54 protein-coding genes and 3 pseudogenes (1 of these 57 running past the window's edge) are annotated in these 57,671 nt (G+C 60.8%); 15 read left to right on the top strand and 42 right to left on the bottom strand.

Going from position 1 to position 57,671, the window contains the following annotated elements; all coding sequences use genetic code 11:
• From P0D89_RS23485 to P0D89_RS23450, 8 genes are all read left to right on the top strand, one after another.
• Nucleotides 1-14 carry the final stretch of a glycoside hydrolase family 99-like domain-containing protein gene (locus P0D89_RS23485; RefSeq protein ID WP_408377310.1) on the top strand. 1,936 nt of this gene lie to the left of the window's left edge, so only the last 14 of its 1,950 coding nucleotides appear in the window; its start codon lies beyond the left edge, outside the window; the stop codon is at nt 12-14.
• 24 nt (nt 15-38) lie between these two features.
• Nucleotides 39-971 (top strand): phytanoyl-CoA dioxygenase family protein, encoded by a 933-nt coding sequence (locus P0D89_RS23480; RefSeq protein WP_408377308.1) that lies wholly within the window; start codon nt 39-41, stop codon nt 969-971.
• A gap of 58 nt (nt 972-1,029) precedes the next feature.
• Nucleotides 1,030-3,360 (top strand): glycosyltransferase, encoded by a 2,331-nt coding sequence (locus P0D89_RS23475; protein WP_408377306.1) that lies wholly within the window; start codon nt 1,030-1,032, stop codon nt 3,358-3,360.
• Entirely contained in the window at nt 3,357-4,424 is a 1,068-nt protein-coding gene (locus P0D89_RS23470; RefSeq protein WP_408377304.1) for a glycosyltransferase, read from the top strand. Before P0D89_RS23475 ends, P0D89_RS23470 begins: the two co-directional genes overlap by 4 nt.
• The gene (locus tag P0D89_RS23465; RefSeq protein ID WP_408377302.1) at nt 4,421-5,227 is read left to right on the top strand and encodes an SDR family NAD(P)-dependent oxidoreductase; all 807 of its coding nucleotides are present in this window, start codon (nt 4,421-4,423) and stop codon (nt 5,225-5,227) included. The genes P0D89_RS23470 and P0D89_RS23465 overlap by 4 nt, the downstream gene beginning before the upstream one ends.
• Nucleotides 5,228-5,314: 87 nt before the next feature.
• Nucleotides 5,315-6,154 (top strand): hypothetical protein, encoded by an 840-nt coding sequence (locus tag P0D89_RS23460; RefSeq protein WP_408377300.1) that lies wholly within the window; start codon nt 5,315-5,317, stop codon nt 6,152-6,154.
• Nucleotides 6,155-6,449: 295 nt separating this feature from the next.
• Nucleotides 6,450-7,325, top strand: a complete 876-nt coding sequence (locus P0D89_RS23455) for a glycosyltransferase (protein WP_408377298.1) — start codon at nt 6,450-6,452, stop codon at nt 7,323-7,325.
• 61 nt (nt 7,326-7,386) lie between these two features.
• Nucleotides 7,387-8,100, top strand: coding sequence for a glycosyltransferase (locus tag P0D89_RS23450; RefSeq protein ID WP_408377296.1), 714 nt, complete (start codon nt 7,387-7,389; stop codon nt 8,098-8,100).
• 184 nt (nt 8,101-8,284) lie between these two features.
• Here P0D89_RS23450 and P0D89_RS23445 read toward each other — a convergent pair whose 3' ends face one another.
• From P0D89_RS23445 to P0D89_RS23400, 10 genes are all read right to left on the bottom strand, one after another.
• Nucleotides 8,285-10,318 (bottom strand): hypothetical protein, encoded by a 2,034-nt coding sequence (locus P0D89_RS23445; RefSeq protein ID WP_408377294.1) that lies wholly within the window; start codon nt 10,316-10,318, stop codon nt 8,285-8,287.
• A gap of 115 nt (nt 10,319-10,433) precedes the next feature.
• Nucleotides 10,434-11,198: a glycosyltransferase family 2 protein gene (locus tag P0D89_RS23440; protein ID WP_408377293.1), complete on the bottom strand. Its 765-nt coding sequence runs from the start codon at nt 11,196-11,198 to the stop codon at nt 10,434-10,436.
• A 59-nt stretch (nt 11,199-11,257) separates the two neighbouring features.
• Nucleotides 11,258-11,614, bottom strand: coding sequence for an SMR family transporter (locus P0D89_RS23435; protein WP_408377291.1), 357 nt, complete (start codon nt 11,612-11,614; stop codon nt 11,258-11,260).
• Complete coding sequence (locus P0D89_RS23430) at nt 11,611-12,447, bottom strand: sugar phosphate isomerase/epimerase family protein (protein ID WP_408377289.1); 837 nt, start codon at nt 12,445-12,447, stop codon at nt 11,611-11,613. The genes P0D89_RS23435 and P0D89_RS23430 overlap by 4 nt, the downstream gene beginning before the upstream one ends.
• A gap of 81 nt (nt 12,448-12,528) precedes the next feature.
• Entirely contained in the window at nt 12,529-13,236 is a 708-nt protein-coding gene (locus tag P0D89_RS23425; RefSeq protein WP_408377287.1) for a Rossmann-fold NAD(P)-binding domain-containing protein, read from the bottom strand.
• Nucleotides 13,233-13,925 (bottom strand): hypothetical protein, encoded by a 693-nt coding sequence (locus P0D89_RS23420; RefSeq protein ID WP_408377345.1) that lies wholly within the window; start codon nt 13,923-13,925, stop codon nt 13,233-13,235. The genes P0D89_RS23425 and P0D89_RS23420 overlap by 4 nt, the downstream gene beginning before the upstream one ends.
• The gene (locus tag P0D89_RS23415) at nt 13,808-14,398 is read right to left on the bottom strand and encodes an FAD-dependent oxidoreductase (RefSeq protein WP_408377285.1); all 591 of its coding nucleotides are present in this window, start codon (nt 14,396-14,398) and stop codon (nt 13,808-13,810) included. Before P0D89_RS23415 ends, P0D89_RS23420 begins: the two co-directional genes overlap by 118 nt.
• Nucleotides 14,398-14,667 carry a hypothetical protein gene (locus P0D89_RS23410; RefSeq protein WP_408377283.1) on the bottom strand — a complete coding sequence of 90 codons (270 nt, stop codon included), beginning with the start codon at nt 14,665-14,667 and terminating at the stop codon, nt 14,398-14,400. Before P0D89_RS23410 ends, P0D89_RS23415 begins: the two co-directional genes overlap by 1 nt.
• Nucleotides 14,661-15,293 (bottom strand): glycosyltransferase, encoded by a 633-nt coding sequence (locus P0D89_RS23405; protein ID WP_408377281.1) that lies wholly within the window; start codon nt 15,291-15,293, stop codon nt 14,661-14,663. The genes P0D89_RS23410 and P0D89_RS23405 overlap by 7 nt, the downstream gene beginning before the upstream one ends.
• 42 nt (nt 15,294-15,335) lie before the next feature.
• A complete protein-coding gene (locus P0D89_RS23400) occupies nt 15,336-16,682 on the bottom strand; it encodes an IS4 family transposase (protein ID WP_408377279.1) in 1,347 nt (448 codons plus the stop codon).
• Nucleotides 16,683-16,923: 241 nt separating this feature from the next.
• Here P0D89_RS23400 and P0D89_RS23395 point away from each other — a divergent pair, with 241 nt between their 5' ends.
• Nucleotides 16,924-17,346 (top strand): acyltransferase family protein, encoded by a 423-nt coding sequence (locus tag P0D89_RS23395; protein WP_408377278.1) that lies wholly within the window; start codon nt 16,924-16,926, stop codon nt 17,344-17,346.
• On the opposite strand, the gene P0D89_RS23390 is transcribed toward P0D89_RS23395, so the two are convergent.
• The 7 genes and pseudogenes from P0D89_RS23390 to P0D89_RS23360 form a co-directional block, all read right to left on the bottom strand.
• Nucleotides 17,333-17,941, bottom strand: coding sequence for a class I SAM-dependent methyltransferase (locus P0D89_RS23390; RefSeq protein WP_408377276.1), 609 nt, complete (start codon nt 17,939-17,941; stop codon nt 17,333-17,335). The two genes, P0D89_RS23395 and P0D89_RS23390, sit on opposite strands and share 14 nt — an antisense overlap.
• A 297-nt stretch (nt 17,942-18,238) precedes the next feature.
• On the bottom strand, nt 18,239-19,114 hold the full coding sequence (locus P0D89_RS23385) for a class I SAM-dependent methyltransferase (protein WP_408377274.1): 876 nt from the start codon (nt 19,112-19,114) through the stop codon (nt 18,239-18,241).
• Between the two features lie 161 nt (nt 19,115-19,275).
• Entirely contained in the window at nt 19,276-21,789 is a 2,514-nt protein-coding gene (locus P0D89_RS23380; protein WP_408377272.1) for a DUF7657 domain-containing protein, read from the bottom strand.
• 118 nt (nt 21,790-21,907) lie between these two features.
• Entirely contained in the window at nt 21,908-22,258 is a 351-nt protein-coding gene (locus P0D89_RS23375) for a DMT family transporter (RefSeq protein WP_408377270.1), read from the bottom strand.
• Between the two features lie 82 nt (nt 22,259-22,340).
• The gene (locus P0D89_RS23370) at nt 22,341-23,381 is read right to left on the bottom strand and encodes a glycosyltransferase family 2 protein (RefSeq protein WP_408377268.1); all 1,041 of its coding nucleotides are present in this window, start codon (nt 23,379-23,381) and stop codon (nt 22,341-22,343) included.
• Nucleotides 23,382-23,644: 263 nt separating this feature from the next.
• Nucleotides 23,645-24,781 (bottom strand): annotated as a pseudogene (locus P0D89_RS23365) (glycosyltransferase).
• Nucleotides 24,778-25,268: pseudogene (locus P0D89_RS23360) on the bottom strand (glycosyltransferase); the annotation flags it as partial. The pseudogenes P0D89_RS23365 and P0D89_RS23360, both read right to left, overlap by 4 nt.
• Between P0D89_RS23360 and P0D89_RS23355 the strand changes: the two are divergent.
• Nucleotides 25,240-25,953: a methyltransferase domain-containing protein gene (locus tag P0D89_RS23355; RefSeq protein ID WP_408377266.1), complete on the top strand. Its 714-nt coding sequence runs from the start codon at nt 25,240-25,242 to the stop codon at nt 25,951-25,953. The pseudogene P0D89_RS23360 and the gene P0D89_RS23355 sit on opposite strands and share 29 nt — an antisense overlap.
• A 388-nt stretch (nt 25,954-26,341) precedes the next feature.
• Complete coding sequence (locus P0D89_RS23350; protein ID WP_408377265.1) at nt 26,342-26,950, top strand: hypothetical protein; 609 nt, start codon at nt 26,342-26,344, stop codon at nt 26,948-26,950.
• Nucleotides 26,951-27,101: 151 nt separating this feature from the next.
• Here the strand turns inward: P0D89_RS23350 and P0D89_RS23345 are convergent, their stop codons facing one another.
• From P0D89_RS23345 to P0D89_RS23285, 13 genes are all read right to left on the bottom strand, one after another.
• Nucleotides 27,102-28,253 (bottom strand): glycosyltransferase, encoded by a 1,152-nt coding sequence (locus P0D89_RS23345; RefSeq protein WP_408377263.1) that lies wholly within the window; start codon nt 28,251-28,253, stop codon nt 27,102-27,104.
• A gap of 11 nt (nt 28,254-28,264) precedes the next feature.
• Nucleotides 28,265-29,512, bottom strand: coding sequence for a glycosyltransferase (locus P0D89_RS23340; protein WP_408377261.1), 1,248 nt, complete (start codon nt 29,510-29,512; stop codon nt 28,265-28,267).
• The gene (gene wecB / locus P0D89_RS23335) at nt 29,505-30,626 is read right to left on the bottom strand and encodes a non-hydrolyzing UDP-N-acetylglucosamine 2-epimerase (protein WP_408377259.1); all 1,122 of its coding nucleotides are present in this window, start codon (nt 30,624-30,626) and stop codon (nt 29,505-29,507) included. The genes P0D89_RS23340 and wecB overlap by 8 nt, the downstream gene beginning before the upstream one ends.
• Nucleotides 30,626-32,203, bottom strand: a complete 1,578-nt coding sequence (locus tag P0D89_RS23330) for a polysaccharide deacetylase family protein (protein WP_408377257.1) — start codon at nt 32,201-32,203, stop codon at nt 30,626-30,628. Before P0D89_RS23330 ends, wecB begins: the two co-directional genes overlap by 1 nt.
• Nucleotides 32,200-33,582 (bottom strand): phenylacetate--CoA ligase family protein, encoded by a 1,383-nt coding sequence (locus P0D89_RS23325; protein WP_408377255.1) that lies wholly within the window; start codon nt 33,580-33,582, stop codon nt 32,200-32,202. Before P0D89_RS23325 ends, P0D89_RS23330 begins: the two co-directional genes overlap by 4 nt.
• A gap of 314 nt (nt 33,583-33,896) precedes the next feature.
• A complete protein-coding gene (locus tag P0D89_RS23320; RefSeq protein ID WP_408377253.1) occupies nt 33,897-34,673 on the bottom strand; it encodes an ABC transporter ATP-binding protein in 777 nt (258 codons plus the stop codon).
• A gap of 4 nt (nt 34,674-34,677) precedes the next feature.
• Nucleotides 34,678-35,496: an ABC transporter permease gene (locus tag P0D89_RS23315; RefSeq protein ID WP_408377251.1), complete on the bottom strand. Its 819-nt coding sequence runs from the start codon at nt 35,494-35,496 to the stop codon at nt 34,678-34,680.
• 1 nt (nt 35,497) lies between these two features.
• Nucleotides 35,498-36,913 (bottom strand): mannose-1-phosphate guanylyltransferase/mannose-6-phosphate isomerase, encoded by a 1,416-nt coding sequence (locus P0D89_RS23310; protein WP_408377249.1) that lies wholly within the window; start codon nt 36,911-36,913, stop codon nt 35,498-35,500.
• 330 nt (nt 36,914-37,243) lie between these two features.
• Nucleotides 37,244-38,170 (bottom strand): dTDP-4-dehydrorhamnose reductase, encoded by a 927-nt coding sequence (gene rfbD, locus P0D89_RS23305; RefSeq protein WP_408377247.1) that lies wholly within the window; start codon nt 38,168-38,170, stop codon nt 37,244-37,246.
• An 11-nt stretch (nt 38,171-38,181) separates the two neighbouring features.
• The gene (gene rfbC / locus P0D89_RS23300) at nt 38,182-38,733 is read right to left on the bottom strand and encodes a dTDP-4-dehydrorhamnose 3,5-epimerase (RefSeq protein ID WP_408377245.1); all 552 of its coding nucleotides are present in this window, start codon (nt 38,731-38,733) and stop codon (nt 38,182-38,184) included.
• Nucleotides 38,718-39,611: a glucose-1-phosphate thymidylyltransferase RfbA gene (rfbA, locus tag P0D89_RS23295; RefSeq protein WP_408377243.1), complete on the bottom strand. Its 894-nt coding sequence runs from the start codon at nt 39,609-39,611 to the stop codon at nt 38,718-38,720. Before rfbA ends, rfbC begins: the two co-directional genes overlap by 16 nt.
• 10 nt (nt 39,612-39,621) lie before the next feature.
• Nucleotides 39,622-40,683, bottom strand: a complete 1,062-nt coding sequence (gene rfbB / locus P0D89_RS23290) for a dTDP-glucose 4,6-dehydratase (RefSeq protein WP_408377241.1) — start codon at nt 40,681-40,683, stop codon at nt 39,622-39,624.
• 315 nt (nt 40,684-40,998) lie between these two features.
• The gene (locus P0D89_RS23285; RefSeq protein ID WP_408377239.1) at nt 40,999-41,910 is read right to left on the bottom strand and encodes a GDP-mannose 4,6-dehydratase; all 912 of its coding nucleotides are present in this window, start codon (nt 41,908-41,910) and stop codon (nt 40,999-41,001) included.
• Between the two features lie 203 nt (nt 41,911-42,113).
• Between P0D89_RS23285 and P0D89_RS23280 the strand changes: the two genes are divergently transcribed.
• Nucleotides 42,114-42,986, top strand: coding sequence for a symmetrical bis(5'-nucleosyl)-tetraphosphatase (locus tag P0D89_RS23280; RefSeq protein ID WP_408377237.1), 873 nt, complete (start codon nt 42,114-42,116; stop codon nt 42,984-42,986).
• Between the two features lie 30 nt (nt 42,987-43,016).
• Here P0D89_RS23280 and P0D89_RS23275 read toward each other — a convergent pair whose 3' ends face one another.
• From P0D89_RS23275 to P0D89_RS23235, 9 genes are all read right to left on the bottom strand, one after another.
• Nucleotides 43,017-43,850: a lysophospholipid acyltransferase family protein gene (locus tag P0D89_RS23275; protein ID WP_408377235.1), complete on the bottom strand. Its 834-nt coding sequence runs from the start codon at nt 43,848-43,850 to the stop codon at nt 43,017-43,019.
• A 37-nt stretch (nt 43,851-43,887) separates the two neighbouring features.
• A complete protein-coding gene (locus P0D89_RS23270) occupies nt 43,888-45,168 on the bottom strand; it encodes a dihydroorotase (protein WP_408377234.1) in 1,281 nt (426 codons plus the stop codon).
• 154 nt (nt 45,169-45,322) lie between these two features.
• Nucleotides 45,323-46,348: an aspartate carbamoyltransferase catalytic subunit gene (locus tag P0D89_RS23265; RefSeq protein WP_408377232.1), complete on the bottom strand. Its 1,026-nt coding sequence runs from the start codon at nt 46,346-46,348 to the stop codon at nt 45,323-45,325.
• A 38-nt stretch (nt 46,349-46,386) separates the two neighbouring features.
• Entirely contained in the window at nt 46,387-46,920 is a 534-nt protein-coding gene (gene pyrR, locus P0D89_RS23260; RefSeq protein WP_408377230.1) for a bifunctional pyr operon transcriptional regulator/uracil phosphoribosyltransferase PyrR, read from the bottom strand.
• 25 nt (nt 46,921-46,945) lie between these two features.
• The gene (gene iscB / locus P0D89_RS23255; RefSeq protein WP_408377228.1) at nt 46,946-48,316 is read right to left on the bottom strand and encodes an RNA-guided endonuclease IscB; all 1,371 of its coding nucleotides are present in this window, start codon (nt 48,314-48,316) and stop codon (nt 46,946-46,948) included.
• 224 nt (nt 48,317-48,540) lie between these two features.
• Entirely contained in the window at nt 48,541-49,026 is a 486-nt protein-coding gene (gene ruvX / locus P0D89_RS23250) for a Holliday junction resolvase RuvX (protein WP_408377226.1), read from the bottom strand.
• The gene (locus P0D89_RS23245) at nt 49,023-49,601 is read right to left on the bottom strand and encodes a YqgE/AlgH family protein (protein WP_367838736.1); all 579 of its coding nucleotides are present in this window, start codon (nt 49,599-49,601) and stop codon (nt 49,023-49,025) included. Before P0D89_RS23245 ends, ruvX begins: the two co-directional genes overlap by 4 nt.
• A gap of 377 nt (nt 49,602-49,978) precedes the next feature.
• A complete protein-coding gene (locus P0D89_RS23240) occupies nt 49,979-51,400 on the bottom strand; it encodes a FimL-related protein (RefSeq protein WP_408377224.1) in 1,422 nt (473 codons plus the stop codon).
• Between the two features lie 270 nt (nt 51,401-51,670).
• On the bottom strand, nt 51,671-51,841 hold the full coding sequence (locus P0D89_RS23235) for a rubredoxin (RefSeq protein WP_006047743.1): 171 nt from the start codon (nt 51,839-51,841) through the stop codon (nt 51,671-51,673).
• Nucleotides 51,842-52,133: 292 nt separating this feature from the next.
• Between P0D89_RS23235 and P0D89_RS23230 the strand changes: the two genes are divergently transcribed.
• The 3 genes from P0D89_RS23230 (at nt 52,134) to cysC (ending at nt 54,446) form a co-directional block, all read left to right on the top strand.
• On the top strand, nt 52,134-52,994 hold the full coding sequence (locus P0D89_RS23230; RefSeq protein ID WP_408368240.1) for a hydroxymethylpyrimidine/phosphomethylpyrimidine kinase: 861 nt from the start codon (nt 52,134-52,136) through the stop codon (nt 52,992-52,994).
• A gap of 369 nt (nt 52,995-53,363) precedes the next feature.
• Complete coding sequence (locus P0D89_RS23225) at nt 53,364-53,801, top strand: hypothetical protein (RefSeq protein ID WP_408377222.1); 438 nt, start codon at nt 53,364-53,366, stop codon at nt 53,799-53,801.
• 18 nt (nt 53,802-53,819) lie between these two features.
• Nucleotides 53,820-54,446: an adenylyl-sulfate kinase gene (cysC, locus tag P0D89_RS23220; RefSeq protein ID WP_408368236.1), complete on the top strand. Its 627-nt coding sequence runs from the start codon at nt 53,820-53,822 to the stop codon at nt 54,444-54,446.
• A 138-nt stretch (nt 54,447-54,584) separates the two neighbouring features.
• On the opposite strand, the gene groL is transcribed toward cysC, so the two are convergent.
• From groL to P0D89_RS23205, 3 genes and pseudogenes are all read right to left on the bottom strand, one after another.
• The gene (gene groL, locus P0D89_RS23215) at nt 54,585-56,225 is read right to left on the bottom strand and encodes a chaperonin GroEL (RefSeq protein WP_408368234.1); all 1,641 of its coding nucleotides are present in this window, start codon (nt 56,223-56,225) and stop codon (nt 54,585-54,587) included.
• A 53-nt stretch (nt 56,226-56,278) separates the two neighbouring features.
• Nucleotides 56,279-56,569 carry a co-chaperone GroES gene (gene groES, locus P0D89_RS23210; RefSeq protein WP_007178996.1) on the bottom strand — a complete coding sequence of 97 codons (291 nt, stop codon included), beginning with the start codon at nt 56,567-56,569 and terminating at the stop codon, nt 56,279-56,281.
• A gap of 672 nt (nt 56,570-57,241) precedes the next feature.
• A pseudogene (locus P0D89_RS23205) lies at nt 57,242-57,671 on the bottom strand (hypothetical protein); the annotation flags it as partial.

Below are 57,671 nucleotides of genomic sequence, written 5' to 3'. Positions count from 1 at the left end.
TTGCCAGCCTTTGATGCGAGCGGACCGTGGAGGCAAACGTGATTTCCAATAGAAATTTTATCGACTTGGAATTCGGTCGGGATAATGGTGTCCGCGAAAAGGCATTTTCCCCGTCCCTTCTGCACGTCCTCGACATCGTCAATCAGGGTTACACGGTCGTGCGCGGCACTAGCGCCGTGCCCGCCAGGTGCGACGCCGCGCGCGCGGCGGTCGCTCGCTTCAAGGAAGCGAATGCCGAGGCATGCGCGCGGCATGTGAACCCGCACGGCTATCTGCCGCCGCTCTCGAACCTGCACTGCGGCCTGCCTGAGTTGTTCAATCTGTTTTCGACACACACGCTCGTCGCGGAAATCGCCGACCACTTCCTCGGCGAAGCAGTGGTGGTGTCGTCCTCGTACACGGAACAAGGCTCGACACGCACGGCCGAGCGCGACGCGCCGAAGTTCTGTACCGAACCCGAGCATCTGCACATGGATGTGTGGTTCGCTCTCGAAGACATGGACGGGCAGAATGGTCCGTTGACGCTGGTCCCAAAGGCGCACGCGCTACCGGAACTCGATCGCGCGGCAATTCTGCGCTCCGTTTATCACGGTGGTGGCGATATCGATCCGGAATCGCCGGAACTCTGGAACGCGTACCAGGCCGAACTTCGCAAGCAATACGAACAGGCAGGACTTGCCGAAGAAAACATTCTGGTCAGAAAAGGCGACGTCGTTATCCGGCACCCGGACATGCCGCACGGCGAAGCGCGCGCGTCCGATCCACAGCGCACGCGCCACGCGCTCGTGATGCGCGTTACGCCACCTGATATGCAAATCGGGAGCCAGGACGTTTTCTACGGCGCTCGCAAGCTGCCCGCAGAGCCCGCCTCGTGGCGCTACAAGACGGCCGGCGCGCGGCGCTACGTCGATCATCACGCGGTAGGGTTCGGGCAACAGGCGATATACCTGATCTCTGATCTTTCGTTTTAAACAGGCAGAGCGATTGGCGCTGCGGCGCCACTCGTTCCTATAAAGAGATAAACATCCGATGCATCGAACCGACTGGCTTGAAGGTTTTGGACACCCGTCCGCAAGCGTTGATTTTTCGCTCCCCAACGGCGTCTATTTCCTGCTGGAGTTTCTGCCTGAACTGCAACAATACGGTGACCGGTCGTTGCAGGACCGACTCGCGCTTTATTTCTGGTGGGAAGCTATCGGCGCGCGCTGCTATCCGGATTTCAAGTGGGTTCTACGCGAGCAGGACCACGCCGCCCTTGCCGCGATCGACGACAAAACCTTGTGCAGTTGCTTCACGAAGGCGATCGGCTTCTGGCTTCGTCACACCAATCCGAGCAGCCTCGAACGTCCGAGTCTGATGCAATTGCTGCTAAGCCCGCCCGCGCAGGACAAGGACGAGCAGATCGAGCTGCCGTACTTCCTGCACGTGCTTCGCGAGGACCGCGACGACTTGCAGCGTGATTTCGATCTCGCCGCGCCGAGCAGCCGCCTCGCCTATTTGCGCTGGTGGGAAACGCATGGCGCAATCGAATACGCGCGCATGCCCTGGTCGGCGACAAATATCGTCGCGGAGTTGTCGGCGCTGGAAGTGAGCGACGGCGCGACGCTGGAGCAACCGCGCATGCTCAGCGTGATCTGGCGACATCGTAAAGGCTTGCGGCAAAACTACGCAATTCATACGCTCGGCGGTCAATTGGCCTATCTGGGCTGGTGGCAGGAACACGCGACGGAATACCCCACGCTCGACTGGTCGCCGCGGGAAGTCTTCGACGATCTGCTGAAGCTCGAAACGGTGGAAGGCGCCGCGCCGCTGGCGCTGCCGCATCTCTTGAATCTCGTGTGGCAGGAGCGTCAGGATCTGCACGCGCATCTGGACCGCCGCGCGTTCAAAGGCCAGTTCGCCTTCGTTCACTGGTGGCAGGAAGAAGGTCAGGCGAACTACCCTGAAATCCAGTGGTCCACCGACGCGCTCTACGACGAACTCATCACGCCCAAGGCGACCAGTTACATCGAAGGCATCAAGCTGCCGTATTTCGTGCAGCTCGTGTGGAACGAGCGCGACGATCTGGTCCAGTCGTTCGACCGCAGCGAATACGAAGGGGTTCGCGGCATGGTGCATTGGTGGAATCAGGCCGGCCGTCACGAATATTCGCTGTTGCGCAACGCGATAGTCGAGCCGGAAGCCGGTCCGGATGGGAAGGCCGCGCGCTTCGTCGTCCAGTCGAACGTGGTGGATCGCACCTTTCCGTTCGGTGTGAATATCATCGGATTTCCTCAGGGGATTCTGGGGCTCGCCGAAGATGCGCGCATGATGGGCCACGCGCTCGAACTCGCCGCCGTCCCGCGCGCGTTCATCAATGCGCCGATCGCCGGGCCCGCCAAGGTTGATAACTCCGTTACGCGCCTGCTGACGCTCGATCCGAAGTACCGGGTCAGCGTGTTTTGCCTGCCGCCGCCGGAGATGATGCGTCTCGCGTTAGAGGGCGGACGCAAGCTGATCGACAGCGCCACCTACAAGGTCGGTGCGTGGCCGTGGGAACTGCCCCAGTGGCCGACCGCGTTCGGCCGCGTGCATCAGTTCGTGGACGAAATCTGGGCGCAAAGCCGTTTCGTCCAGACGGCCTTCCGCAAGCTGGGGGACACGCCCGTGTATCACATGCCAATGGCCGTCGACATCCCCGCGCCCACGCAGCGCGTGCGCGGACGTTTCGGTTTGCCGGAAAACGATTTCCTGTTCTATCTGATGTTCGATGGCAATTCGTGGCTCACGCGCAAAAACCCGCTCGCGGGCGTGCAGGCGTTCCAGCAAGCTTTTGATACGTCGATAGGCGGCGTCGGGCTCGTCATCAAGGGCATGAATATCCGCGAGTCCGACCCGATCTGGAAGCGCATCCGCGACATCGCCTCGCGCGACCCGCGCATTCGCATCGTTTCGGAAAGGCTGTCGCGGCAGGACTCGATCAACTTCATGGCGTCGCTCGATTCGTACATTTCGCTGCATCGGAGCGAAGGTTTTGGGCGTGTTATCGCGGAAGCCATGTTGCTCGGGCAGCCGGTGATCGTCACGAACTTTTCGGGCAACGTCGACTACTGCGACACCAACACCGCCTTCCTCGTGGACGGCGAGCTCGTGCCGCTGCGCCCCGGCGACTACCTGTTCCACGAAGGCCAATACTGGTGCGATCCGGATGTCGATCAGGCCGCGCAGCAGATTCGTCGCGCATTTGAAGATGTCGATGCGCGCACGCGCGTCGCCGCAAGTGGGCGGCAGCGTCTGTGTCAGGATTATTCGATCGACGCCGTGTCGCGTCGCTACGCCGCGCGCATGGCGGAAATCGAAGCGGGAATACAAAACCGATGAAGCTATTCATTTACGCGCAGGATATTTTCAGCGGCGACGCCGTAGGCAACCACTGTTTCGGCGTTGGCCGTTCGGCGGCGCGTAGCGGCCTCCCGGTCGAACTGTTCGGCCAGAACTTCGACACGTCGGCGCGCACGATCAGTCACGTCGACCAATTACTTGCGAGCATTACGGCCGACGATCTGCTGTTCGTCAGCTACTCGATTTACGACGAGTATCTCGACGCATTACTCGCCCTGCCGTGCCGCAAGCTGTGCTATTTCCACGGCATGACCGACCCGGAGTTGCTGCGCGAGTTTGAGCCGCGTACCGCCGAGCTATGCAGTGCCGGTATCGCGCAGTTGCCGAAGCTGAAGGCGTTCGACGTTCTGATCGCCAATTCGACTCGCACGGCGAAGGAATTGAAAGAACGTACGGGCGCGACCAGCGTGGCCGTAGTGCCGCCGGTCCTGCCCGACATGCCGGCCTTCCAGTACGAACCAGCGCCGCGCGACTTCGCCCGCCGTTCCCGCAATCTGCTGGTCGTTGGCCGTGTCGTGCCGCACAAAAGGCTGGAGGACGTGCTGTCGGTCCTCGCGGAAACGAGAGCGCTAGGCGCCGACGTTACGTTGACCGTGGTCGGGACGATGCCGAACTATGAGTATTCGAAGTATCTGCTCAACTTCGGGCGCGAGCTTGGCGTGCTCGAACACGTCAACTTTACCGGCATGCTGGACGACGGCGATCTGTTCTTCTGTTTCGACAAGGCCGATGCGCTCCTGTCAATGAGTCTTCACGAAGGATTCGGCGTTCCAGCGCTCGAAGCCATGTATTTCGGCTTGCCGGTACTCGCCCGCAGCGGAACGGCCATCGACGAAATCACGGCGGGCGTCGGCGTATTCCACGACAACAAGCCACTTGCCGCGTTTGCGCACAGCGTGTTGGAAGTGCTCTTCGACGACACCTGGCGACGTCGCCAGGAAGCGGCCGGCAAAGCTCGAGCGCTCAATCTGCTGGAACAAGCCAATGATAGCGTCTGGTCCAACCTTTTCACTGAGGCGACGAAGATGTCGAGCCGCGTATGACGAGTCCTTCACTGCGCACTGCCCTCGTTACCGGCGCGACCGGCGACCTTGGCTTCGCAATCGCCCAACGTCTGCTGAAAGACGGACATCGGATGGTCCTGCATGCCCGAGACGCCGACAAGGCGCGACACAGAGCGGCAGAACTGAAAGCGCAGGTAAGCGGTGGCGAGATCGTGACGCTCGTGGCCGATATCGACACGGCGGCCGGTCGCGCCGAACTCGTAGCCGAGCTTGCCAAAGCCAGAATTCATATCGACGTGCTGGTGAACTGTGCGGGCGGCGGCGGCGCTCACGAATCGTGGTGGGACACCGGCGACGAGAAATGGGAGGCGTGCTTCCGCCTGAACGTGATGGGCACGGTGGGACTTTGTAAAGCGTTTGTCCCGGGGATGAAGCAGCGCGGCTGGGGCCGCGTCATCAATATCGCGAGCGTCGCCGCATCGAAGCCTCTCGCAGTGGGCCCAGAATATGCGTCAGCTAAGGCAGCGGTTCGAAGTCTGACGGTCAGCCTCGCGCTCGAATGCGCGAACTCAGGCGTGACCGTGAACTCCGTGTCGCCTGGTCTGTGCATGACCGAGAAAGTGAAAGGCTTTCTCGAACCGCTTGTTGAAGCGTCATCGCGGTCGGAAAATAGCCTCGACGAGTTTGCGTCGCGCAATGTCTTTCCAAATCTGATCGGACAGCTTGCTCGGCCGGAAGATATTGGTGAAATCGTATCGCTGCTTGCCTCAGATCGCGGCGCCGTAATAACTGCACAGGATCTGGTTGTGGACGGCGGTTATCTGTCCGTCACGCCGGCTTAATAACGCATCGTAATGGACGAAAAATTTGCCCGCGTCTGCCATTGACGCAAGCGCAGCAAATTCGCTCTTTCAGGATTGAGAATTAGTATGATAGTTGGCGCAAGACGTGTCATTGCATTGTTTCTCGTCTATGGACGCACCTTTACTGACGAGGGGATCTCGCACATTCGCAAGATCTTCGGCAGAATGCTGCCCGACAGCGAATTGCAGATAATCATCATCGACAATAAGCTTGATCAACCGTATGAAAATACGGGCAAGCCTGTGTGGGAAATTTCTGGCGACAACGCGCTCGGCGAATTCACCGGCTGGGACCACGGTTACGAGTTCGCCCGCCGCAAGCTGAATCTCAACGAGAACGATCTGATCCTGTTCGCAAACGACACGTTCTTCCGCCGGAATTATCGTGCCGGCGGCGTTGGCTATATGGACTTTTTCGACCACCCGTTGCTCGACGGCCATGACCTGACGAAGGAGTGCATCGGTTATCTCGACGATTTTCCGCGCGAAGTCGAATTGATGGGCATTCGATATACCAGCTGGATCAGAAGCAACGTTTTCTTTATTCCGTTCAATGTGTGCGAGAAGCTTGGTAAATTTACTTTCCCGTTGCCGGAAGAGGAAATATTCGCGCCCAGCTACAAGGCATTCTGGGGAAAGACGAATAAAATATCCGATAACTGGAAGGCTTATATCAGCAGTTGGCTTTTTGGATATTCAGACCCAAAATTTCCGGAATATCAGCTTCATTGGCATAGCGCGCGCGCGCCTAATGAGGAGAACTTCGCGCTCTTCAAAAGAAAGGCCCGCGCGATTCTCTCCGAGCATTATCTTACGGCTCGCCTGCACGGGATGAACTGCCCGATCATCGACACCAATCTGTTCCCGCGTCTGCCGGATCGGCATACTGCGCCCTACTATTCCTGAACTCGCGCAATCGGATGGGCCGGCCAAAGAGGCACGACGATTCGCTTGCAAACGCCCGCAAGCCTCGCCCGGGCGCCGTGCGCGCCCGATACTGTATAGTGCTCTCCAACGCCGGAGCATGACGGCACCGTCGTCTGTTCGTCATTTGCGCAGTAGAGCAGTGCTCGGCCCGCGGAACACAAGCACGTGAATAAGCATGGATAATCCAAGACTTCTGATCACTACGTATTACAGCGCCTTTCTCAATCCTGGTGGCGGAGAAACTGAACTGCTGACCTTGATCGAAGGTTTGCGTGTGCTCGGCGTCGACGCGGATCTGTATGGCCCATCCAGCAAGCCATTGTCGTCGTACTCGTCCGTGTTGCACTTCTCGGTCCAGGCGGACGGCCTCGTCATGCTGCAACGAGCCAGATCGCAGCATAAAAAAATTTTCCTGTGGCCGAACCTCTGGTGGAATGCGCCGCCCAGGGCGGAAGAGCGTGAACTCGTCGCGAATTTTTTCCTACTTTCCGACCGGATCATTTTCAAGTCGCGCTCGGAATTAGAAAATATTCGTCAATACGTTCCAATCAAAGACGAACAGATTCTTCACATTCCGGTTCCAGTCAATTCAAAGTTCTTTAATGTTTCCAATCCGGAAATTTTTAAAAGAATGTACGGGCTCGACAAATACGTGCTGTGGGTCGGCGTATTGAACCGGACCAAGAATCAACTCACGGCGATCAAAGCGCTCAAGAATCTGGATATCCCGGTGGTCTTTATCGGACATCCGAACGACGAAGACTATTTCAGCGAGTGTCGCGCTACCGCGCCGGAGCATTTCCTCTTCATTCCGCAGATGCCGCCGGCCTCGGAAATTCTGTGCTCGGCGATGCAAAGCTGTGCGCTGTTTCTCGAAGTTCCGCTGGAGCCGCCCGGCACTTCCGCGCTGGAGGCCGCGCTGGCCGGACGTCCGCTGGTCTTGTCCGAAGGGCCATGGACCAAAGAGCACATGGGTTCGCACGCGCGCGCCGTGAATCCGCGCAGCGAGGAAAGCATTCTGACCGCCGTCAAAGACGTGCTGCGCTCTCCGCCGCATGGCGAAGCGCTGTCGAAAGAGATTTTGCGCCGTCATCTGGCGCCGCGCCCCCTAATGCCCTTGGTCGAGTTGATCAAGCGCAGCGTACGCTGATACCTGGACACACGGCATGGCTCACTCAGGTCTAGCGGCTCCCCCCACATACGAATTTTCCGTGGTCATTCCCTGCCACAACGAGAGTGGCTACATTGAAAACCTGTTGCACGACCTGGCGGCGCAAACCGTCAGTAAAGACAATTTCGAAGTCGTGGTGGTCGACAATAATTCCTCTGACAACACGAATGAAGTTGTCTGGGAATTCGCCTGTCACACGCGCAAGTTAAATCTCCGCCTGGTTCACGAATATGAGCCCGGTGTCTCGTGCGCGCGTAATTCGGGCGCACACGTCGCCAAAGGCACTACACTGATTTTTCTCGACGCAGATAACCGCGTCTCGCCGACGTTTCTATCCGACATCTCCTATACGATGCACGCGAAAAACAGCGTGGCCGGCACGATCCGCACCATGCCGGACGTCGCGCAAGCACGCGCGCTCTTCGTGTTCTGGGTACTGGAGATCATCAAGGTTTTTCTGCGCCGCCCTTTTGGAAAGAGCTACGTGCATCGCCGCCTTTATGACAGCAGTCACGGCTATAACGAGCAGATCGTACTCGGCGAAAATCTCGATTTCCTGCTTCGCGTGAAGGCGTTGGCGAAGAAAGAGGGCAAGGCATTCGGCCACATTCGAAGGCCGATCTATTGCTCGCTCAGGCGTTTCAACACGCAAGGCTACGTGCGCGTGCTGATGCCGTGGTTCGCCGCGTATTGTGGGTTCTTCAATCTGAAATACCAGACGATGACGTCGATTAAAGGGCAGGATGTAACGTAGACGTAATTCAAACAATCAACGGTCTATGTGTTAGGTGAATTTCGGTTGTCTGTTTTCTATTTTTATGCCAAATCGAGGGGGCGCGGGGGAGGCGGCTAACGAAAACAGATCGAATGCCATCCGCAACATGCAAGCAATTGACCGCGCGCTGTGTCAAGTTGCTATCAAGGTATCTGTTGATACTTCACGATCTCTTTCTCGGTTTCGCGAGGGACACAGCGTTTGCAATGGACGCGAGCGGCTCACATCGATAGGCAGAGAAAGCACGGCCCCCCGCAGAATCTGGGGAACGCGGCCGCAACGAGGATTTTCCAAACCGAATGCAACTTTCCGTTGCGTATTGGTAGGTATCGGCTTTGACTTGTGCCGGTTGCACAGAGTCGATAGGGACCAGCACCCAGTCAGTGTCGAATTCTGGTCGGATGTAATCTAACGGGTTCGACGTCAGCATGATCGACTGGACCGGCTGTCCCTGAAATGAGAAGTTGTCTAAAAGCGGTGACACCCAGAGCCCGCTTGCCGAATTCAACACGTTTGCTCTCACTTCCCGGACCTCGCCTGAGCGCAATTTGTACTGAATTTTGAGCACGCCGCCCCTGAACAGAAGGTTTCGCAAGCGCCCCGCGAGAGTGAACTGCAAATGCAGCTTCAATTTGACAACGCCTGGACCCGCTTGCGGAACCGCATACCACTGGTCAGGCTTCATTTTTTGCGTTGAGAGAAGCCGCTCCGAATACGGCGTCTGGTTTGCGTTTGCTTCCAGCAGGAGTGCCGGAATACCATTCCGGACGTTGAAATGATCGACAATATGATAGTTAAGCAGTAAGGCGCTGGCAGTCAGCGGATCTTCGTTCAGCGCGTATTTCCGATCGACTCCCTCAAACGGATTGCAGTCTTTTTCACCGCACAAAATGCCCGCCGCCCATATCACGTACCTGGGGCGCCCCGCGCTTTCGAAGAACTTCTTATTCATCCCATCCAGCTTGGGCGTCAGCGTCATGTAGTTCTGAAACAATGGCCTGTGAACGTAATTTAGATGGTTGGCAAACGCATATTCGTTGTTATAGGGATAGACGTCGACGGACGAGTCGCCAATCCTGTTTCGCACCGATTCCGGCAATACGTAAGGGCTATAAGCAACCGCCATGCGCTGCCAATAGGGCGCCGACAGATCGACGCCAGTAAAAATCCTGTCGCGGGTAGCGGCTCCCACGTAAGTGGGGTGACTCGAAATGTCGTACAGCGCACCCAGCGCCAGCAGAAAAATGATCCTTCCGCGCCAACTCCCTTCAAAAAGCATCACGCACGCCGTGACAGCGGCCGGAACGATGAAATAGGGAAGGTAGTGATCCGTTCGGCTGAAACCGACCTTGAACATGATGATCACAAGCGCGTTGATGGTCAGGAACAGAACGCGTCGTCGCCAAAGCACAAAGACGTTCATAAAGAGCAACAGCAATGCTGCTGCAATGAAAGTGCGACTCGTGTTTCCGACGTCCAAAGTCATGTCGACCGAGTTGCCGAAGTTCAATTGGTTGTTAATGACGATGTAGTCGACCAGGCTCGACGGCTGGTGAAAGATCAGTAGCCCGATCAGTACATAGCCGACAAGGCCGCCCAACGCAATGAACAACAATTCGCGAACGCGTCGCAGAACGACAGCACGGCTCACGTAATACGTGGCGAAAGTGACGATGGCAAAAGTGCCGTAGAAGAAGCGCACGTACAGTGAAAAGCTGGCGATCGCTCCCAATAAAATCAGCCAGCGCGCGTCTACCCGTAACGGCTCTTTCTCGCGAAATTCCAGATAAGCAACCAGGGCTAGTGGCCATAGGAAGTAGGCACACCGCAATGCAAGGTCCATGTCGAAAAACAGGTAATACGCGAGACCCAGCAGGATGTATCCGCGATTACGAAAGCTCAGCGAGATGATGATTGCCCAGAAAAACGCTTGCACCGCGCTAATGAAGACGATGCTGATCCAGTATGTGTAAATGTCGTACGCTATTGTGGTGCCGCCCGTGAGCCAATAGAGCGGCCCATAGCTGAACAGGAAATCCTGATTACCATAAAAGACCGTGTTGGTCAGGTTCACCCACTGCTCGAGATTGCCCGCTGAGCCGATCGTCCACGAAAAACGCGGCTCGGCAAAGAAGATCATGAAAATGAGCCCGAATGCTAGCCATTCGACGCCGTACTTTTTTGACGTGGAGATCATTCGCGACAGAACCCTTCTCCGGCCATAGCCGTAGGCGAAAACGCTCGGTTAATTAGGTCGACTTGCGATGGGGTGCGCCGTTGCCGGCATTCAGACAGCGGCAAACAGCTATAGGTCAGACGTTATATGCGCCAAAACACGCTTGCAAGAGCATTTTGAGAACGTCGATATTGCCCCTTACCGCGCTGATCTTCGTAGGGACTTCGCCTTTCGGATAACGTCGCGTCGTCGCAAGCTCGATGCACCGGAAGTCGAGCTTCGGCGCACGGTAGGACAAGTAAACCAGCAATTCATAGCTTGTAAATATATTGCGAAAGGCCGCTATTCTCTTGTCCAGAAGCATGCGCCGGCTATAACCACGGAACCCCTGAGTCGTATCGGTCCACTTGAAGCCCGAGAACAGGCTGAGGATGGGCGCATGAATGAACCGGATCGCTAAATCGCGTGATCTGGGTGTGTTCTCCGCGATGCCACCGGCGAGGAAGCGCGAGGCCTGCACGAAGTCGACCCCGCCTTCCAACGCGTCGATGAAACGCGGGATTGCCTCCGGATCGTCCTTGTCGTTTCCGTCGATGGTGACGATGTGTTCGTAACCTTCATCGAGCGCGAACGCATAAGCACAACGCAGTTGCGCGCTGAGCTTGCCCGGCGCCGTTTTCACCAATAGACCGCGCACGGCGTGTTCACGCAGATACGCTTCATCCAGAGACCCGTCAGTGCTTCCGCCGTCGACAATGATGATGTCGGCGCGCGTGGCGTTGCTCTGATCGCGGATGCGAGCCAGCAGGTTGCGGATGCGATTACCTTCGTTGATGACAGGAATAATGACGCACGCTCTGTGCTGCCGCCCGAGCCAGAAGAGCGTTTCGAAGCTCGGCACCTGCCAGTTGTCGCGATCTGTTTGCGCGGGCGATGTAGTTATAGTATTCATTGCGTCTGTCAGGCAACACGTATGGTGAGAAGTGCCACGCCCATGACGATCAGGCCAACGCCCGCGCCGGTCGTCCAGTGGAAAGGTTCTCGGAAGATCAGCACGGAACTGAGTGCAACGGTTGCGATCGCACCGGAGGTCAGCACGGGGTGCGCGACATTGAGCGGCAAGCGCGCCAATGCGGCGGCGTACAGGAGAAAGGCCGCGCCATACAACGCGAGTCCGAGCCAGAAAGGCCAGTTGGTCAGCGCAGCTAGGGGATCAGACAGGGAAGGAAATTTGCGCGGCGTGAGCATTGCGAACTTTACCAGGACGCTCGCCGCGGCATTGGATCCGATGCCTAACGCAAGAATGATCCACTTCATTGGCTTGCCTCTGCCGACGTGTCGCCGTAGCAAGCGATGGTTTTTCGCAAGGCCCGTTCAATGCTCGTGTGATGAGATTCGTCCTTGGTTGCGACCATTTCGATCGTGACGATCTGCTCGGGAAGGGACTCGCGAATACTGCTTGCGATTGTTGCGTGATCACAGGGCCCGTCGCCGACCGGAATCAGCGCCGGTTCGCTTGCGTGCACGTGGCCGATTGCGGACGCACACTCGCGCACCGTTTCTTCCAGAGCCTCGGCATTGATCGTCATTGCGCCAGTATCCAGTTGCATTCGGATCGCTGCGTGATCGACTTGCCGGACCACGTCCAGAGTCTCTTTGCTCGTCGTCATGAAATTCGAGTCGTAGCAGGTTGGATTCGGCTCAAGGCAGATGATCATACTGCTTTCGCCTGCGATCTCGCCGAGCCGACGGAAAAACGGCACCGCGATGTCTAGCGCCGCGTCATTGTCCAGATCGCCGCGGTTACGGTTTTTAGGTGAACCGAACACGAGCCGGGTTGCACCGAGTCCTTGCCCGACGTGGCAAATCGCTCGCAGATGCGCCAACATCGCTTCACGGCTTTCGGCGGAGCCAAAGAGATTAAGCCCGACCGTGCCGAACAGCAGCGATTGCATTCCAATCACCTCGATTCCGCGACGGCTCCACGCGTCTTTGACACGCGCGATTTCCCCGGCACCGGCCGATGCGGGATCTAAGAAATATTTGGTTGGCGCGATATCAATGGCATCCACGCCGTAGCGCGCGAATAGCTCGGCCAGAGATTCGTCTTCGGAGTGGTCCCACGCGATGTTGGAAATTGAAATCCTCATAGTGGCAGCTACGCTCCGGCCTGGCTGACGTGCGGCTCCGACTGAGCGTACGCGCGGACGGCCTGCAGAGTCTCACGTTTGCTATACTGAGCTCCCGTCAGCACCAAAGATCGCGGCATGACGCGTGCGCAGGTCGTATGTCGCCGGCGCTTGCGACACAAGTTGTTCGAAGCGTCTGCCGAATCCCTGCAACGAGAGATCGGCCACGCTCAACGGTTCGGCCGTCAGGTGGATCAGCCGAAGGTTCGCGCGGCGGGCAATTTCGATGTCGTAAGCGAGATTTACCATCGGATAAAACTGGAACACGTCCCGGCTGTCAATCGAATTCACGTTGTTGTCATTGAGAAAGTCGAATATGACGTTCTTTCGCAGCCTAGGCCCTACTAAACCCGGAAGGCGCACGATCAGACGATCCGGAAAGTGCGATTCGACGAACTCTTCTAGGTAGCGGCGGTGCTTGCCGTAAGCGTGCAGGCCTTCCTCGTCAACGGGCGAACTCTCATCGACGCCGATTGGACGTTTGAACACGTCGACCGTGCTGATCAGCGTGAAGTGACCGCAGCGGATTGTTTTGAGGTGCGCGATCAGACCTTCGATGTTGCGCAGATCGGCTTCCGGTTCGCGATTGGCGATCCACTTCTGCGCAGGCGTACCCGCGCACGTCACGCCGTCGAAAGTTTGTCCGTCGATCGTACCGATATTCATAGAGCGATAGAGCGAATCGAACTGACCTTGCCTAAGCAGTGTTTGTCCGACGAAGCCCGAAGATCCAATGAGCGCTTGGGTCATGATGAATGTTTCGCAAACGGAAGTGATTGATTCGAACTGGTGACAAGCGACTCGGCGTCTAGCTTCTCGAGCACGTCGTAAATGTTGTCGATCTTCCCACCCAGCACCGAGTAGCAGCCATGCAATGCTGGATGTTTTTCGAAGAAGATGGGTCGACCATCGTCGATCTCGTTCTTTGCCAGGATAGTTTTGACTTCGAACAGAGAGTCTACGTAATTCGCTTTGAGGACTGCCGGCTTATAACGCGCCACGTCGCGAACCATGCGATCCACCCGCGTATCACGAGGGTACGCAGCGAGTTGCGTATAGGGGTCGACTCCGCGCTCGTCGTCCCAGTGCAAATGAGGCGTGTAACGCACATGGGAGAGCGTGTGAAGCTGGCGTGAGGGGAACGGCATCATCGAGTAAAACGGACCGTCCATGACAGTAACACCCAGGTTCTCCAGTTCCGGAGGCGCTTCCAATAGCGCCATTTCGGTGATCTCGTGCTTGAGGCGTGCGCGCGTACCGAGGAAATCTCCGCCGAGTTGGTTCAACCCACTATAGGTGCAGTTGAAGACGTAGCGTGTCGTCAACTTATAGGAATGGCGGTTGGCTTCGCGCGCGACGACAGCCAGGCCATTGTCGCCAACGCGCTCGAGCGATTCGGCGCAAGTATGCAAACGGACTTCGATTCCTGCTTCAAGCAATTCGCGGCGTGCCCAGGCGCCGAGTCGCTGAGAGTCGAACGCATACTCCTGAACGACAAAACGTCCTCGATCAGGCGTGGCTCGAACAGGGACTGGAGCTTCGGGGCGGCTCGTTCAAGCCACGCGCCTGTCTCGCGACAAAAGCGTTGAAACTGTCGCGACGTGACTTTTGAGTTGCGGCGCGCAATAGCGTACAGCTTGATGAAATCGGATTCCACGACTTGCGGCCACTCGCGAACGAACTTGGGCAGATTGATTCGGCTTCGATAGGCCGTCGTGAAGCTGCGCGGATAGTGATAACCGTTATGCACGCGCGCTTGGTTGTTATAGGACGCTCGCTGCAGCAAGTCTGCCTCCTGCTCCAAAAGGCAAACTCGTTGGAATCCCCGCTTCCGTACGAGGTAAAGCGCAATGACGGCACCATAGAAGCCCCCGCCAATGACGACGGCATCATGAGATGTCGAAGTCGACATCAGTGCTCATCCTGCGCCCGTCCGGCGGCTCGCTCGGGGGAGAATTCGATTTCTTCGATATTGAGTTTTTCGCGCCGCGTCATCTTGGCACTCGTGAATTCCTGTCCGACGTGATAAAGCGGGCCTTCGCTGGACAGGCTTGCCATGTTCAAAATGTATTCAGCCAGAACCAGGAGCACGAGGGAAATCAGGAAGAACATGCCAGATTGTTGCAGCGAGATACTGACCCACCCAGGAGCGACGTCCTGCTTGAAAATGCCGATCAACACCACGTACACCGAGTAAACGAGGTTTGCCCCAGCGCCAAACAGACACAATGAGGTAACAATTCGCATTGGCGCGCGGGTAGTTGACACCAGCAGACGGATGCCACGATCCACGCTATCGCGAAGGTGTTTCTCGCGAAGCTCTTTTGGCGGCGAACTGTAAAGGAGTCCGTACATGAAAAGCCGCCGGTGAGCGGCAAGTGACGATACGCAATCGCAGGCTGCGGATGCTGGAGAATGAAGTTGACGATCCGCTTGCTCACGAGCCGGTACCGGGGTGCCTCGTGGGCGAATTTCATGCCGCTGGAAGAACGGTAGAGCAGATCGAATGCCGTCTGAGCAAGGTTGTACATCGTGCTCTGCGCCGGCCGTTGCCGGTTGTAAGCCAGTACGATGTCGACTCCGCTCGTTGCCTTCTCCAACATCGACTCGAGAAGGGAAATATCGTCGAGCAACGGATCTAGCGCGACCACGTAATCCCCGAGCGCGTTTTCAAGGCCAACCCAGAGAGCCGTGTCCGCGTCCACTTCCTTGGTCAGCACATAGATTTGCAGGTTCGGCTGGCCAGATTCCAAGGTGAGATTGCGAAGTACCTCAGCGCTGTTGTCTTCGGATGCGTTATCGACCACGATGAGTTCGTAGTCGGAGACCAGCCGACTTAACGCATCTCGTTATACAGAAGTGTCGTAGCCGTCGCGCAAGATCTGGATGGTGATCACAGCATCCATGACTCGCTGCATGCCGATCCACAGCGTCTTCGCGCCCGGTTCGCCATCGCTCTTGCGCCCCAGAAACCCACCCAGTGACGCAATCATCCGTATCATCTGGTTCAGTGTCGGTGTTTTTTTCGGACGGGGTTTTTTTGAGAGCACGTGAGCGCCATGTATCTCGTCAGTCTCAAAGAACAGTGACGCGTCCAGCTCTGGACACGTCCTGCCCAGACGCATGAGCCGTGCGATTCGCCACGCTACGACCATGTACAGCACGAGCGCCTTCTCCACCCGCTCCATCTGCGAGAGCTGCAGCGCCTCAACCCGACAGGCGTTTTTCAGTACATTGAAGAGCATTTCTATTTCCCACCTCGCGCGGTACCAGTCAACGAGTTCGATGAGCGCATGCGCATCGCCCGCTTCGCGGTTGGTCACAAGACGCCAGATGACGGGCTTCAGGCCCGCTGGCGCATCCACCTCATACGCCTCGACGCAGGTGAGCGTGACACCGGCGCGCCCGGGCAGCCTGATGCGCTGGCTACGCAGTTCCTGCTTCACTTCACGCGCCTTCTGGCCACTGCGCCCGGGCAGCACGAAGCTGATATGGCCGAGCACGTTACTCGCGTGTACCTTTTCCCACAGCTTTTCTTCGTCCTTCAGGGCACGATTGTGCTGGGAGCGGATCAGCCAGTCAGCCGGTTCGCCCAGTTCCTGCGCACGCTGCATGAGCGCCGCGATGTCGCCTTCACGATCGGCCACATACACCAGTCGCGTGTCAGGCAGGGCCCGTGCCTGCTCGGCCACGATCTCATAGCTTTCGATCCAGCGCGCACTTTCCCTGACACCGCCACGCCTGCCGTTTGCATCACGTGGCTCGCGCGCCCACATCCATGCGTTCATTACACCCAGCGGCTCCCGATCCGGTGTCACCGCATAAGTCGCGTGAAGATACATGCCCACCTGTGCTTCATAACTGAGCGGGCCGGCCCCTTCGATGTCCTGACCGTGAAAGTTCAGCTCTGTCGTATCGGCAATGCACAGCACCACCGGCAACGCTCCCATGCGCGCCGTGGTGCGATCCCAATGCGGCTGCATCATGTCGCGCCAGTCGATGCGCTCATTGCCCAGAAAGCGATATGCCGCCATCGTCTCGGCCCAACCTTCGCACGCGCCCGGAATGCTGGCCGTGGGCCGGCTGGCGAACCGTTTGACCAGTTCCTTCGCGCGCCGGTCTCGCCGGGGATCGCCCAAATCCAGAGTCTCAAATTCCTCGTCCACCCATGCTCCCACGTCGTCTCGGATCTTCATGCCGAAAATCCGAGAGTAAACGCGAAATCCGCATTGGTAACAACCCTTCTGGCTGCTTTGCTATTCCACCATCGTTTCCGGAAGCGTCGATTTGTGTATAACGAGATGGACTTAACGTCGCGGCAGCCTCGGTCACGAGTGCTTCTACACGCACACTTTGATTACGTACGAGCAGAACGACCGAGACGAGAACAGGTAAGAGCATCATGCGTTTACTTGGTACCTGAAAACTACATTTACCGTGCGTAAAAACCATTATTTTACCCAGGCATTTATTGCCGCGATAGCGCTCGGCGTAACGATTTTCGGAGCGAGCGCGTCCGCTCTGTCTCACGGCGTTCCGACAATGGCTTTTTTCGAATATTCGTCGCCGACTGTCATCATTGCTTCGGCTGCATCTTTCGTCGCGCTTCTGGGCGCATTTGATCGGATCAAAATTGCCCTCTTCCGAAGCGCTGTCTCCGCCGTCGCGAAGAGAACCATGAGCATCTATTTCATGCATCTTCTGCTCGTACAGGTTTCCTTTTCGCACTCGCAACAAATGATGTACAGCAACCACGTCTGGAGTCTCTATCTGGCCGCGTGCGCAGCCGCGCTGGCGATTTCCACGGTTGTTGCAATCTGCATGCAGAAGGTGCCGGTGCTTCGGATCATGTCGGACTGAATGCACGCGGATTCCACGGATGTGAGGCGCCAGGACACGGCTTGCGGATCACGAATACTTCGTTGAACTCCGCGTCGATACCCTTCGATCGATCCATCAGCCGATGCGTTTCGACAGGCACATCGCCCGCCCACTCGCTGAGCAACAACTCGAAGTCGTAACCGTATTCCCAAGTGACGAGCGAGCGCCCGCCGTCCGCTGCCGCGTGATACTGCGGCTCGTAAAGATGCTTGACTTCGCCGTTCACTAATTGAGCGCACTGCCGCGTGTGCGTGATCCATTTCTGCTTTGGCGCAGTAAAGACGTGCGCGCCCCCGGGACGCAGAACTCTCATGATCTCGGCAATGGCGAGGTCTGGCCGGAAGACGTGCTCCAGCACGTCTTCGGTAATGAAAAGATCGAACGTTTCGTCGGCATAAGTCATCGCCTCGATGTTTTCACACTGCGCGCCTTCGCACTTGCAACCCGGTTCGATGGAAGGGTCGTAAACCGAACGCGTATAGCGCTGCGCAAATCGCGAAGTGTAGTCGTTGACTGGCGAGCACTCGTGGACTTCGGCGCGTTCCCAACCGGGGAATTTCGAGTCCAGCACCATGTGCAGATGTCGGTTCCTCGGAATCGACTGGCACTGGAGGCAATAGTAATTGTCTCGGAGCCAGTCACTTTCCGAGCGGAACGTGACTGTGGACCGACAGCAATGGCAATAGCCTGCGTGTTCCAGAACCGGCTGGCGCTGCCTTGAATCGCATTCCATGAGCATCTCCCTACGCAACGGTTGGTAAGGCACGGAGAGTATATAGCAGGAAAACAGGAAAAGTTACCACACCTGGGGTCGTCACCGATTTGTTGGCATTTTTTGCTGGCGCGCTGCGCTCTCTTTGCCTAGTCGCGTTTATGCGGTCTTCCTGATCCAGAAACTGCCACCAGTGTTTTTCATGAAAAGCGGCATCTTCTCGTGGAAAAACGCACCGTGATGCATTCCCATAAATGCGTTCATGAGGATCACTTCAAAAGCCTGGTTGTACTGCAAGAACGCGCGCAATACGTAGGCTTCGTTCCACGCGCGGCCTTCGTAGATCCATTGCGGCGGATATTCGAACGGCAGGAAAATGTCGTGAAAATGGATATACACGCCCTTGGCCAGCGCGGGCAGAATTTCAAAGAACAACCGGTTCACGTCGCTGCCGATCTTGCTGACGTGCGTGGAATCGATAAAAAGAATATCGTTCTCGGCGAGTGACGAAAACACGGCCGAATCCACGTCCTGCACGCGAGATTCCACAATCTTCGACGTGCCCTTGTCCTGCTGATTGATCAGCGAAAGCAGACGTTCGTTATAGGGTTCGATGAAGGTCGTGTGAATCTGGCCGCCGAAGAACAGATCGTTGGTATCGAGCGCAACCGCCGATGAGAAACCGGAGCCCACTTCGACAATCTGCCGAGGCTTCAAATGACGAATCATCGAATAGAGTGAAATTGCGTCGGCATACGAAAACATGGGGTTTTCGAAGTAGTAACGCAGGTGCTCGACCTTATTCGTCTGAAACGGCATGTCGTTATAAAAACGATCCGCGAATTGCTCCAGCAGACGAAGCTGTTCCTGTTCACGCAGATCGACGCCGGGCATCGTTTTCAGCATCGTGTCGAAGAGTTTGGCCTCTTCCCTGCGCACGTCGTCGAGTGACGGTATCGGCGAGTAGAAATGTCCTGGCGGAATATCACCCAACGCAGCGAAGTGCGGAACATACGTTTGCAACTTCGTCTTCAATTGGTCTCGCTCGCCAGCTAGATCCCGTACCTCTGGATATCTTGCGATGAGTGCACTGAGTTCATCCGAGCCCGACATGGTCACCTCCGTCATTTGAACAGCGATGTTGGTGGCATCATTCAGTGATGCCGCCCTTTCCGAACTGCATCTACTCGTCCGAACTAGCGCACCACCTGGAATCTGAGCCAGTCCTGGGTCAGAGAAGGCGCTGGCTTCAGCGTTCGATTGAGCGGCAAGTCCAAAGCCTCGTTCGACTTCACGGTCACGTAATCGATCGGAAGCCGACTAAAGTCAAAGTGCCGCGCGTCGACCGTCACGCTAATGACGTCACCCTGCGGAACGGTGACAACGGGGTCAACGGAGCCCTTCAGATCAGCCAGTTTAAAGAACAGGTGCTGATAGCGGTTGTAGGAAAATACGTTTTGGCGCTTTGGATCGAGCGCGTTCCACAGTTTCATTTGCGGATAATACCAGACGCCATTGAGCACCGGACAGCCAGACGCCATCATGGTCATCGCCGGAACATTCGACCCGATCACGAGCGTGCGGCCTTCCCCGCTTTCACAGTTTCGAACGGCGTGGCCACTTGCCGCAGACGGCACCGAAAGCGCCACCAACGGATTGAAGGAAACCACCGTGAAGAGAAGCACCGCCAGAAACGACACGAAGAAAGCCGTGGCGAAGCGCGCCGCAAGAAGATATGAACACCAGGTCACTGCGGCCAGCAAGCCGAGCAGCGCCTCGGGACTGAGAAGCTCATGAACGACCGCGGGTGCCGACTTCAGACTGATCCAGATGAACATCGCCCACGCCAGCGCCACGACGATTGCCGCGATCTGCCTGGCCCGCTGCGAGCCTACGCCGGGCGATTCGCCGGGCGACGTTTCGCCTTCGGTTAAGCCCCGGTCTCGCGCGAACGCAGTGCCGATCAGCGCAATCGCCGCGAGTCCGGTTGCAATGTCCACACGAGTTGGGAATGTTCGGCCCCATAGACTCGATTGCGCGAGGCCGACCGAAAAGCCCATGAACTGATACCAGGTTGCAAGCAGCAGAAACGCGATCAGCGCAATGAAGATCGGACGGTTCTTCCGCTGGTATTTCCAGTTGGCGATTGCGCCGCAAATAGCGGGCACCGTGAGGTAAAGGAACGACGCAACCTCGCTTTGATTTGATGCATCCTTGAGATTGGCATAGAGCGTCGTGAAATTCGTAAATCCTCGCGCGAAGTACCAAGGGTCGTTAGTGCCGCCCGGCACTGCGATACGCTTGCCCGGATAAACGGTATTGAGCATCGCCGCTACCGCGTCCTTGGCCTCCATCCACCAGAAACCCACCACGACACCGGAGAGCACCAGGCCGGCAAGAATCCAGCACAATCTGCCTGTCGACCAGTCGATCGACTTCCGATCACGAACCACAACGCCCACCAGCAACATCACGAACAAATACCCAAGCGGCACTTGCCATGCCGGATAGAGCGTCAGGACGAAACCCGACGCGGTGATGCCGAGAACCACGGCCAGCAGCGGTTTCAGCCATCGCGCGCAGCCTTTCAGCAACGTGACGAAAGCCGAGAACGCGGCGGCTGCGAACATCGTCACATAGGCGGGCCAGTAGGACCACGCAATCACATACGGCGAAATGACGAAGCACAGCGAGAGGCAAAACGCGAGACGCCATTGCGCGCGAAACAGCACCGCGAAGCAGGCCCAGAGCGCGAGAAGGCAGCCGAAAGCGGGCATCCACCATTGCCATGCCAATGCCTGCGGCAACGGCAGAATGAAGTAACCCCACGTGGCCGGGCGGCCGAACGCCGGCATACCCAGCACCGGAACGGACGTCATGCCGGGAATCAGCATGTTGTGGCCATTCGGGCCGAGGTTACGGTTGACCACGGGAAACGGCGGCACGTGGCGTGTCTGCCCGATCGACATGGGCGTGAGAACGCGCCACTCGTCGCTTCGGATATTCTGGCTCTGACCTGCAAGCACTGTGGTCTGAATGCCGTCGATGGGAATGTCTTCGTCCGTGATACCTAGCGACGTGCCGGATACGCCGAGTGCCACGAGGACGGCAAATCCGGCGACGAGTGCGATCGCCAATGACGCAGCCGGAGCAATCGTGCGCCGCGTCCACGCCGACAACATCTGGCTGATGCGGGACGCGAACACAAAGCACAGCACGAGCACGCCCAGACCTACGACCAGGATCAGCTTCGTCGCCGTATGACGCTCCGTATCCGCATGAATGACGAGCGAGGTAAACGCCGGGTTCGTCGGCAAGCAATCGATCTCGCCATCATGCTCGAAGTCGACTTTTACGTGCAGGCTGAGCGTGCCTCCCGGTAGCGTGGCTGGAATCGGAACGGTAGCGGTCCATCCGGATTCGAGCCAATCGCGTCGGCCAGTCGCCGCTGGGACGTCGGGACGCGCAAAGCGTTGAACCTGGTTCACCGCGATCTGCTCGCCACCGACGAACACGAGGAGCTTGAGACTTTCGGAAGTGCCGTGAGGTGATGCGGCCCATCCGGACAATGTGATCGCACGCGTGTGCGCGTTGACCTCGACGTTATCAAGAAATGCGCGCGGAGCTTGCGAGGATTCGTTCGCCGCACGTGCCGGCGTCAACCCGACGCAAGCCGCTAACAGGAAGAAAGTTATCAGAAGCTTCTGCATTTTGGTCTGCTAGAAATTTTCCATGGCGCCAAGGGAGTGCAGCCCGATATACTTTTGAAAATACCCGCGCTGGCGACAGGCTCGCCGCCACACGGACATTGTCGACAAAGGCAAGCTATTACCCGAAGCGGGTCGCGATCACCAGCCCCAGAACCACGAGCGCCGTACCGACTGCGTAACCGGCCGTGATGGTTTCCTTGAACACGAAATGGCTCGCGATCGGCACGATGATGAAGCACAGCGCCATGAAGGAATATGCCTTGTTGAGGTTCACGAATCGCAGCAGGTTGATCCAAAGCAGCGTAGCGATTGCGTAGATAGCAAGAGCGAAAAAGACAGTCATCACCGCACGCGGAGAAAACCAGGTGCCAGCACTTTGCACTTCCATGCCTGCCTTCTTGAAGGCGATTTGACCGATGGCGATGATGCAGGCACAGGCGATGGCCCAAACTGTTTGAAGAGGCGTCATTCTTGTAGGCTTTAAGTCAATCGTGGTGGGAAGACGCACGTCAGCGCGCGAGACCCGATGTCCGGCACGCTCAGACGCTGCATTATTCGGAGCGCTCGAGTTTCGCGCTGTCCGGGCGAAGCTCCACGTCCTTGTCTGCCTTGGTGAATGGCAGGAATTTGCTGATGGGTCGTGACGGAACGTTGGCGACGTCGAAGTTGAGAAACCCCAGCAGGAACTGCAAACCGATCAGCACTGGCAAGGCCGACAACATGATGGTGCCGAGCGGCGTGGGTGTCGCAGACGCGATTGCGCTGATCCAGTGAACAGCGCCGAAGCACACGCCAAAAACTAACAGAATCAGACCGATAACTAGTTCGAACGTCGCGGCCGTCATGTCACGCAAAAAATAGTTATAGAAAATCCGCTTGGTGAAATTCTTTGCGTGCTTGCCCATGAACTCGAACAGAACGTTCGTAATTTTCAGGTTGGATTTTTCGTCGCCGTACACCGCATCCATCGGAATATCCGCGACGACGGCTCGGAGCGTGTTCAGCCGAAAGAGCATGTCAGTTTCGAAGAAATAGCGCCGGCTGATGCGGTCGAACGGCAGATGCGCTGCGACACGCGCGTTGATTGCCGTATACCCATTCGTGGGATCGAAAATGGTCCAGTAGCCAGTCGATATCTTGGTCATGATCGACAGGCCAGCGTTGCCGATGAGGCGCATTGCCGGCATCCGCGTGATATACGTCAGATCGTAGAAGCGATTGCCCTTCGTGTAGTCGGCCCAGCCGTCGACGATCGGCATCACGAATTGCGGCAGCAAACCGGGGTCCATCTGGCCGTCCCCATCCACCTTGACGATTACGTCCGCGCCGCCGGCAATCGCCGCCGTGTAGCCTGACATCACCGCGCCGCCCACGCCCTGATTGACCGTATGGCGGACGATCCGCACTCGCGGGTCCGTGCAATTCTCCGCAACGAAGTCGCTGCTGTTCTCGGGGCAGCAGTCGTCCACCACATAGATCTGGTCAACTTCGGGTCCGATCTTCGCGATCACGCCGAGAATGTGCGGGCGGACTTTGTAGCACGGGATGACCACTGCAATGGATGAAGGCTTGCTCGGGATACTTGAGTTCATGTGTGTCGTTTGTTTTTCAGGCCGATCCGCCAACGCAAATATCAGCGGAGGATACGGCAAAAATGCACGTATGGCGGCACGCGCGGAACGCCCAACCATGCGTCGCCGCGCGGGGTCTCCTCACTCGCTATTCCTCCTGCGAGCGCGCCTGCAATCGTGCCCGCCGCCGCACGGATTGCTTGAATCGCCACATTGTATACACGTTGCCTGGCGTAGTGGCCGGCGCCGGGCATGGGTCCGCCTCGCGCCTCTCGTCGTGCGAACTATCGGTTACGCGTGACGTCGTGATACAACGCGCAATACGCACGACCCAACGCCTCGCCCGAAAACAATGCTTCATAACGGGCGCGCGCGGTCTGACCCATGCGCGCGGCCAACGCGGCGTCGCCCAGCAGGGTGTTCATCGCGCGAGCCAGTTCGTGTACCTGCTCCGGCACGACAACAAAGCCCGTCTCGCCAGCTTCGTTCACGTACGAGGTGCAAGACCCCACTTCGCAGCACACCATCGGCTTACCAAACATTGCGGCTTCGACCAGCACCATGCCGAAGGCTTCGGAGCGCAAATACGACGGCAACACCATCGCGCGGCAACCTTTGAGTAGCGCGACCTTTTTCTCATGCGTCACCTGCCCCGCGAACACGACATTGTTCGCGCCGGTTTGCTGGGCCAAAGCCGCCAGCCGCTCCCGCTCCGGGCCCGACCCGGCGATCACGATTTTCGCATCGATGTAAGGCGCGGCTTCGACCAGGGTGTGCAGGCCTTTGTAGTAGCGCAGCACACCGAGAGCCAGAAAGTAAGGCTCACCGTCGGCAAGGCCGAGCCGTCCCGTCATGTCACGCTGTGCATCCGGCGGCTGCGGCGCGTCACGATAATCGATGATGCCAAGTGGAATGGTCTTGAGCCGTTCCTTCGACACGTAGGCTATCAGCGTCTCGCTGGTCCGCGCATTGGCCGGCGACGTCGCCACCGCCGCCGACATGCTGCGCAGCGTGCGCGCCATCAGCGGCCCTTAGACGGCGCCCAGGGCCTTCTGCCGCACGATGTCCGAGTGATACGTCATCACCGTCGGTTTCTTCGTGCGGCCCTGCAGATGCAAGACATCGGCGAACGGCCAGGGAAAGTGGAAATGCACGACGTCGGCCCAGTCGGCCATCTCACGGTATTTCAGCAACGCGCCCATGCCGCCCAGATCGCATGACGCCGGCGCCGCACACGACTTCGCGCGGATGACACGTCCGTCGGGATAGTCGACGACGGTTGGCGTCGGTGTCGGCGACAACGTCAGGATGCGTGGCTCGACCCAGCACGCGCGCGTCGACAGCGCAATCTGGCGAATCGCTTCCTGCAAGCCGCCCGGCGGGTCGGGAAAATAGGTGCGGTACACATGAACAACCCTCACGTGCGCGCCTCCGCACGCCCCTGCGGCTGCGCACTGCCGTCGCCTGCGGCATGGCGCGCAACATGATGGCCAGCATCTTGTCGAGCCGCGCTTCCCACGTGTTCTCGCCGACGGCCGCGCGCGCCTCGTCCGCGCTCAGCTTGCCGCGCGCCAACTGCTTGTCGATGGCCGCGACGAACGCGTCGAGGTCGCCGCCCACTTCGAGACCCGCGCGCGGCTCCTTCGCAAAATCGAGCGGGGTCGACACGACCGGCAAGCCGGCCGCGAGGTATTCGTAGAACTTCATCGGGAACATCGAGCGGGTGTAGTGGTTCAGCAGCGTCGGCAGCACGCCGACCTGCATGCCGCGCAAGTACTGCGGCAGCGTCCGGTAGGGGCGATAGCCAAGCAGATGCACATTCGGCAAGCGCGCCAGTTGCGCGAGCATCTCGCTGCGCTGCCCTTCGCGCTCTTCGCCGATGATCACCCACTGCCAGTGCGGCGACGCAGCGACAATCATCTACGTCGATCACACCGACGCCGCGCAGCTACGTCAAAAATATCAAGGCGACGCTCATGTCGTTGCCGATGAAATTGTCGACGTGGACGCCGTGTGGGGCGCCGCCACGCTCGAGCAAGCGCTGGGAGGAAAGCGGGTCGACAACGTGGTCGCGTCGCATGTAAAAGAGCATGTACCGGATGTCGTAGCGTGGTTGAACGAGCTGCGTTCCGTCCTGAATCCCGGCGGCGAAGTACGTTTGATCGTCCCCGACAAACGCTTCACTTTCGATTATTTCCGTGAAGAGACGCACATCGCTTCGATCCTGTACAACAACCTGATACGCGCACGGATTCCCCAGCCACAGATCCTGATCGACTATTGCATCAACGTCGCCAGGGTGGATTGCGTGTCGGCCTGGAAGGCGCCGCTCGACCCGTTCGCGACCGAGCGGCACCACAACCTCGAAACCGCATTGGATCTGGCGCGAGACTGCCTGGAAAATAGCGCCTATCACGACATGCACTGCTGGGTGTTTTCTCCCCGCTCGTTTGCGCCTCTGTCCCGCGAAATGGCGGAGCTCGACCTGATCGACCTTGCCTGCGGCAACTTCTTCGACACCGCACGCAATGATATGGAGTTCTTCATTTCGCCCAAGCCGTCCAACGACAAATCTCACATTGTGAGCAGTTGACGGCGAATGGAAGTGGAAGCCCACGACGATGCTCCCGGACGCCCGTTCTGGAAAACCAGGCGGGCATTGCGATTCGCGGTCGGACACGACTAATCCGCGCGATCATCCGCAAGGCGCGGCTCGGGCAATGCATGACTACCGGAAAATGTTCCGCTGATACAGCGCCACGATCTTGATACCGAATGCGCCGCAGGCATTTGGATCAGCAAGGATCATCTGCAGGCCCCGGACTCGTTCGAGTGTGAGCCACGACATTCAACGGAAGATCAGCCCCCATCCCCGGCAAGGGGCCCAACGTGCGGTTTAGATCCACCCGCCTACGGAGACACTCCTACGCGCATTGAAAAGCTGCCCAGACCGGCGGATAGCAGCGTAGATAGCCCCGAATTTGAATGCGCAAAGCATTATTATCGCTGGCTTAATCAAGGTTCTGTTCCTGCTCGCGTTTTTTGGCATCACCAGATTTGTCCTCTCTGCCAAGGGTTCGGCCCGCAATCCTCTTTGGCCAGGAATACTCTCATTCGCCTATTTTCTGACTTCGTTCATGACGCTTGGCGCGGCGTTCTATCAATTCGGAGTCGCATGTTGCGAGCGACACGACACGATGCGCCAATGTTTCATCTTTATCGGACTTGCATCCTCGGGAGCGGCTTTGGGTGCCTGCGCGCAAGGAAAGACCGAGCACGGCGGACTCAGGACAAGATATGTGTTCTTCCTGCTCTTTGCGGTGCTCATCCCGACAGTCATTGCTGTGCCTGACATTGCAAGCGACTACGGCAACTATCGCCGGATCCAGGACGCGAAGATCGCCAACTGGAATGCTGGCATGGCTCCCGGCAGTTCGATGGTTTACGTACAGCGACCGCTGGGCAAGATTGTCGGCGGCTTTTCTGTACCTGACGGAACCTACACCAAGGCAACTGAAGGTCCGGCGCTCGCAAAGTGGATCGCCCATTTCTTCAAGAAAGACCAAGTGACATTCGTCACCGAGCCATAGAATTCGATTTTGGAATTACGCTGGGAAGTGCACCGCATTCGATCGGTATCTCCCATATGGTTTTGGGTGGCCTGATAGAGCGTAAGCAGGCAAATCCCAGGACCGGATTTTCGGCGATGATCGAGCTGCCAGCCAGGACCGGGGTATGCGGCTAATTTTTCCCTGATGTAGCCGTCCTGTTCAGCACGTCCTGATAGAGCGCCTTATACGCATTCCCCAACGCCGGCCCGGAAAAGAGCCGCTCATACCGTTCACGCGCGGCCACACCCATGCGCGCCGCAAGCGCCTCGTCGCGCACCAGTTCATTGACCGCCGCCGCGAACTCCACTGGGGACTCCGGCGGCACGACGAAGCCGGTCACCCCATGCTCGTTCACATACGAGGTGCCGGAACCCATCTCGCAGCAGACCACCGGCTTGCCGAACATTTCCGCTTCGACGAGCACCATCCCGAACGCCTCCGAGCGCAAGTGCGACGGCATCACCAGCGCGCGGCAGCCGCTCAGTAGCGCGACCTTCTCCTCGTGCGACACCTGGCCCGCGAACACCACGTTCGACGCGCCCACCTGCTTCGCCAGTTCGGACAGCCGCTCAATCTCCGGCCCGGAACCGGCGATCACGATCTTGCAAGGAATCGACGGCGCCCCCTCGATCAACGTGTGCAGCCCCTTGTAGTACCGCAGCACGCCCAGCGCCAGCACGTAGGGCTCGGTACCGAGCTTGAGACGGTCGAGACATTGCGGCGCAAAGCGGCCCAGTTGCGGATCGTCGCGATAGTCGATGATGCCGAGCGGAATCGCCTTCAGCCGCTGCGGGTCGACGACGCTGGTCAGCACCGCGCTGCTCTGCGCGTACACGGCCGAAGTCGCGACAACGGCCGACATCGAGCGCAGCGTCGAGCGCATCAACGGTCCGTACACATAGCCGAGCGCCCGCTGGCGCACCACGTCGGAGTGGTAAGTCATCACCGCGGGCTTCTTCACGCGCCCCAGCAGATGCAGCACGTCCGCGAACGGCCACGGAAAGTGGAAATGCAGCACGTCGGCCTGTTCGGCCTGCGCGCGGTATTGGCGCAGCGATTCGAAGCCGCCGAGATCGCACGATGCCGGCGCGGCCCATGAGCGCGAGCGCGTGACGACGCCCTCGGGAAACCAGATGTCGCGCGGCACCGGATTGGGCGACAACGTGAAAATGCGCGGATCGACGCCGCACGCGCGTGTGGACAGGCTGATCTGCCGGATCGCTTCCTGTAGGCCACCAGGCGGGTCGGGGAAATACGTGCGATAGATGTGGAGAACTTTCATGCCGTCGCCACTCATGCGGCCGCGTCCAGCGAAGCCGGACTGCCGTTGCTCACGGCACGGCCACTGAACGTGATGGCCAGCATCTTGTCGAGCCGCGCTTCCCACGTGTTCTCGCCGACGACCGCGCGCGCCTCGTCCGCGCTCAGCTTGCCGCGCGCCAACTGCTTGTCGATGGCCGCGACGAACGCGTCGAGGTCGCCGCCCACTTCGAGACCCGCGCGCGGCTCCTTCGCGAAATCGAGCGGGGTCGACACGACCGGCAAGCCGGCCGCGAGGTATTCGTAGAACTTCATCGGGAACATCGAGCGGGTATAGTCGTTCAGCAGCGTCGGCAGAACGCCGACCTGCATGCCGCGCAGATACTGCGGCAATATCTGATAAGGGCGATAGCCGAGCAGATGCACATTCGGCAAGCGCGCCAGTTGCGCGAGCATCGCGCTGCGCTGCCCTTCGCGCTCTTCGCCGATGATCACCCACTGCCAGTGCGGCCGCGCCTGCGCCGTTTGCAGCAGCAGCGGAAAGTCGACCTTGAAGTCCGACAGCACGCCGTGATACACGAGCCTCGGCTCAGGGATCGCTGCAAGCTCGGCCGGTACCGGACCTTCGGCGCGCGCTTCGCCGAAATGCGCGTCGTCCACCACGTTGCCGAAGAAATGCGTGTTGCGGTTGAACGGCAAGCAGGTTTCCTTCAGCGACATCGCGGTGGTGAACACCGCCTCGCAACGGCCGAGCAGCGCCTGCTGCGCACTGCGGAACGCCGCCACGTCGACGCCCGGAATCTCCGCGATATCATCGACGCAGTGATACACGAGCGGGCCGCGCGGCAGCGTCCCGATCGCATCGAGCATGTATGGGTGATACGTCCAGACCACCGGCTTCTTAAAGCGCCGCGCCCTCGCGAAACGGTTCACGGAAAAGCGCAGCAACGCCTGGTTCAGCGCGCTCACGAACGGCAGGTGATGGCCGGCCGGCACCATCAGCGGCGACAGCACCCAGACGTTTTCCGCGCGCAGCAGCGGCCCGTGCACGAGCGACTGCACGCCGCGCCACAAACGGCGCCACAGACGCGCCCAATCGCGGCCGCTGCCGACCTTCGGCGAACGAAAGCCGACACTCTCCACATACAGGATGCGCCAGCCGCGCGCGGCCAGAATGCTCGCCGTGTGCTGCTTGTTGGTCCAGTACGGTTCGTCCCAATCGGCGGTGGAAAACAGCACGCAATCCTGGGCGGCCAACGCGGTGTCCTTGCCGTCAACCAATGAACACCTCGACCGGTCGCCCCTGCAGACTCGCGACGATCCGCTGCGCAGCCAGCCCGTCGCCATACGGATTCGCGCGATTGCGCAGCGCGGCACGGCGCGCCGGATCGTCGAGCCAGCCGCACACCGCGCTTTCGATATTCGCCGCGGCCTGGCCGGCCAGCGTCGCGAAGCCGGCGTCGACGCCTTCGCGTCGTTCGGTGTGATTGCGCATCACGACCACCGGGACGCCGAAAGTCGGCGCTTCTTCCTGAATGCCGCCGGAGTCGCTGACCACGACCGCGCTGCCGCTGATCAGATGCAGGCTGGTCGGATAGTCGACCGGCTCGATCAACGCGAGGTTCGCAATGCCGTCCAGATCGCGATGCACGGGCGCCCGCACGGACGGATTCAGATGCACCGGAAACACCCAGCGGTAATCGCTGTAGCGCTGGCACAAATCGCGCAGCACCCGGCAGATGTCCTGCAGCACGTCGCCGAAATTCTCGCGCCGATGGCAGGTGACGAGAATGTGCTCCCGCTGCGCGCCGCGCCATTCGGGCAGCGGACTGCGCGGCGGCGTCGCTTGCCAGCTTGCGCGCACCGCTGCGATCGCGTCTACCACGGTATTGCCGGTCACGACGACCTTGTCCGCTGGCACGCCTTCGCCGAGCAGATTGCGCCGCGCGAGTTCAGTGGGCGCGAAATGCCGCGTGGCGATGCGGCTCAGCAGACTGCGGTTCGCTTCCTCGGGGAACGGACTCGCGAGGTCGCCGGTGCGCAGTCCCGCTTCGACGTGGCCCACGCGGATACCGCGATGAAACGCCGCGAAGCCCGCGCAAAAGGCCGTCGTCGTATCGCCTTGCACGATCACCCAATCGGGACGCACTTCGTCCAGCGCGCGATCGAGCGCGGCCAGAAGACGCGACGACAACGCGTTCAGCGACTGCCCTGGGCTCATCGTGTCGAGCGTGATGTCCGGTTCGATGCCGAAGAATTCGAGCGCCTGCGCGGCCATGTCCTTGTGCTGCCCGCTCGCGCAGACGATCGTGTCGAATTCGCCGCGCAAGGCTCGCACGACCGGCGCCAGCTTGATCACTTCGGGCCGCGTGCCCATCACCACCATGACTTTCATTACAGTGCTTTCCCCGCCTCGACCTGCATGTGGGCGCCCCGGTACTCGACGCCGAGCGTCAGGGGCAGCGTTTTTTCATTGGACGGCGTAACGACGCGAAACACGCCATCCACCTCGACGATCTGTGTGAGCGACCTGAACCTGAGGAAATCGAGCGCGGCCTCTTCATGCAGGAAGAGCGGCTTGCGCGCCTTGCTCCTGATGTGAGCGATGAACTGTTCGTGCGCATCGATCCGCGCTGCCTCGTCCTGCCAGCCGTATGCGTAGCGCTCGGAGAACGGATGGTCGAGATAGCCGAACAGCGTGTTGGTCGCGTATGCGTAGTCGAAGGCCTGCTTGAAAACGGCGAGCGGATCGCCTTCCTTGAGCATGCAGTCGCCGTGCAGCATGCACTGCTGGCTATGGCCGACAAAGCCTGCCGGCAAGCCCGCGAGCGCGCCGCCGCGACCCGTCAGAAACTCCGGATCGTTGCGGATGATCCCACCGATGCAGCCTTCATAGCCGCCGTCGGCAAGGCCTTGCATCGCGTACGGCGGCGACTGATGAAACGGCGACACCGCGTAACGCACCGCAACGCCCGTCACCGCTTCGAGCAACTCCGCCGATTGACGCCCTTCCGCGAACGCGTTGTCATAGCTGCCACCCCAGTTCGGCGCATGCGTGGCCGTGTGCGACAGCACCGCGCCCTGTTGCCGGTCGGCCAGCAGCTCGCGAAGAATGCCGTGCTGTTCCACGCGCGTCAGATTCTGCGTGTGGACCGCCAGCGTAAAAGGCACGCCGAGGCGCTGGTAGGCTTGCCACAGCGGCCGCGCCGATTCGACGTCCTCGTCGCAGTCGAGCCGCGATGTGACCGCCGCGTCGTAACCCCACGGCAGTTCGCTCAACACCGGCTGACACGGCAGCGTGTCCGGCCGGTGGCCCGACACGAATTGCTCGACCATGCGCCATTCGAACGAATCGCACGGACCGGTCGCGCGGTTGAACCACAACACGCTCGACGCGCCCACGTCCCACAGCGCGGCATACGAAAACTGCCGCTCGCCGTTCACGACGACCGCCGCCAGTTCCGCAACGGCCGGCACCTGAACCGCTTGCCCGACCGACCAGATCGAGCCGTCGCAGCGGATCGCGCCATAGCCGAGGTTGTTCCACTCGTCGGTGAAGTCGAAGCGCTCGAACGGACGATGCCACTGCTGGCCGCGCAGCGTCTGCGCCAGCGCGCCATAGCGCACCGCCGCCGCGCTTTCGCGCGCTTCGCCCGACGGCGCCGGCGCGCTGCGGCTCGCAGCCGCCAGCCCGGCCGGCAAGTCCGCCGCCTCGTAGCGCAGATAGTCCGCGAGCGCGAGCGGCATGTGGCCGAAGACCACCAGCTTGCGGGGCCGCGCGATCAACCACGCGATCAGGTCCGCGCTCCAGCCATCGGGCGTGTCGACGGCGACCAGCATGTCCGGCGCGAAATCGCGCAACGTGCCGCGCGAGATCGCTTGCGCCTGGCTCGCGCTGACCGAGCGCCGCATGGCCGCCAGCACGTACCGGCCGGCTTCGGCCGCCGGGTCAGGAAACAGCACGCCGATCATGCGGTCACCACGTGGCGGAACTTGGCCCGGCTGCCGACGCGCACGAAATCGTCGTGACCGACGTAGGCGATCGTGAATGCGTCCTGCCAGAAGTGACGCAGCTTGGCTGTCGTCTCTTCCGCATTGGCCGATGGTTCGAGCACGATCCGCAAGGTCGGCGGCGTGGTGCGCAGGTCGATCTGAAACTCCTGAATCCCGCCGACGCGATGGTCCAGCATGTCCTGAATGTGGTGCGTCGGGTGCGCGACGCCGTTGATCGGCACGACGTCGTGAATCCGTCCGACCACGTCGGTCAGGAAGAAGCCCTTGTCCGTTTCCTGCACGCGCGCGAGGTCGCCGGTCGCGTAACGGATCAGCGGCATCAGCCTGTTGCGGAAGCCCGTGAACACGAGTTCATGTGCGCCGTCCGGATTGTCTTGCGCCACGCGGCTTTCCGGCCAGCCTTCGGATTCGAGAATCTGGAAGCCGCCTTCGTGACCGTCGAGTTCGTAGGCCATCACGCCGAGTTCGGCGAGACCGTAGCGATCGATCACCCGGCAGCGCAGCGCCGACGCGATCATCTCGCGCGCGTGCGGTTCGAGCAGCTCGCCGCTCGACTCGAACACCTGGAACGCCTTGCCGCCGCCGTACTTGCGCTGCACGTAGCAGGCGAGCGCGTACATGGTCGACGGATGCGAGTGCGCGAGATACGGCTTGCGGCGCTTGAGCGTGCGCCACATTTCTTCGAGACCCTGGTCGTCGATTCGGTCGAAGAAGATGTTGCTGCGGTTCATCGCGAAGCATTTGAAGTCTTCGCGCGACGGCCACTCGGGCACCACCTGATCCGGGAAACGGCACGCGAAGTGCAATTCCGAACGATGGCGCAGCTTGCCGATCCGCTCGCGGCAGTAGTTCGTGACCGCCGACGAGTAGTCCGCGCCTTCCTGGTCGTAATAGATGATGGTGGACAGTCCCGTCGAGCCGCCGGTTTTGCACACGTGATGGCGGCCCGCTTCGAGCGGCGCCGACAACAGGCGCGGCCCCTGCTCGCGGATGATGTCCTTGGTCAGATACGGCAGTTCATCCAGATAACGCGGGTCCTGCCTGACCTTGCCCGGATCGAACTGCAATGCCAGGAACAGATCGCGGTAATACGGCACCTTCGCGCCGGCGAATTCGAGCATGCCGGCGAGACGTTCCAGCGCGATGCGGCGGCGATGCGGCATCGGCAGTGTGTAGTGGTCGCGCAGCTCCTGAATCTTCGGACGCACGCTGCGTTTTTCGCGGCTCTCCGCGATCGGATACGCAATATAGCCGCCCGCGAAACCCTTCAGCGTGCGCAACGGTTGACGCACGAGCAGGGATTCGGAGTAGCGCAGAAATGGGTGGTTAGCTCGCATGAAATTCGAACCTTGTTGCGCCTGTGGCGCGCCTATGTTGCGTGTCGGGGCCGTGCCGCCGAGTTGCGCCTTTGGGTTACGCCTGTCCGGCTTGCGCCGCGCGCGCCGCGACGGACTCGCGAGCGCGTTCGCGCCAAATGATTGTAGAGACCGCGAAGTCTCGCCAGGGAACGGAAAAATTCGCCGCGCGCGGCACACGTCGAGGAACGCGCGCGATGGACAATGGCCATATACCGCGACCCTTCGTCGGTTCACGTCGGTTCCGCGCCTTTGCGCATCCTTTCGCGGCCGCTGCCGCTGACCCGCCCGCGATCTCAGTGCGGCAACTGCGCGACGTGGCTGACGAGCGGCGCGTCGCTCTTTTCCGGCGGGCTCACGGGTTCGTCCCCGACCATCCGGCCGTGCTCCATCGAAATCTTGCGGTTGCACACGCGCGCCACCAGCGACGGATCGTGCGACGCCACCACCAGCAAGGCCGCCTTGCCGACCAGGCTTTCCAGCCGCACGGCCGCCTTGATGCTGAACTCCGCGTCGCCCACGCTGAGCCACTCGTCCATGATCAGGATGTCGGCTTCGACGCTGGTCGAGATCGCGAACGCGAGACGCAGCATCATCCCGCTCGAATAAGTGCGCACCGGCAGATTCAGGTAGTCGCCCAATTCGCTGAAGTCGGCGATCTCGTCGATCTTGCTGCGAATGCGCGCCGGCTTCAGGCCGTCGAGAATGCCGCGCAGATAGATGTTCTCGAAGCCGGTGGCGTCCGGGTCGAGACCCATCGACACGTCCAGCAGCGACGCGATCTTGCCCTGTACCCTCAGCTCGCCGCGCACCGGCGCGTAGACGCCCGACAGCGTGCGCAGCAGCGTCGTCTTGCCGGAGCCGTTGTGGCCGATCAGACCGATGCGTTCACCTTCGGTGAAGCTGAAGCTGAGGTCGTCGATCGCCTTGACGATCGCATGGCGGCCAGCATCCTGGCCGATCCGGCCACCCGTCGTGAGATTGAGCACCGCCTTTTTCAGCGAGCGGTGCGAGTTCTCGTAAATCGGAAATTCGACGGAGATGTTACGAGCGACAATCGATGAAGAACTCACAATATCAAAGCCAGTAAGGAACGCGATTACGGAAACGCTTCATCAGGAATTGCGCAAAGGCAAAACCGACAATCAACAGGCCGATCGACCATGCCCAAGACTGCCAATGAGTCGGGCGGCCGGTCAGCGGAGCGCGAACCGTTTCGATCAGGTGATAAAGCGGGTTGTATTCAGCAACCCATGCACGGCTCTTCAGGATTTCCGGCGACCACATGACGGGCGTGAAGAAGAACACCACCTGGACCAGATTCGTGACGATCGGTGGGATGTCGCGAAAACGCGCGCAGAGCACGCCGAGCGTCGCACCAAGCCATACGCCATGCAACAGCAGCAGCGCCAGGCCGAACGGCACCAGCAGGAATTCCCAGCCCGGCCATTTGCCGAACGCCAGCAATAGCACGATGACCACGGGCAAGCTGTGCAGCATGATCACGAAGTTGCGCCACACAATCCGGCATACATGAATCGTTATCGGCAGACGGATCTGCTTGATCAGATATGCCGAGGCTATGAAGGCTGTACATCCCTCGTTGGCCACCGAGGCCAGATAGGCCCACACCACCAGCCCGACAGCGAGGTACGGCAAATAGTCGGAGATTTCCTGATGCAGCAGTGTCGAATACAACGCGCCGAGCACCAGCACCATGATGGCGGTGCTCAGCGTGAACCAGAACGGACCGATTACCGAACGGCGGTACCGTTGCCGGATGTCGTGCCACCCCAGCGTGCCCCAGACCCGCACCGATTTCATGCCGACGATCAGGTCGTCGTTCTGGTTATGACGCGTCAGGTCTTCAGTGTTGTTGGTAAAGCTGATATCCATCTCAAGTACGTCCGTAAATGTCTTCAAAGCGAACGATGTCGTCTTCGCCCAGATATTCGCCGCTCTGCACTTCGATCATCACGAGCTCGACCACGCCCGGATTTTCGAGGCGATGTTTGTGACCCGCCGGGATATAGGTCGACTCGTTGGTCGACACGAAGAACTCCTTCTCTCCGTTGACGACCTTGGCCATGCCGCTCACCACCACCCAGTGTTCGTTGCGGTGATGATGCATCTGCAAGCTGAGGCTCTGGCCCGGCTTGACCACGATGCGCTTGATCTTGAAGCGCGAGCCTTCTTCGAGCACCGAGTACGTGCCCCAAGGCCGATGCACCGTGCGATGCACCTTGTAGGTTTCATGGCCGCGCGCCTTCAGCTCCGCGAAAATCTGCTTCACGTCCTGCGCGCGGTCTTTGTGCGCGACGAGCAGCGCGTCCGGCGTGTCGATCACGATCAGGTTCTCGACGCCCACCGCGCCGATCAGCCGGCCGCTCGCGCGCAGATAGCAATCCTTCACATCGAGCAGCAGCGCTTCGCCTTCCACGCGGTTGCCGCTCGCGTCGGCCGGCGACAGGTCGCTCAGCGCGGTCCACGAACCGACATCGGTCCAGCCGAGATCGCAACGCACCACCGCCGCGTGCTCGCACTTCTCCATCACCGCGTAATCGAAAGAGACTTCCGGCACCGCGCCGAAGCTGCCCGGTTCCAGCCGCACCTGCGCGCCATCCTTGCCCGCCGCGGACGGCGATTTCTCCATGCACTCGGCCGCCGCGCTGAGAATCTCCGGGCAATGCTGCTGCATCTCCTTGAGAATCGTCCCCGCGGTGAAGCAGAACATGCCCGAATTCCACACGAACTTGCCTGACGCGAGATACTCGCGCGCCTTCTCGAGCGACGGCTTCTCGACGAAGCGCACGACTTTGTCGCCATCCGCCTCGATGTAGCCATAGCCGGTTTCAGGTGTCTCCGGCTGTACGCCGAAAGTGACCACCTTGCCCGCTTGCGCAAGCTTCTGCGCTTCGGCCACCGCCACCGCGAAGGCGGCCTGGTTCGCGATCAGGTGATCGGCGGCGAGCACCAGCATGACGGTCTGCTCGCCGTGCACTTTGGCCGTATGCAAGGCCGCGGTGGCAACCGCCGCCGCCGTATTGCGGCCGAACGGCTCGAGAATGAACGAAGTGGCACAGCCCTTCGCGTTCACCTCGCGGAAATCGTCTTCGGTTTTGAAGAACAGATCGCGGTTGGTTACCGTCAGCACTTCCTTTACGCCGGGCAGCGCCACCGCGCGCAGGAAGGCTTTCTGCAGCAGGCTCTCGCCGTCCGCCAGACGGATGAACGGCTTCGGGTGCGATTCGCGCGACACGGGCCACAGTCTCGACCCCGCTCCGCCACATAGGATGATCGGTAACAAACTCACAGAGCCCTCTCAGTACCGTATTTATTACGCAGCCACGCCGACCGTGGATATAGTCAGCACAACCCGTTGAAGTCAGCAGGGTGGTGACCCTGCGCGCGCCGTGACTGTGCCGTGACTGCTTATGCGCCGCACCCGGTTGACGGGCCGGCGCGAGTCTCCCTTGTCGAACGATATTCTACCCCTGCCCCCTTTCACTAACGTCAGACAGCGCGAGCGAAGCAGTATGGCTGCGCGAGCAGCGCGAGGCTGGCACTGCGCGCTGCCTCGTAAAAGGCTCGCGCGTTGTAAAGGCCCGTTCGAGGCCGCTTCGAGGCCGCTTCAAGCCTCGCGTCAGGGACGGGCGGCGGGCGACTTCGGAAACCCGTCCGTCAGACACAATTTCAAGGCATCGCGCCAATGCGGCGCGGCCAGCCCGAACACGCGCGCGAGCTTTTCGTTCGACATCCTCGAATTGGCGGGACGCTTCGCCGGCATCGGATAGTCGGTGGCGGGAATCGGCAGCGCGTTCGGCTTGTTCGGCAAGTCCGCGAGTTCGAAGATGGCCGACGCGAAGCCGTGCCACGAAGTCGCGTCGCCAGCGCACAGGTGATAGACACCCGAGCGCTCGCTCCACCACTTCGCGCTGTCTTCGGCGGCGAACGCCTGCGCGCCCAGATGCGCGGTCAGCGTGGCGATCGTGTTGCACCAGGTGGGCGCGCCGAACTGGTCGGCGACGACCTTCAACTCGGGCCGGTCGGCGCCCAGGCGCAACATGGTGAGCAGAAAATTCTTGCCGCGCGTGCCGTACACCCAGCTCGTGCGCAACACCAGATGATTCACGCCGGTCGCCGCGATTGCCTGCTCGCCGGCGAGCTTGCTGCGCCCGTACGCGTTTTGCGGATCGGTCGGATCGTCCTCGACGTACGCGCCGTCCTTCTCGCCGTTGAACACGTAGTCGGTCGAATAGTGGATCAGCGCCGCGCCCAGCTTCTTCGCTTCTTCAGCGAGCACGCCCGGCGCTGCGTCGTTGATGCGCATCGCGAGATCGAACTCCTGTTCCGCCTTGTCGACAGCCGTGTAGGCCGCGGGATTGACGATCAGCGCGGGCCGCACCTCGCGCACCACGGCGCGGATCTGATCGGGATTCGACAGATCCAGCGTGGCGCGGTCCACCGCGACCACGGTGCCGAGCCCTTGCAGCGTGCGCGCGAGCTCGTAGCCCACCTGGCCGTTGACACCGGTGACGAGAATCGTCCGCCTGGCATTCTGTGCGCTCATCCGGCCCACTCCTACGCGTAGACTTCGGCATCGGCAAGACGCTTGCCCGCCGCGTCTTTCGCCGCGAGCAGCGGTTCGGAATCGATCGGCCATTCGATGCCGATCGCCGGATCGTTCCAGACTATGCTGCGCTCGTGCTCGGGGAACCAGTAGTCGGTGGTCTTGTAGAGGAACTGCGCCGACTCGGACAGCACCACGAAACCGTGCGCGAAACCGGGCGGCACCCACAGTTGCCGATGGTTCTCGACCGACAGCTTCACCCCCACCCACTTGCCGAAATTCGGCGAGGTCTTGCGGATGTCGACGGCCACGTCGAACACTTCGCCTTCGACCACGCGCACCAGCTTGCCCTGCGCATGCTGGATCTGATAGTGCAGGCCGCGCAGCACGCCCTTCGCGGAGCGCGAGTGGTTGTCCTGCACGAACTCGACGTCCGCCTCGACCTTCTCGGCGAATTCGAGCGCATTGAAGCTCTCGAAGAAAAAACCACGCGTGTCGCCGAATACCTTCGGCTCGATGATCTTGACTTCGGGCAGCGCGGTAGCGGTTACCTGGATGGCCATGCGACGTGATCCGTAAGAATGTTTTGCAGATACTGCCCGTAGGCATTCTTGGCGAGCGGCTTGGCGAGCGCCAGCAGCTGCTCGGCATCGATCCAGTTGCGCCGGTACGCGATCTCTTCCGGACACGCGACCACCAGACCCTGGCGCTTTTGCAGCGTCGCGATGAAGGTGGCCGCTTCGATCAGCGAGTCGTGCGTGCCCGTGTCGAGCCACGCATAACCTCGGCCCATGATCTCGACATTGAGCGCGGCATTCGCGAGGTAGCGCGAGTTGACGTCGGTGATCTCCAGCTCGCCGCGCGGCGACGGCTTGATGTCCGCGGCGATATCGCAGACCTGGCGGTCGTAGAAGTACAAACCCGTGACCGCGTAGTTCGAGCGCGGCGTGGCCGGCTTCTCCTCGATCGACAACGCGCGGAACTGCTTGTCGAATTCGACCACGCCGTAGCGCTCCGGATCATGCACGTGATACGCGAACACGGTGGCGCCGTCGGGCTGATGATTGGCGCGTTCGAGCTGCTTCGCGAGATCGTGGCCGTAGAAGATGTTGTCGCCGAGAATCAGCGCCGACGGATCGTTGCCCACGAAATCGCGGCCGATGATGAACGCCTGCGCGAGTCCGTCCGGCGACGGCTGCACCGCGTACTGGATGTTCATCCCCCACTGACTGCCGTCGCCGAGCATCGCTTCGAAACGCGGCGTGTCTTGCGGCGTGGAGATGATCAGCACGTCGCGAATGCCCGCCACCATCAGCGTGGACAGCGGGTAGTAGATCATCGGTTTGTCGTAGACCGGCAGAAGCTGCTTGGATACGACATGCGTGATCGGATACAGGCGGGTGCCCGATCCGCCCGCGAGAATAATGCCTTTGCGCGCCATTGCCGTGCCTTTACGCGCGCTGCGCGTAGTTGGTCTCAACCCACTTCCGATATTCGCCCGAGGCGACTTCGTCGGACCAGGCCTGATTGTCCAGATACCATTGGACCGTCTTCGCGAGTCCCGTCTCGAACGTCTCCGCCGGTTTCCAGCCGAGTTCGCGTTCGAGTTTGCGCGCGTCGATCGCGTAACGGCGGTCGTGGCCGGGACGATCCTTCACATACGTGATCTGGTCGCGATAGGACGCACCCGCTTTCGGACGCAGTTGATCGAGCAGGTCGCACAACGTGTGCACGACATCGAGATTCTTCTTCTCGTTCCAGCCGCCGACGTTGTACGTCTCGCCGGGCGTGCCGCGCGCGAGCACTTCGCGGATCGCGCTGCAGTGGTCGCCCACGTACAGCCAGTCGCGCACATTCTGGCCGTCGCCGTACACCGGCAGCGGCTTGCCGGCGAGCGCGTTGGCGATCATCAGCGGAATCAGCTTTTCGGGGAACTGGTACGGGCCGTAGTTGTTCGAGCAGTTGGTCGTCAGCACCGGCAGGCCATACGTGTGATGGTAGGCGCGCACCAGGTGATCGGAGCCCGCCTTGGTCGCCGAGTAAGGACTATTCGGCGCGTACGGCGTGGTTTCGGAGAACTGCGGATCGGTGGCGGACAGCGAGCCGAACACTTCGTCGGTCGACACGTGCAGGAAACGGAACGCGGCGCGTTCGACGTCGCCGAGCGTGTTCCAGTAACTGCGGGTGGCTTCCAGCAACGTGAAGGTGCCAACCACGTTGGTTTGCACGAAATCGGCCGGGCCGTGAATCGAACGATCGACGTGGCTCTCGGCGGCAAAGTGCAGAACGGCACGCGGCTTGTGCTCGGCGAACAGCGCATCGAGCGCGGCGCGATCGCAGATATCCGCGCGCACGAATACGTGTTTGGGATTGCCCTGTTGCGACTTCAGCGTGCCAAGATTGCCTGCGTAGGTCAGCTTGTCTACGTTGAGCACCGCTTCATCGGAGGCATTGAGCCAGTCGAGCACGAAGTTGGCGCCGATAAAACCGGCGCCGCCCGTTACCAGAATCATGAAATTCCCTTCTAGATGTTAGTGGCAGCCGGAACCGGTTCGCCGACTTGGTTACCCCGCATGGCCGTTCCCGATTCTGCCGCAGCCCGTCGCCTCCGCCTGTGTGCAAGTAGACGCTCGGACGCTAATCTTATGACGCCCCGATTATAAAGCGGCCCGGAGCAAAAACTAGAACCCTAACAACTTGAAACAGCTTGACAAGTTTGGTTTCCAATGCTTGGTACAAACCGGCTTTGTATTCGAGCGGTGCGCGTTTATGCGAGCGGAGCGCGGCGCAAATTAGCGGGCGATCGATAACCGACGATGCCGCGCGCCTCAAGCGGTGAGCATCCAGCGCAGCGTATCAATGAAAGGAATCGACTCGACTTCCGGCACCAGCGAGCGCAGCTTGGCCGGCGAGCCGGCCAGAATCTTCACGTCGGTTTGGCGGACGAACGCGGGATTGACCCGGATTTCGAGTTCGTGCCCGGTCAGATCGCTGGCCGCCGACAGAATGTTGCGCAATGTGTATGGCGTCCCCGTGCAGACGTTGACGATCTCGCCCGCGACATCGGAGTCGAGCAGCGCCTCATAAGCGTTCGCGACATAGCGCACGTCGGAGAAGTCGCGCGCGACGTCGATGTTGCCGAGTTCGATCGACGGTTCGCGCCGCGCGAAGTGCCCGACGATTTTCGGCACGAGGAAGTTCGGCGCCTGACCGCAGCCGGTGTAGTTGAACGGCCGCACGACCAGGATCGGCAAGCGGTCGAACCAGGTGCGCACGAGCGCTTCCATCGCCGCCTTGCTGGATGCGTAGTGATTGACCGGTGTGACGGGAAAGCTCTCGTCGATCGCGTCGCTCGTGACGTTGCCGTAGACGTTCGCGCTGCTCGCGATCAACAGCTTGCGCGGCGTATGGCCGACGGCCGCGCAGGCCTCCAGCAGATTCAGCGTGCCGATCACGTTGACGCGATAGAAGTCGAGCGGATCGTCGTGGCCCACGAAGCTGATCGCGGCGAGGTGCACGATATAGTCGGGCCGCGCGAGGTCGATCACGCGCCGGCATGCCTGCGGCGACGTGATGTCGAGCTTGAGCCGCGTCGGCGTTTCAGGCTCGTCGCGGCCAGCGGTCGTTTCGATGACGGTATGGCCGCGGCCGAGCAGCTTTTCGACCAGATAGCGGCCGGTAAAACCGCTGGCGCCGGTGACGAGCGTGCGGATCGGTTGCTTTGCCTGAGAAGACGACATGCGTTCTCCGTTCACGAGGGTCATCCTGTTGTGTTGCAATATCGCGCGACGCTCACGTGTCGAGGTCCGCTTGCGGCGCCCGACAGCCCACCGCCCGATGTCACATCTTTAAACCAGCTATTATGTCACGCTAGCATGCTGCACCGCTCCAACGCGGCACGCCTCGTGCGTCGCCGCGAGTATCGAACCGCACCGACTCCTTGATGACACCCTCGACTCCTTCCTGCGACTCCTCCGCCTTGGCCCCTCTTGCGTTCGGCGATCTGCAAGGCTGCCGCAAGCCGTTCCAGCAACTTCTCGCCAAGGCCGCGCCGCCAGCCGGCACGCCGCTGTGGTTCGCGGGCGATCTGATCAACCGGGGCGCCGAATCGCTCGACACGCTGCGCGACGTGATCGCGCTCGGCGAGCGTGGCGTGCCGGTGCTGGGCAATCACGATCTGCATCTGCTGTCGGTGTCGGCGGGAATTCGCAAATCGAGGAAAGGCGACACGATCGAGGACATCCTCGCCGCGCCCGACGCCGCCGACCTGCTCGAATGGATCCGCCACCGTCCGCTCGCGCACTTCGACAACGGCATGCTGATGGTGCATGCGGGCGTGCTGCCGCAATGGGACGTGAATCTGACGCTGGAACTCGCCGACGAATTGCAGCGTGCGCTGCGCGCGCCGGGCTGGAAGGAAACGCTCGCAGGGTTGTACGGCAATGAGCCCAATCAGTGGAAGCCGAATCTGAAAGGCATCGACCGCTTGCGTCTGACGTGCAGCGCGTTGACGCGCATCCGCTTCTGCAATGCCGACGGCGCGATGGATTTCAGCAGCAGCGGCACCCTGAATTCCGCGCCGCCGGGCTGCATGCCGTGGTTCGACGTACCGTCGCGCAAGACCGCGGACGTGACCGTGGTGTTCGGCCATTGGGCCGCGCTCGGTTTCATGATGCGCGACAACCTGATCGGACTCGACTCGGGCTGCGTGTGGGGCGAGAAACTATCGGCCGTGCGGCTTGCGCAAAATCCCGCGGAACGCACGCTGACGCAGGTCGATTGCGAGTCCTGCCGCGGGCCGGGTGGCGGCAACTAGAGAAGATTCAGCAAGCGTGCCGCGCGACCATCAGGCCGATCGACTCGATTGGTCGACTGGCTCGATCAGCGTTGCGCTCGCGGCGAGCATGGCGGCCTCTTCGGCCACCGGCGCACCCGCTTTCGCCGTGCCGGCCTGCATCTGCCGCAACGCGGCGGCAATCACCTCTTGTGCTTGTGCGGCCAGCTCGCGCCGCTCGGCGCCCGGCGCGAGCGGTTCACCCACATACACGTGCGCGGTCAGCGGAGCGCCGCGCAGCAGCAGATTCAGCGAATCGGCGAGCGACACATCGTCGATATACGCGGGCGCCGTGGATTGCCGGCCCTGCGCGTCCTCATACATGATGCACAGCGGCTGCACGGGCGCCGCCGCCGATACAGCCGCCTGGAACAGGTTCGCGTGAAACGGCAGCAACTCGAGTCCATTGGAGGTGGTGCCTTCGGGAAACACGCACATCAACTCGCCCGCGCTCAGACGATCGGACAGCTCGTGCATGATCCGCTTCGCGTCGCTGCGCTTATCGCGCTGGATGAACACCGTGTCCAGTTGCTGCGCAAGCCAGCCGACCAGCGGCCATTGCCGGATCTCCGCCTTCGAAACGAACGGCGTGGGCCGCCACGCATTGATCACGTAGATGTCGATCCACGAGATGTGGTTGGCGACCACCAGCGCGCCGCGGTCTAGCCGCGCACTGTCGTTATGCACGACGAGGCGCATCCCGCACAGGCGCAGCATTTTCAGCGACCACGCGCGATTGAGCGCGTGGCGCCGATCGGCGCTGGCGCCGGGAAAACGCGTCGCGACGATCCACATGCCGTGCAGCAGATGCGCGATGAGACGGGCCTTGCGTAACGCGAGCTTCATCGTCGGAGCTTTCCGTAACTGGGCAATGACGCGGATATTAGCGCTGTTCGAATGCGACGTGACCGGACACGATAGTCGCGCGCACGCGCGCCGGCAGTTCATAGCCGAGGAACGGCGTGTTGTGCCCCTGGCTCTTCAGGGCGCGCGGCTCGACGCGCCAATACGCGTGGCGGTCGAACACGCAGAGATCGGCGACAGCGCCCACGGCGATGCGGCCGGCCACTTCCAGCTTCAGCACATCGGCCGGCGCCGTGGTGATGCGGTTCAACGCCTTTGCCAACGGCACGCCCGCTTCGTCGGCCCATTTGACCGTCAGAGAGAGGAACAGCTCGAGACCCGTCGCGCCCGGCGTGGCTTCGGCGAAAGGCAGGAGCTTTTCGTCGTCGTCGACCGGAGTGTGGTCAGAGCAGATCGCGTCGATCGTACCGTCGACGAGACCCGCGCGGATCGCTTCGCGATCGCGCTGTTGGCGCAGCGGCGGATCGAGCCGGAACTGCGCATCGAAGTAGCCGATGTCGAGGTCGATCAGGTGCACGTGGTTCACGGTGACGTCGCACGACACCGGCAAGCCCTCAGCCTTGGCCGCGCGCATCAACTCAATGCCCGCCGCCGACGACACATGCGACAGATGCACCCGCGCCCCCGTCACGCGGACCAGTTCGAAAATCGTGTGCAGCGCGATAGTCTCAGCCGACACCGGCACGCCCGACAAACCGAGCCGCGACGCCAGCGCACCGCTCGCGGCCACACCGCCCTTGCCGAGATACGCATCGACGGGACGTAGCCACACGGTGTAGCCGTAGGTCCTCGCGTACTGCAACGCACGCATCAATACTTGGGTGTCGACCACCGGCACGTCGGCCTGCGAAAAGCCAATGCAGCCCGATTCGGTCAGCTCGACCATCTCCGTGATGACCTGGCCTTTCAGACCGACGGTCAACGCGCCAAGCGGATACACGTGCGCCTGGTTCAGATTGCGGGCGCGGAACTTGAGCATCTCGACGAGGCCCGGTTCATCTAGCGTCGGGTCGGTGTCCGGCGGACACACGAGGCTGGTCACGCCGCCTGCGAGCGCCGCGGCCATTTCGGATTCGAGCGTCGCCTTGTGCTCGTAGCCCGGCTCGCGCAAACGCGCGGACAGGTCGACCAGACCCGGCGCGATATGCAGCCCCTTGGCGTCGATCGTCTTCGCCGCGTGAAAGTCGGTCGGCGCGTTGCCGATCGCGACGATCTTGCCCGCCGCGATAAAAATGTCCTGCTGCTGTTCGGTGCCCGCCGCCGGATCGATCAGCGTGCCGCCTTGAATATGGATCTTCATGCGCTGCCTTATGTTCAGCTTGTTGTTCAGCCTGATGGTTCAGCTAAGTCACGCGTGACTTACCGGGTGTGTCGTACTGTGCCTGGATGTTGGTATGACGCAGTGGCTCGATGCCGCCACGCTCATCGCGTCACGGCGCTCGAACCCGCCGGGATCAATCGTGATTGCCCGCGACGATCCCCATCACCGCCATGCGCACCGCGATCCCGAACGTCACCTGGTTCAGGATCACCGATTGCGGACCGTCGGCCACCTGCGAATCGATTTCGACGCCGCGGTTCATCGGACCGGGGTGCATCACAATGGCGTCGGGCGCGGCGAGCGCGAGGCGCTCCGGCGTCAGGCCCCAGCTCTTGAAGTACTCCTGCGCCGACGGCAGCAACGCGCCGCTCATCCGCTCGTTCTGCAAACGCAGCATGATGATCACGTCGACGCCCTTCAGGCCTTCGTCGAGATTGTGAAAGACCTGCACGCCCATCTGTTCGAGGCCACCCGGCAGCAGCGTGCGCGGACCGACCGCGCGCACTTCCGGCACGCCGAGCGTGGTCAGCGCATGGATGTCCGAGCGCGCGACCCGCGAATGCAGAATGTCGCCGACGATCGCCACGCGCAGCTTCGTGAAGTCCTTCTTGTAGTGGCGGATCGTGTACATGTCGAGCAGACCCTGGGTCGGGTGTGCGTGACGGCCATCGCCGGCGTTGATCACATGCACGTGCGGCGCACAGTGCTGGGCGATCAGGTAAGGCGCGCCGCTCGATGCGTGGCGCACGACGAACATGTCGGCATGCATCGCCGACAGATTGTTGATCGTGTCGAGCAGCGATTCGCCCTTGCTCGTGGACGAAGCATTGATGTTCAGATTCAGCACGTCCGCGGACAAACGCGTCGCGGCAATCTCGAAGGTGGTGCGGGTGCGCGTCGAGTTCTCGAAGAACAGGTTGAACACCGACTTGCCGCGCAACAGCGGCACCTTCTTCACTTCGCGATCGGTCACGCTGACGAACTGGTCGGCGGTATCGAGAATATGATTGACGATCGCCTTCGGCAATCCGTCGATCGACAACAGATGTTTGAGCTCGCCGTTTTTCGTGAGCTGCGGGTTGCCCTTCAGGAAGCCATAACGGAAGCGCTCAGTGGCGCTGTCGGCTGAATCGTGCGAGGCCTGGGAGGCGGTGTTCATTGTGTACCTGCTTTCTTGCTCAATGCGCAAAGCCGCGTTCAGTCGACGCGTACTTCAGTGTGAAAGGTGAAACGCGGGGAGCCGTCGGCGCCGCCTTCTTCGCGGGCGAGCACGAGCGTCGCATCGGCCGGCACGTGCACCTCACCGCCGACAAAACGCGCCGCAAACGGTAATTCGCGTCCTCCGCGGTCGGCGAGCACGGCCAGTTCGACCGCGGCCGGGCGACCGTAGTCGTATAGCTCGTTCAAAGCCGCGCGAATCGTGCGGCCGGTGTACAACACGTCGTCCACCAGCACGATGCGGCGATTGTCCACGGAGAACGGCAGCGAGGTCGGGCTCGCCTGCGAGTGCAGGCCTTTCTTCGCGTAGTCGTCGCGATGCAGCGCGACGTTCACCACGCCGAAGCTCGGCACCCTCAGGTCGCGCGCGAGGCGCTCGGCGAGCCATGCGCCGCCGCTGTAGATGCCGGCCAGCACGACGGCGCCGTCCGGGCTGGCCAGTTCAGCGCCATAAGTCGCCCGAATCTGATCGAGGACGGCGCGATACAGCGCCTCGGCGTCAATGGAACTCATCAATTGCTGCGAGAAAAATCAGCCTTCAGGCTGGGAGGGATAGCGCACGACGCGTTGCGTCGTCCCAGTTCTCGCTCTCCTTTGCAAATTGCGCTACGAACGAATATCCATACCCGTCACCGCGCTGCATCACTGTGCAGTATCGATGTGAGATTCCTTGAATTACTTGCGCGGCGCATTGGATATTAAACGATCCACTCGCGCGAATCGCAACGCGGCCGACATATGTGCCGGTCTTTTTGCCGCGCGGCACCTTGGCGCGCACGAGGTCACCGGTCTGAAACCCGCATGCACGTTTTTGGCGCATCAGGTAGCCGCGAGGGAAACCGGATGCAGTAAGCCGCGTGCGCCGATACGCGCCTCTTCCCGTGCATCGAATCGCCAACGTTGGACGTCGCCAATACCGTAGCATGTCGACTTCGCCTACACACGCTGCATCTAGCGCGTGCGTCTTCGGTACAGAGAGATGAGCGCGATTAAACTTTGTACGACCGCCCGTGGACGGCTCGACCTGCAGCCCTGTAGCTTTGAGCGCGCCAAACAACGCCCAACGTGTCATGTTGACGGCCGCCGCGTCGCGTAGTGGCGCACGCGCATGCGCAAGAATTCGCTCCGGGCGCCTCGAGTCGTAACGTAGGAACGTCGTTAATGGCAGACTGTCCTTCTGCTGGTTGCAGCTTTTGCAGGCGAGAGTGAGATTGGAAACTCGGTTCGATCCACCCAACGCGCGTGCCTTGATGTGATCAATCTGCAGCGGCCGGCCCGTCGCGTCGCAGTAAGCGCACTGACGTCCCCATTTCTCAAGCAGATATTCACGCAGTTCGTAGCCTGCCAAAGTGCCTTGTTGATACTCAACACCTCGGATAGCGGGGTTCTCCATCGCCTGCATGTCAAAGCGGACGAGTTCAGTGCTGCTCGCGACGACGGGCGCGAACCTCCGTAGGCGGTGGACCCACGCTATCGTAGTCTCGAGACGGTGACGTAGACTGGGCGCCAGCCATCCTGCCGAGCGACGGCGATTGTTCAGACGCGCGGCGCGGTAGCGTGTCTTTCTACATCTGCGTGCGCGACGCATCGCCCGCCGCACAGTGAGCATTTTTGATATCTGCGCGCCCCGATGAATCAGATCAAAAAGATTCAGTACGGCCGCACCGCGCAGACCGTCGGAAAAAGCGAAGTCACGCACCAGCGCGATGCCGGTCACCCTGCTACCCGGATCGAGCTTTATGCGTAGCGGCTGCACATCGCTCGTACGAATGTCGCGATCGATTATCCGAATCGTAAACGGTACGACCCGATGCACGCGCGCACGACGGCGCACGAGCAATAAGCGAGCGCGCTTTTCTGTACACGGCATCAGTGGTTTGGCGTTTCGGTCCAGTACAAAGGCAGCCAACGTATGAATCCCATAAACATCGCCCTTACGGGCCTAGTAACGCATCCATCGCTGGATGTCTCCCCTCGGCAATGTTGCGCACCGGCTATCTGCCCCGATCCGTTTCGTGCTTACCCTGTCGCGTGTCTGCAACCGTGGCTTCGAGAGGTTGAGACTGAGGAAGCATCCCAACGTCGGTCTTTAACCTATGCGCAACGTAGCGGGCTGGTTACCGCTTTGCCTGGTCAACCCGAACTCGTGTCCTTGCTTCCACAAGTTCCACCGTTATGGTGGGGCGATTGACGATCGTCGGAAAGTCCGTCTAGATATTGCTGGAGGATGATGCTGGCGGCTTCGGCGTCGAGGAGATCGGCGCGGCCTTTGCCGGCGCGGATTTCCGCTTTCGCCTCGACCGACGAGTAGCGCTCGTCGATCCACGTGACCGGTAGATTGAAGCGGCCATTCAGCTGATTGCCAAAGCGCTTCGCGAGTTGCGTCATTTCGTGCGGCGTGCCGTCCGGGTGCATCGGCAAGCCGACCACCAGCGCGTCCGGCCGCCACTCGGCGATCAGCTTGCCGACTTCTTCGAAGCGGTATTCGCGGCTGCGGTTCTGCACGATGACGAGTGGCCGCGCGCTGCGTGTCAGCGAATTGCCGACCGCCACGCCGATGCGCTTTTCACCATAGTCGAACGCAAGCAGCGTCGCCTCACGTCCGGCCGCGACGCTCATGCGTGACCCGCCTCGCCCGACAGCATTGACAGCGAAATGCCGAGCAGCGCGAGAGCGGCTTCGAGACGCTCTTCGGCAGGCACGTCGAAGACGATTTTCGGGTCGGCTTCGACCGTCAGCCAGCCATTCTTCGAGATTTCTTCTTCGAGCTGGCCGGCGCCCCAGCCGGCGTGGCCGAGCGTGAGCAGGAAACGTTCCGGACCGGTGCCGCTGGCGACCGCTTCGAGCACATCTTTCGAGGTGGTCATTTCCAGACCGCCGGGCACGGACATGGACGACGTGTACGCGCTGCCGCCCTTAGGGTCGTGCAGCACGAAGCCGCGCTCGGTTTGCACCGGGCCGCCGAAATACACGGGCACATGCAGCAGGGGTTCGATTTCGAGCTTGAGGTCGATGCGACTGAAGAGCGCTTGCAGGTCGATGTCGGTCGGACGGTTGATCACGAGGCCGAGCGCACCGCGCTCACTGTGATCGCAAAGGTAGACCACCGTTCCTGAAAACGTCGGATCGGCCATGTTAGGCATGGCGATCAGGAACTGGTTGGTCAGATTGATGCGATCGTTACTCTTAGACATAGTTCGGATTTTAGCAAAGACGATGCAGGATGGCGGGCTTTGAGTGTGGAACCGCGACGCGTGTCATGCAGCAATGCCGCGAGCCATCGACGACGAATCATGTTGCACTCTATCACGCACGGGGGCTTGGGCCAGGGTGTTGGGCCCGGGTGCAAGCGGGGAGTGGGCGGCGTGCGGCGGGGTTTTGGCGTGGTGAGGCGTTGCGGCGGGTTTTAACTGGGCGGATTGGCGTCAAATGTGCCGCTCCCTGCCAGTTGGCACCGGTCCGTGCTGCCCGGTACAGCCCGGGGTCGGCCCCGGGCGCTGCCAGTGCGTGCGGCTTGCCGGGGGCTCCACTCGACTCAGCCGGCCTGCCCACCAGCGGGCACGACGGCGGTTCACGCCCCGCCCTGCTCGATCGCGCGCGTCAGCGCCGCGAGCGTCGCCTGCGTAACGCCGCCGCCGGGTGGCGCGACGCCCGCGGCGACCTTGTGCAACGTCGCGCGCAGCGCTTCAGCGGCCTGCTCGAGCGTGCTCGCCGCCGGCGCGCCGACGATCACGTGCGCGCGCACCGCCGGCGTCGAGACACCCGCATGCGCGCGACGACGCCAGGCGAGCCCCAGCGCATCCGCCAGCAGCGCCACGTGGCCGAGGCCCAAGGCGCACGCGGCGGAGCCCAGCCGGTAGGCAGCATCGCCCGCCTGCAACGCCTCGCTGGGATCGGCCTTCTCCGGCTGGTCGGCCGCGCGGGCGTGCTCGGTCAACGCGGAGATCGACGCATCCGCCGTCTGCAGGAAATCCTCATAGGCATTCGCATTGACCGTCAGCACGCCCAGATCGCGGGTCAACGAGACGCGGGTGGCGCTGAGCGACTGCGCCTCGAGCGCGCCCGCCTCCCACAGCATTTCCGACGACTGCGTGCCGGCGACGTGCCAGTCAACGGTCAAGCCGTAATCGTGCAGCACGGCGACCTGATCGGCGTCTTCCGCGGCGGCGCCGAACAGCGCGTAGTCCCGCCACAACAGCGCCAGCGTCGCACGCGCCAGCGAGCGCGGCGCGCGCTCGATGCCTCGCGCGTGATCCGCCAGCGCCAGATTGCAGCGGGCGTAGAAGCGCCGCGCATCGGTTTCGCCGGTAGCGTGGCCGCCGACGCGCAACGCCTTCGCGCACGCCTTGGCCAGACGCCAGAAATCGTAAGGGTCCGGGCCGGCGAGTTCGGTGAAAACAGCGTCCAGTTCGTCCAGCGCCGCGTTGGTCACGGCGAGCGCGGCCACGCTGCCCGTGCCGGCCTGCGACCGCAGCACCGGCAGCAGCGCGCGCTCGTAGCGCGCCCGCAAATGAGCCAGCCGGTCGGCGGACTGCGCGTGCAGCGACACCGGCGGTACCGGGCGCGAGGTCAGCGCGAGATCTTCGAAAACGACGGTCGAGCCGGGCGTGTGCTCGGACAGATGCGCACATAGGGCCCGATAGTGGTTGAACAGCGAGGGCGAGCAGGACAGCTCGCGCAGATTGTGACGCTCGAGCGCCGCGCGGAAATCGCGCAACGCCGCGCCGAACACCGGTCGGGCGCTTTCCGTGCCGGACGCATCAGGTGCCGCGAGCGGCGAGAGTCGCACCAGCGCGTCCGCAAAACGCTGTCCGCTCAGCCAGCCGGCCTCGCGTAACGCATGCGACGCACGCAGCAGCGCCGAGGTGCTCTCGTGGTTCTGTTCGAAGGCCAGCAACGCCTCTGCCAGCGCCAGCTCCGCGGGGCGGACAGCGCCGCCGCGGGGATTCGGCAAAGCGTCGAATGAAACGGGTGCAGCGGATCGAAGAGTCATAGGCACGCGACACGAAGCTGACGGGCCGTCGCTTCGGGCAGCGCGCAGACTGATCGGCTAACGCGCGAACCGGCGACAGGACAATGACAGACTACCGTTTGACAGGCTACCGTTGCGACACGGCATAGTCGACGTTGTTCCGCGCCGACGCGGTAAGGCGGTGAGATGGAATTGCGGGCGCCGACGACGCCTCGGACACAGTGGCGGACGGCGCCCGCGCACACTATGGCCCAAGGTCTCAGCTGGCCGACTCCGGCGGCCCCGCGGACTTCAGATCTGGACCATCTCGAAGTCTTCCTTGCGCGCTCCGCACTCCGGGCAGGTCCAGTTGATGGGAACGTCCTCCCAACGCGTGCCCGGCGCAATGCCTTCGTCCGGCAAGCCGGCTTCTTCGTCGTAAATCCAGCCGCAAATCAGGCACATCCAGCTTTGATATTCCATTCTTGTGTCGCGTCGTAGAGTCCGTGGAAACGGGAGCCATGATGGTACCGTGTTGCCGCCCCACTGCCTAGCAATCCGAAAAGCCGCGACCGGACCGTACAGGTGCCTGTGGCCGGGCGGTTCGGGCCGGCTGGACAGCCCGTTGCGGCGACATACCGGGCATCGAGCGCCGCCCGCTCGCGGCAACCCGGCGAAGTGTTGCGAAAAAACGCCCCCGCAACGGTTTAGGCCGCATAATCGAGGCGATTGCGCACTACCTGCGCCAAAATCCCGCCCCTTTTTGTCAATTTTCATGCCCAGCGACACGCCCCCGATCGTCCTCACCTTCGGCCTTTCCGATCCCACCGGCGGCTCTGGCCTGCAAGCCGACCTGTTGACTCTTGCCAGCATGGGCTGTCATGGCGTCTCCGTGCTCACGGGCTACACCGTGCGCGACTCGGCCAGTTGCGACGAAGTCACCGGCCTCGACCCCGAGATCGTCGCGACCCAGGCGCGCATGCTGCTCGAAGACATGCCGATCGCCGCGTTCAAGGTCGGCGCCTGTACGCGCGCTGAAGTGGTCAGCGCGATCGCCGAAGTGGTCGCCGATTACGACGACATTCCGCTGATACTCGCCCCCGACTTCACACTCGACGACGAGCACGTGCTCGCCGCCGACGAACTGCGCGAAGCGATCGCCGATCTGCTCGCTCCGCAAACCACCTTGCTGGTTGCCGATTCGGCAACGATCCTCGCTCTCGCCCAGCCGGATGGCGACGCCGAAGCGCCGAGCCTCGACGCGGCGATCTCGCATCTGCTATCGCAAGGCTGCGAGTACATTCTGTCGACGGAAACCGGCACGCACCGGCTCGTCAACACGCTGTTCAGCGAAGACGGACAGTTGCGTCAGGACATGTGGGACCGCGGCAGCCATCGGCTGATGGGCCTGACGGACACGCTAGGGGCCGCGATCGCCGCGTTGCTCGCCAATGGCCAGGAACCCGCCGAAGCGGTGCGCGAGGCGCAGGAGTATCTGTACCAGGCGGTGCGCAACGCGTTCCGGCCCGGCATGGGCGCGTATATTCCGGACCGGTTCTTCTGGGCGCGCAGCAGCGACGACGAAACGCCGCCGACCGCGGGCAAGGACGCCGCGCCGGGTGAAGCGCGGCACTAACGCCCCGCTCCAGGCGGCCCCCGGACTGGACCGCACGCATGGAAACCCGCTTTAGGCGGGTTTTTTCATTTGTGGACTCATTTTTTCGATCTAGCATAAATTCTGCTTCCGCTTCGTTTCGGGATGTCTTATCGCGTAATTAAACGTTACAACGCGGGCGCGACCTGCAGGCTAGACTTGGTGGGTCACAAATTTGCCTTATGTCCCGGTAGGTCTTTCCCTATTTTTTTCATCCATCCTCCAAAATGCGGTGGCTCTACCGTTATTTCGTTTTTTGAGCTAAATAAAGGTAAAGACCAATTCGCCAATTTCGTACGGGACCGCGAAGGCTGGTCATTCAGGCGGAAATAAATCAGCTGGAAAATCCCTATGTTCACAGCTCGACGGTATTCGGCTTCGACGATGCATTTCTTGCAAAGGTTGCCGAACGTAGTCCAACGCTTTGACCTCGCTCCTATTGACGAATACCTGCAGTTCGCGCAAAGCCGGCAACCCACTCCCGCCGACATGTTCGACGGCTTCGTCGACACGGTTCGCGAAGGCGTGGTGTCGGGCTGGGCCGTCAATCTCAGCCGGCCCGAGCAAAGCGTGCCGCTTGAAGTCCGTGTGGGTCCGAAGGTCGTAGCGAGCGGTTGGAGCGGCGAACACCGACCCGACGTTGCTAACGCTGGGTACCCAAGCTCGCACACCGGCTTTTCAATTCCTCTGCCTGCTGGCATTTCGGACGGTTTTCAAGTCACAATCGCCAACTCGCCCGAGAGCCTGCGCAATGCAGGAATCTGGCGGCAAGGCTGGCACTGCGCCTGAGCGCCAAGGGAACTCACAATGGAACAGAGTCACACTTTCCTGCAGCGTTGCCACGGCGCGATCACCAGTCAGCAGAGGATGGGGATCTTCCGCCAACAGCCGGTCACGATCTGGCTGACCGGCCTGTCCGGCGCGGGCAAATCGACCATCGCATTCGAACTCGAAGCGCAGCTGATCTCGTTGGGGCATGCCTGCTACGTGCTCGACGGGGACAATATCCGTCACGGGCTGGCTTGCGATCTCGGCTTCGAGCGGAAAGATCGCCGCGAAAATATCCGTAGAGTCGGCCATGTCGCGCAATTGATGAACGACGCGGGCCTGATTGTCATCACTGCGCTGATTTCCCCGATGCGCGAAGACCGGGCGATGGCCCGCGACATCATCGGGCGCGACAAATTTATCGAGACCTATCTGTTCGCGCCGGTCGAAACATGCGCCCGGCGTGATCCGAAAGGCCTCTACGCGAAAGCTCGCTCCGGAGAGATCGCATCGTTTACCGGCGTGTCGGCGCCTTATGAAGCGCCGCTTGATCCCGAACTTCGCATCGACACGGCCACGCTGTCGCCGGCGGAAAGCGTGGCGCGGATATTCGCCCACCTGCGCGAGACTTCGCTGACGACCAGCGGTCAAGAAGCCGGAGCGTAGTCTCGGAGCACTTTTCCGCTGTTCGCCCCAAAAGAAAAAAACCCGCATCTCTGCGGGTTTTTTTCTTTTGGGAAGCACGCCTCACGGCGCACTTCCCCATGTACTCCCAACTGAGCCTCGTACGAGACCCAGGCGGAATTACATGTCCATGCCCATGCCGCCCATGCCGCCGGGCATGCCGCCACCCATCGGTGCATCTTCCTTCGGCAGTTCGCAAACAGCTGCGTCGGTCGTCAGCAGGAGACCCGCAACCGATGCTGCGTTTTGCAGCGCCGTGCGCGTCACCTTCGTCGGATCCACGACACCTGCGTCAACCAGGTCGACGTACTCGCCAGTTGCCGCGTTGTAGCCGTAGTTGCCCTGGCCAGCAGCAACAGCCGCCACCACGACGCTGGCTTCTTCGCCACCGTTCGTGACGATCTGGCGCAGCGGCTCTTCCATCGCGCGCAGCACGATCTTGATACCTGCGTCCTGATCGGCGTTAGCGCCCTTCAGGCCAGCGATTGCCGTACGTGCGCGGATCAGCGCGACGCCGCCGCCAGCAACGATGCCTTCTTCCACAGCCGCGCGCGTTGCGTGCAGTGCGTCTTCGACACGTGCCTTCTTTTCCTTCATTTCGACTTCGGTCGCAGCGCCGACCTTGATCACTGCAACACCGCCTGCCAGCTTGGCAACGCGCTCTTGCAGCTTTTCACGGTCGTAGTCCGACGTTGCTTCTTCGATTTGCGTGCGAACCTGCTTCACACGTGCTTCGATAGTTGCAGCTTCGCCAGCGCCGTCGATGATCGTCGTGTTTTCCTTGGCCACTTCGATGCGCTTCGCTTGACCCAGTTCAGCCAGCGTTGCCTTTTCGAGCGTCAGGCCGGTTTCTTCAGCGATGACTTGACCACCGGTCAGGATCGCGATGTCTTCCAGCATGGCCTTACGGCGATCGCCGAAGCCCGGAGCCTTCACAGCAACCGTCTTCAGGATGCCGCGGATGTTGTTGACAACCAGCGTAGCCAGCGCTTCGCCTTCGACGTCTTCTGCGATGATCAGCAGCGGACGGCCAGCCTTCGCGACTTGTTCCAGCACCGGCAGCAGGTCACGGATGTTCGACACCTTCTTGTCGTGCAGCAGCACGAACGGGTTCTCCAGAACGGCGACTTGCTTGTCCGGGTTGTTGATGAAGTACGGCGACAGGTAGCCGCGGTCGAATTGCATACCTTCGACAACGTCCAGCTCGTCTTGCAGCGATTTGCCGTCTTCGACGGTGATGACGCCTTCCTTGCCGACCTTGTCCATCGCTTCAGCGATACGGTCGCCGATCGACGAATCGCTGTTCGCCGAGATCGCGCCGACTTGAGCGATTTCCTTGTTGGTCGTGCACGGCTTGCTGATCTTGCGCAGCTCTTCGATCGCAGCCGTAACAGCCTTGTCGATGCCGCGCTTCAGGTCCATCGGGTTCATGCCCGATGCGACGTACTTCATGCCTTCGCGAACGATGGATTGTGCGAGAACCGTTGCGGTCGTCGTACCGTCGCCTGCGTTGTCGCTGGTCTTGGAAGCCACTTCCTTGACCATTTGCGCGCCCATGTTCTGGAGCTTGTCTTTCAGTTCGATCTCTTTCGCGACCGACACACCGTCCTTGGTGACCGTCGGGCCGCCGAAGCTGCGTTCCAGGACAACGTTGCGGCCCTTCGGACCCAGCGTGACCTTCACAGCGTTCGCGAGAATGTTCACGCCTTCAACCATCTTGGCACGGGCGGAATCACCGAATACGACGTCTTTAGCTGCCATCTTCTAACTCCTTGAATTCTTGAGATATGACCGGGAAAGTAGCGGTTTTGCGCTTACTTCTGCACCACGGCCATGATGTCTTCTTCGCGCATCACGAGCAGTTCGTTGCCGTCGACCTTGACGGTCTGGCCTGCGTACTTGCCGAACAGGACGCGGTCGCCAACCTTCACGTCGAGCGCGATTTGAGCGCCCTTGTCGTCACGCTTGCCCGGACCGACTGCGAGGATTTCGCCTTGATCCGGCTTTTCCGCTGCGGCTTCGGGGATCACGATGCCCGACGCGGTCTTGGTTTCTTGATCCAGACGTTTGACGATCACGCGATCATGCAAAGGACGAAGGTTCATACATACTCCTCTCTGATTGAGACTGAAGAACGCTGAGAAAACCCGGCTGGCCGAGCCAACCGGCGATGTTGTTAGCACTCTCGTGCAGCGAGTGCTAATTATATGGACGGGTGGTGACAAATTCAAGAAGGAATGGCGCGCAATTGTCGAAATGTCGAAATTCTCCTAACTCTGAACTTTGGTCACTTAACTCTGAACTGCCCGCGACCGGCGACCGGGTTCGAGGTCGAGGGAGCCGCGGCAGAGGACGTCGCGGCGGGCGAAGGCCGATCGGCGGTGAACGAAGGGGGGAGCGGGGAGAACGAACCGTCAAACCGTGCGATGGGTCCGTGGTTGCCGGGCGGGCGCCGGCCGAATTCGGCCATCTACGGTCGTTCGATCGAGCTCTCAGATGGACATTCGAGCGTCGGCTCCGCCCAGACAACGGACCTTCCCCCGACGGTCATACTCGTCAAGTGATCGACCATTACAGCCGTTTGCAATGTTCACGAAGCGGTCGTTCAAGTATTGAAAATACCGTAAATCTGGTCCGTGAAATCCGGAACCTGATACGTTTGTTGACGCTGAGCATGATCCGGAGACTTCACCAGACGCCGGGGTTTCCCGACGGAAAGAATTTCATTCATCGACGTCAATCGCTTCCCGCGGAGCCATGCGAGATGAAATCGGAGTTTAGCGGGACTTACCTGTTACCGGTCGAGAAGTGGCGCGCTTCCTTGTTGCAGCCTCTTTCGGCGTTGCAGTCGATTTCGCCACGTTTGCTTTACTGGCAACAACGTTGCCAGATGTTGATTTACGTGGCCCAGCAGATGGTTTGACTGGCAACTTCTTTGTTACCGATTTATTGTCCGCCACAGTCTTCGCGGTCGCAGATGGCTTCCGGGTTGTCGAGATAGCCGACTTGGCCGCCTTCTTCGCTGTCACCTTAGCTGCCGATGGCTTGTTACGTCCGGCAGCAGGCTTCTCCGGTGGGTAAGCTTCGGCCATCTCGATGCCGAACACATCAGATATCAACGCGTCGTCGAGCACCTTGCTGGTAGTCGAGCGTTTTCTAGATTTGGGAAGACCGGCGCCGGCCTGCTTGACGAGATCATTGGCATCC

The sequence above is a fragment of the Paraburkholderia sp. RL18-085-BIA-A genome (genome assembly GCF_046027075.1).
GTDB lineage: Bacteria > Pseudomonadota > Gammaproteobacteria > Burkholderiales > Burkholderiaceae > Paraburkholderia.
Note: the sequence above shows the minus strand (reverse complement) of the source record. Positions and strands in the feature narration are given on the sequence as shown.

Coding starts and splice junctions, on each gene's coding strand:
- P0D89_RS23475 (WP_408377306.1), top strand. CDS start 1,030: ATGCATCGAACCGACTGGCTTGAAGGTTTTGGACACCCGTCCGCAAGC.
- P0D89_RS23470 (WP_408377304.1), top strand. CDS start 3,357: ATGAAGCTATTCATTTACGCGCAGGATATTTTCAGCGGCGACGCCGTA.
- P0D89_RS23465 (WP_408377302.1), top strand. CDS start 4,421: ATGACGAGTCCTTCACTGCGCACTGCCCTCGTTACCGGCGCGACCGGC.
- P0D89_RS23460 (WP_408377300.1), top strand. CDS start 5,315: ATGATAGTTGGCGCAAGACGTGTCATTGCATTGTTTCTCGTCTATGGA.
- P0D89_RS23445 (WP_408377294.1), bottom strand. CDS start 10,318: ATGATCTCCACGTCAAAAAAGTACGGCGTCGAATGGCTAGCATTCGGG.
- P0D89_RS23435 (WP_408377291.1), bottom strand. CDS start 11,614: ATGAAGTGGATCATTCTTGCGTTAGGCATCGGATCCAATGCCGCGGCG.
- P0D89_RS23430 (WP_408377289.1), bottom strand. CDS start 12,447: ATGAGGATTTCAATTTCCAACATCGCGTGGGACCACTCCGAAGACGAA.
- P0D89_RS23425 (WP_408377287.1), bottom strand. CDS start 13,236: ATGACCCAAGCGCTCATTGGATCTTCGGGCTTCGTCGGACAAACACTG.
- P0D89_RS23415 (WP_408377285.1), bottom strand. CDS start 14,398: ATGTCGACTTCGACATCTCATGATGCCGTCGTCATTGGCGGGGGCTTC.
- P0D89_RS23400 (WP_408377279.1), bottom strand. CDS start 16,682: ATGAAGATCCGAGACGACGTGGGAGCATGGGTGGACGAGGAATTTGAG.
- P0D89_RS23390 (WP_408377276.1), bottom strand. CDS start 17,941: ATGGTGCTGGACTCGAAATTCCCCGGTTGGGAACGCGCCGAAGTCCAC.
- P0D89_RS23380 (WP_408377272.1), bottom strand. CDS start 21,789: ATGCAGAAGCTTCTGATAACTTTCTTCCTGTTAGCGGCTTGCGTCGGG.
- P0D89_RS23375 (WP_408377270.1), bottom strand. CDS start 22,258: ATGACGCCTCTTCAAACAGTTTGGGCCATCGCCTGTGCCTGCATCATC.
- P0D89_RS23370 (WP_408377268.1), bottom strand. CDS start 23,381: ATGAACTCAAGTATCCCGAGCAAGCCTTCATCCATTGCAGTGGTCATC.
- P0D89_RS23355 (WP_408377266.1), top strand. CDS start 25,240: ATGATCACCCACTGCCAGTGCGGCGACGCAGCGACAATCATCTACGTC.
- P0D89_RS23345 (WP_408377263.1), bottom strand. CDS start 28,253: ATGAAAGTTCTCCACATCTATCGCACGTATTTCCCCGACCCGCCTGGT.
- wecB (WP_408377259.1), bottom strand. CDS start 30,626: ATGAAAGTCATGGTGGTGATGGGCACGCGGCCCGAAGTGATCAAGCTG.
- P0D89_RS23330 (WP_408377257.1), bottom strand. CDS start 32,203: ATGATCGGCGTGCTGTTTCCTGACCCGGCGGCCGAAGCCGGCCGGTAC.
- P0D89_RS23325 (WP_408377255.1), bottom strand. CDS start 33,582: ATGCGAGCTAACCACCCATTTCTGCGCTACTCCGAATCCCTGCTCGTG.
- P0D89_RS23315 (WP_408377251.1), bottom strand. CDS start 35,496: ATGGATATCAGCTTTACCAACAACACTGAAGACCTGACGCGTCATAAC.
- rfbD (WP_408377247.1), bottom strand. CDS start 38,170: ATGAGCGCACAGAATGCCAGGCGGACGATTCTCGTCACCGGTGTCAAC.
- rfbC (WP_408377245.1), bottom strand. CDS start 38,733: ATGGCCATCCAGGTAACCGCTACCGCGCTGCCCGAAGTCAAGATCATC.
- rfbA (WP_408377243.1), bottom strand. CDS start 39,611: ATGGCGCGCAAAGGCATTATTCTCGCGGGCGGATCGGGCACCCGCCTG.
- rfbB (WP_408377241.1), bottom strand. CDS start 40,683: ATGATTCTGGTAACGGGCGGCGCCGGTTTTATCGGCGCCAACTTCGTG.
- P0D89_RS23285 (WP_408377239.1), bottom strand. CDS start 41,910: ATGTCGTCTTCTCAGGCAAAGCAACCGATCCGCACGCTCGTCACCGGC.
- P0D89_RS23280 (WP_408377237.1), top strand. CDS start 42,114: ATGACACCCTCGACTCCTTCCTGCGACTCCTCCGCCTTGGCCCCTCTT.
- P0D89_RS23275 (WP_408377235.1), bottom strand. CDS start 43,850: ATGAAGCTCGCGTTACGCAAGGCCCGTCTCATCGCGCATCTGCTGCAC.
- P0D89_RS23270 (WP_408377234.1), bottom strand. CDS start 45,168: ATGAAGATCCATATTCAAGGCGGCACGCTGATCGATCCGGCGGCGGGC.
- P0D89_RS23265 (WP_408377232.1), bottom strand. CDS start 46,348: ATGAACACCGCCTCCCAGGCCTCGCACGATTCAGCCGACAGCGCCACT.
- pyrR (WP_408377230.1), bottom strand. CDS start 46,920: ATGAGTTCCATTGACGCCGAGGCGCTGTATCGCGCCGTCCTCGATCAG.
- ruvX (WP_408377226.1), bottom strand. CDS start 49,026: ATGAGCGTCGCGGCCGGACGTGAGGCGACGCTGCTTGCGTTCGACTAT.
- P0D89_RS23245 (WP_367838736.1), bottom strand. CDS start 49,601: ATGTCTAAGAGTAACGATCGCATCAATCTGACCAACCAGTTCCTGATC.
- P0D89_RS23240 (WP_408377224.1), bottom strand. CDS start 51,400: ATGACTCTTCGATCCGCTGCACCCGTTTCATTCGACGCTTTGCCGAAT.
- P0D89_RS23235 (WP_006047743.1), bottom strand. CDS start 51,841: ATGGAATATCAAAGCTGGATGTGCCTGATTTGCGGCTGGATTTACGAC.
- P0D89_RS23230 (WP_408368240.1), top strand. CDS start 52,134: ATGCCCAGCGACACGCCCCCGATCGTCCTCACCTTCGGCCTTTCCGAT.
- P0D89_RS23225 (WP_408377222.1), top strand. CDS start 53,364: ATGTTCACAGCTCGACGGTATTCGGCTTCGACGATGCATTTCTTGCAA.
- cysC (WP_408368236.1), top strand. CDS start 53,820: ATGGAACAGAGTCACACTTTCCTGCAGCGTTGCCACGGCGCGATCACC.
- groL (WP_408368234.1), bottom strand. CDS start 56,225: ATGGCAGCTAAAGACGTCGTATTCGGTGATTCCGCCCGTGCCAAGATG.
- groES (WP_007178996.1), bottom strand. CDS start 56,569: ATGAACCTTCGTCCTTTGCATGATCGCGTGATCGTCAAACGTCTGGAT.